The sequence below is a fragment of the Roseibium sp. MMSF_3412 genome, assembly GCF_030733265.1.
Lineage (GTDB): Bacteria > Pseudomonadota > Alphaproteobacteria > Rhizobiales > Stappiaceae > Roseibium.
Genome location: NZ_JASHJI010000005.1, coordinates 1 through 57671, shown reverse-complemented (window position 1 = coordinate 57671; position 57671 = coordinate 1). Strand labels below are relative to the sequence as shown.

Annotated in this window: 51 protein-coding genes (1 of these 51 running past the window's edge); 25 read left to right on the top strand and 26 right to left on the bottom strand. The window is 58.6% G+C overall.

Annotated elements, in window-relative coordinates:
* Positions 1 to 496, top strand: the 3' portion of a protein-coding gene (locus tag RBB49_RS11055; RefSeq protein ID WP_306142837.1) for a glycosyltransferase family 4 protein. 635 nt of this gene lie to the left of the window's left edge; the window shows 496 of its 1131 coding nt (coding positions 636-1131); the start codon falls outside the window, past its left edge; the stop codon is at positions 494 to 496.
* Positions 497 to 1166: 670 nt separating this feature from the next.
* Positions 1167 to 2492 (top strand): caspase domain-containing protein, encoded by a 1326-nt coding sequence (locus RBB49_RS11050; RefSeq protein WP_306142835.1) that lies wholly within the window; start codon positions 1167 to 1169, stop codon positions 2490 to 2492.
* An 89-nt stretch (positions 2493 to 2581) separates the two neighbouring features.
* Here the strand turns inward: RBB49_RS11050 and RBB49_RS11045 are convergent, their stop codons facing one another.
* Complete coding sequence (locus tag RBB49_RS11045; protein WP_306142834.1) at positions 2582 to 3745, bottom strand: mandelate racemase/muconate lactonizing enzyme family protein; 1164 nt, start codon at positions 3743 to 3745, stop codon at positions 2582 to 2584.
* Positions 3746 to 3894: 149 nt separating this feature from the next.
* On the opposite strand from RBB49_RS11045, the gene RBB49_RS11040 reads away from it, so the two are divergent.
* The 3 genes from RBB49_RS11040 (at position 3895) to RBB49_RS11030 (ending at position 7899) form a co-directional block, all read left to right on the top strand.
* Positions 3895 to 4806 carry an NAD(P)-dependent oxidoreductase gene (locus tag RBB49_RS11040; RefSeq protein ID WP_306143109.1) on the top strand — a complete coding sequence of 304 codons (912 nt, stop codon included), beginning with the start codon at positions 3895 to 3897 and terminating at the stop codon, positions 4804 to 4806.
* A 108-nt stretch (positions 4807 to 4914) separates the two neighbouring features.
* Positions 4915 to 5865, top strand: a complete 951-nt coding sequence (locus tag RBB49_RS11035; protein WP_306142833.1) for a tripartite tricarboxylate transporter substrate binding protein — start codon at positions 4915 to 4917, stop codon at positions 5863 to 5865.
* Positions 5866 to 5943: 78 nt separating this feature from the next.
* A complete protein-coding gene (locus RBB49_RS11030; RefSeq protein WP_306142832.1) occupies positions 5944 to 7899 on the top strand; it encodes a tripartite tricarboxylate transporter permease in 1956 nt (651 codons plus the stop codon).
* Between the two features lie 56 nt (positions 7900 to 7955).
* Here the strand turns inward: RBB49_RS11030 and RBB49_RS11025 are convergent, their stop codons facing one another.
* On the bottom strand, positions 7956 to 8837 hold the full coding sequence (locus RBB49_RS11025; protein WP_306142831.1) for a polysaccharide deacetylase family protein: 882 nt from the start codon (positions 8835 to 8837) through the stop codon (positions 7956 to 7958).
* Between the two features lie 212 nt (positions 8838 to 9049).
* On the opposite strand from RBB49_RS11025, the gene RBB49_RS11020 reads away from it, so the two are divergent.
* The 5 genes from RBB49_RS11020 to RBB49_RS11000 all read left to right on the top strand — a co-directional run bounded on the left by RBB49_RS11020 (position 9050) and on the right by RBB49_RS11000 (position 13598).
* A complete protein-coding gene (locus tag RBB49_RS11020; RefSeq protein ID WP_306142830.1) occupies positions 9050 to 10132 on the top strand; it encodes a TRAP transporter substrate-binding protein in 1083 nt (360 codons plus the stop codon).
* Positions 10133 to 10206: 74 nt separating this feature from the next.
* Positions 10207 to 10713 (top strand): TRAP transporter small permease subunit, encoded by a 507-nt coding sequence (locus tag RBB49_RS11015; RefSeq protein ID WP_306142829.1) that lies wholly within the window; start codon positions 10207 to 10209, stop codon positions 10711 to 10713.
* On the top strand, positions 10713 to 12038 hold the full coding sequence (locus RBB49_RS11010; protein ID WP_306142828.1) for a TRAP transporter large permease subunit: 1326 nt from the start codon (positions 10713 to 10715) through the stop codon (positions 12036 to 12038). The genes RBB49_RS11015 and RBB49_RS11010 overlap by 1 nt, the downstream gene beginning before the upstream one ends.
* Before the next feature lie 212 nt (positions 12039 to 12250).
* Positions 12251 to 12865, top strand: a complete 615-nt coding sequence (locus RBB49_RS11005) for a GntR family transcriptional regulator (protein WP_306142827.1) — start codon at positions 12251 to 12253, stop codon at positions 12863 to 12865.
* A gap of 259 nt (positions 12866 to 13124) precedes the next feature.
* Positions 13125 to 13598 carry a GNAT family N-acetyltransferase gene (locus tag RBB49_RS11000; RefSeq protein WP_306142826.1) on the top strand — a complete coding sequence of 158 codons (474 nt, stop codon included), beginning with the start codon at positions 13125 to 13127 and terminating at the stop codon, positions 13596 to 13598.
* 84 nt (positions 13599 to 13682) lie between these two features.
* Here the strand turns inward: RBB49_RS11000 and RBB49_RS10995 are convergent, their stop codons facing one another.
* The 8 genes from RBB49_RS10995 to RBB49_RS10960 are packed head-to-tail and all read right to left on the bottom strand — an operon-like array spanning position 13683 to position 22523.
* A complete protein-coding gene (locus RBB49_RS10995) occupies positions 13683 to 14435 on the bottom strand; it encodes a DUF1028 domain-containing protein (RefSeq protein ID WP_306142825.1) in 753 nt (250 codons plus the stop codon).
* A 16-nt stretch (positions 14436 to 14451) separates the two neighbouring features.
* Positions 14452 to 16239, bottom strand: coding sequence for a gamma-glutamyltransferase family protein (locus RBB49_RS10990; RefSeq protein WP_306142824.1), 1788 nt, complete (start codon positions 16237 to 16239; stop codon positions 14452 to 14454).
* 35 nt (positions 16240 to 16274) lie between these two features.
* The gene (locus tag RBB49_RS10985) at positions 16275 to 17156 is read right to left on the bottom strand and encodes an ABC transporter permease (RefSeq protein WP_306142823.1); all 882 of its coding nucleotides are present in this window, start codon (positions 17154 to 17156) and stop codon (positions 16275 to 16277) included.
* Positions 17153 to 18100: an ABC transporter permease gene (locus tag RBB49_RS10980; protein ID WP_306142822.1), complete on the bottom strand. Its 948-nt coding sequence runs from the start codon at positions 18098 to 18100 to the stop codon at positions 17153 to 17155. Before RBB49_RS10980 ends, RBB49_RS10985 begins: the two co-directional genes overlap by 4 nt.
* Before the next feature lie 60 nt (positions 18101 to 18160).
* Positions 18161 to 19666 (bottom strand): ABC transporter substrate-binding protein, encoded by a 1506-nt coding sequence (locus RBB49_RS10975; RefSeq protein WP_306142821.1) that lies wholly within the window; start codon positions 19664 to 19666, stop codon positions 18161 to 18163.
* On the bottom strand, positions 19659 to 20798 hold the full coding sequence (locus RBB49_RS10970; protein ID WP_306142820.1) for an ABC transporter ATP-binding protein: 1140 nt from the start codon (positions 20796 to 20798) through the stop codon (positions 19659 to 19661). The genes RBB49_RS10975 and RBB49_RS10970 overlap by 8 nt, the downstream gene beginning before the upstream one ends.
* Positions 20795 to 21820 (bottom strand): ABC transporter ATP-binding protein, encoded by a 1026-nt coding sequence (locus tag RBB49_RS10965; protein ID WP_306142819.1) that lies wholly within the window; start codon positions 21818 to 21820, stop codon positions 20795 to 20797. Before RBB49_RS10965 ends, RBB49_RS10970 begins: the two co-directional genes overlap by 4 nt.
* The gene (locus tag RBB49_RS10960) at positions 21813 to 22523 is read right to left on the bottom strand and encodes a FadR/GntR family transcriptional regulator (RefSeq protein WP_306142818.1); all 711 of its coding nucleotides are present in this window, start codon (positions 22521 to 22523) and stop codon (positions 21813 to 21815) included. Before RBB49_RS10960 ends, RBB49_RS10965 begins: the two co-directional genes overlap by 8 nt.
* A gap of 1375 nt (positions 22524 to 23898) precedes the next feature.
* Between RBB49_RS10960 and RBB49_RS10955 the strand changes: the two genes are divergently transcribed.
* From RBB49_RS10955 to RBB49_RS10945, 3 genes are all read left to right on the top strand, one after another.
* Positions 23899 to 24984 carry a helix-turn-helix domain-containing protein gene (locus tag RBB49_RS10955; protein ID WP_306142817.1) on the top strand — a complete coding sequence of 362 codons (1086 nt, stop codon included), beginning with the start codon at positions 23899 to 23901 and terminating at the stop codon, positions 24982 to 24984.
* A 498-nt stretch (positions 24985 to 25482) separates the two neighbouring features.
* Entirely contained in the window at positions 25483 to 26661 is a 1179-nt protein-coding gene (locus tag RBB49_RS10950; protein WP_306142816.1) for an HD-GYP domain-containing protein, read from the top strand.
* Between the two features lie 322 nt (positions 26662 to 26983).
* Positions 26984 to 28834 (top strand): autotransporter outer membrane beta-barrel domain-containing protein, encoded by a 1851-nt coding sequence (locus RBB49_RS10945; RefSeq protein ID WP_306142815.1) that lies wholly within the window; start codon positions 26984 to 26986, stop codon positions 28832 to 28834.
* Positions 28835 to 29200: 366 nt separating this feature from the next.
* Here RBB49_RS10945 and RBB49_RS10940 read toward each other — a convergent pair whose 3' ends face one another.
* Together RBB49_RS10940 and RBB49_RS10935 are read right to left on the bottom strand one after the other, a co-directional pair.
* Positions 29201 to 29476 (bottom strand): hypothetical protein, encoded by a 276-nt coding sequence (locus RBB49_RS10940; RefSeq protein ID WP_306142814.1) that lies wholly within the window; start codon positions 29474 to 29476, stop codon positions 29201 to 29203.
* A gap of 123 nt (positions 29477 to 29599) precedes the next feature.
* On the bottom strand, positions 29600 to 29845 hold the full coding sequence (locus RBB49_RS10935) for a LexA family transcriptional regulator (protein WP_306142813.1): 246 nt from the start codon (positions 29843 to 29845) through the stop codon (positions 29600 to 29602).
* Positions 29846 to 30401: 556 nt separating this feature from the next.
* On the opposite strand from RBB49_RS10935, the gene RBB49_RS10930 reads away from it, so the two are divergent.
* Together RBB49_RS10930 and RBB49_RS10925 are read left to right on the top strand one after the other, a co-directional pair.
* Positions 30402 to 31403, top strand: coding sequence for an AraC family transcriptional regulator (locus RBB49_RS10930; RefSeq protein WP_306142812.1), 1002 nt, complete (start codon positions 30402 to 30404; stop codon positions 31401 to 31403).
* 245 nt (positions 31404 to 31648) lie between these two features.
* Positions 31649 to 32665 carry a helix-turn-helix domain-containing protein gene (locus RBB49_RS10925; RefSeq protein WP_306142811.1) on the top strand — a complete coding sequence of 339 codons (1017 nt, stop codon included), beginning with the start codon at positions 31649 to 31651 and terminating at the stop codon, positions 32663 to 32665.
* Positions 32666 to 32701: 36 nt separating this feature from the next.
* Here RBB49_RS10925 and RBB49_RS10920 read toward each other — a convergent pair whose 3' ends face one another.
* From RBB49_RS10920 to RBB49_RS10900, 5 genes are all read right to left on the bottom strand, one after another.
* Positions 32702 to 33727, bottom strand: coding sequence for a sulfotransferase (locus RBB49_RS10920; protein ID WP_306142810.1), 1026 nt, complete (start codon positions 33725 to 33727; stop codon positions 32702 to 32704).
* Between the two features lie 514 nt (positions 33728 to 34241).
* Positions 34242 to 35531, bottom strand: a complete 1290-nt coding sequence (locus RBB49_RS10915) for a hypothetical protein (RefSeq protein ID WP_306142809.1) — start codon at positions 35529 to 35531, stop codon at positions 34242 to 34244.
* 24 nt (positions 35532 to 35555) lie between these two features.
* Positions 35556 to 35960: a hypothetical protein gene (locus RBB49_RS10910; protein WP_306142807.1), complete on the bottom strand. Its 405-nt coding sequence runs from the start codon at positions 35958 to 35960 to the stop codon at positions 35556 to 35558.
* Between the two features lie 167 nt (positions 35961 to 36127).
* Positions 36128 to 36532, bottom strand: a complete 405-nt coding sequence (locus RBB49_RS10905; protein WP_306142806.1) for a hypothetical protein — start codon at positions 36530 to 36532, stop codon at positions 36128 to 36130.
* 867 nt (positions 36533 to 37399) lie between these two features.
* A complete protein-coding gene (locus tag RBB49_RS10900; protein ID WP_306142804.1) occupies positions 37400 to 38014 on the bottom strand; it encodes a TetR/AcrR family transcriptional regulator in 615 nt (204 codons plus the stop codon).
* 176 nt (positions 38015 to 38190) lie between these two features.
* Between RBB49_RS10900 and RBB49_RS10895 the strand changes: the two genes are divergently transcribed.
* Both RBB49_RS10895 and RBB49_RS10890 read left to right on the top strand, forming a co-directional pair.
* Entirely contained in the window at positions 38191 to 38652 is a 462-nt protein-coding gene (locus RBB49_RS10895; protein ID WP_306142803.1) for a (2Fe-2S)-binding protein, read from the top strand.
* A 3-nt stretch (positions 38653 to 38655) separates the two neighbouring features.
* Entirely contained in the window at positions 38656 to 40845 is a 2190-nt protein-coding gene (locus RBB49_RS10890; protein ID WP_306142802.1) for a xanthine dehydrogenase family protein molybdopterin-binding subunit, read from the top strand.
* Between the two features lie 75 nt (positions 40846 to 40920).
* Here RBB49_RS10890 and RBB49_RS10885 read toward each other — a convergent pair whose 3' ends face one another.
* The 3 genes from RBB49_RS10885 to RBB49_RS10875 all read right to left on the bottom strand — a co-directional run bounded on the left by RBB49_RS10885 (position 40921) and on the right by RBB49_RS10875 (position 43773).
* Positions 40921 to 41529 carry a cytochrome P460 family protein gene (locus tag RBB49_RS10885; protein WP_306142801.1) on the bottom strand — a complete coding sequence of 203 codons (609 nt, stop codon included), beginning with the start codon at positions 41527 to 41529 and terminating at the stop codon, positions 40921 to 40923.
* A gap of 296 nt (positions 41530 to 41825) precedes the next feature.
* Positions 41826 to 43049, bottom strand: a complete 1224-nt coding sequence (gene rlmN, locus RBB49_RS10880) for a 23S rRNA (adenine(2503)-C(2))-methyltransferase RlmN (protein WP_306142800.1) — start codon at positions 43047 to 43049, stop codon at positions 41826 to 41828.
* A gap of 214 nt (positions 43050 to 43263) precedes the next feature.
* Positions 43264 to 43773 (bottom strand): invasion associated locus B family protein, encoded by a 510-nt coding sequence (locus tag RBB49_RS10875; protein WP_306142799.1) that lies wholly within the window; start codon positions 43771 to 43773, stop codon positions 43264 to 43266.
* A 285-nt stretch (positions 43774 to 44058) separates the two neighbouring features.
* On the opposite strand from RBB49_RS10875, the gene RBB49_RS10870 reads away from it, so the two are divergent.
* Entirely contained in the window at positions 44059 to 44625 is a 567-nt protein-coding gene (locus RBB49_RS10870; RefSeq protein WP_306142798.1) for a sigma-70 family RNA polymerase sigma factor, read from the top strand.
* Positions 44615 to 45340, top strand: a complete 726-nt coding sequence (locus RBB49_RS10865) for a M15 family metallopeptidase (protein ID WP_306142797.1) — start codon at positions 44615 to 44617, stop codon at positions 45338 to 45340. Before RBB49_RS10870 ends, RBB49_RS10865 begins: the two co-directional genes overlap by 11 nt.
* A gap of 13 nt (positions 45341 to 45353) precedes the next feature.
* On the opposite strand, the gene RBB49_RS10860 is transcribed toward RBB49_RS10865, so the two are convergent.
* A complete protein-coding gene (locus RBB49_RS10860) occupies positions 45354 to 46673 on the bottom strand; it encodes a caspase family protein (protein WP_306142796.1) in 1320 nt (439 codons plus the stop codon).
* Between the two features lie 176 nt (positions 46674 to 46849).
* Between RBB49_RS10860 and RBB49_RS10855 the strand changes: the two genes are divergently transcribed.
* Entirely contained in the window at positions 46850 to 48280 is a 1431-nt protein-coding gene (locus RBB49_RS10855) for an MFS transporter (protein WP_306142795.1), read from the top strand.
* A gap of 43 nt (positions 48281 to 48323) precedes the next feature.
* Here the strand turns inward: RBB49_RS10855 and RBB49_RS10850 are convergent, their stop codons facing one another.
* Positions 48324 to 48869: an RNA methyltransferase gene (locus RBB49_RS10850; protein ID WP_306142794.1), complete on the bottom strand. Its 546-nt coding sequence runs from the start codon at positions 48867 to 48869 to the stop codon at positions 48324 to 48326.
* A gap of 166 nt (positions 48870 to 49035) precedes the next feature.
* On the opposite strand from RBB49_RS10850, the gene RBB49_RS10845 reads away from it, so the two are divergent.
* The gene (locus RBB49_RS10845) at positions 49036 to 50010 is read left to right on the top strand and encodes an NADPH:quinone oxidoreductase family protein (RefSeq protein ID WP_306142793.1); all 975 of its coding nucleotides are present in this window, start codon (positions 49036 to 49038) and stop codon (positions 50008 to 50010) included.
* A gap of 32 nt (positions 50011 to 50042) precedes the next feature.
* Positions 50043 to 50990 carry an aminotransferase class IV gene (locus tag RBB49_RS10840; RefSeq protein ID WP_306142792.1) on the top strand — a complete coding sequence of 316 codons (948 nt, stop codon included), beginning with the start codon at positions 50043 to 50045 and terminating at the stop codon, positions 50988 to 50990.
* A gap of 13 nt (positions 50991 to 51003) precedes the next feature.
* Here the strand turns inward: RBB49_RS10840 and xth are convergent, their stop codons facing one another.
* Entirely contained in the window at positions 51004 to 51813 is an 810-nt protein-coding gene (gene xth, locus RBB49_RS10835) for an exodeoxyribonuclease III (RefSeq protein WP_306142791.1), read from the bottom strand.
* Positions 51814 to 52412: 599 nt separating this feature from the next.
* On the opposite strand from xth, the gene RBB49_RS10830 reads away from it, so the two are divergent.
* Positions 52413 to 53615 (top strand): porin, encoded by a 1203-nt coding sequence (locus RBB49_RS10830; RefSeq protein ID WP_306142790.1) that lies wholly within the window; start codon positions 52413 to 52415, stop codon positions 53613 to 53615.
* Between the two features lie 146 nt (positions 53616 to 53761).
* Here the strand turns inward: RBB49_RS10830 and RBB49_RS10825 are convergent, their stop codons facing one another.
* Entirely contained in the window at positions 53762 to 54322 is a 561-nt protein-coding gene (locus tag RBB49_RS10825) for a TetR/AcrR family transcriptional regulator (RefSeq protein ID WP_306142789.1), read from the bottom strand.
* A gap of 457 nt (positions 54323 to 54779) precedes the next feature.
* Here RBB49_RS10825 and RBB49_RS10820 point away from each other — a divergent pair, with 457 nt between their 5' ends.
* Complete coding sequence (locus RBB49_RS10820; protein ID WP_306142788.1) at positions 54780 to 55514, top strand: GH25 family lysozyme; 735 nt, start codon at positions 54780 to 54782, stop codon at positions 55512 to 55514.
* A gap of 41 nt (positions 55515 to 55555) precedes the next feature.
* Here the strand turns inward: RBB49_RS10820 and RBB49_RS10815 are convergent, their stop codons facing one another.
* Positions 55556 to 56047, bottom strand: a complete 492-nt coding sequence (locus tag RBB49_RS10815; RefSeq protein ID WP_306142787.1) for a hypothetical protein — start codon at positions 56045 to 56047, stop codon at positions 55556 to 55558.
* A 208-nt stretch (positions 56048 to 56255) separates the two neighbouring features.
* On the opposite strand from RBB49_RS10815, the gene RBB49_RS10810 reads away from it, so the two are divergent.
* Positions 56256 to 56672, top strand: a complete 417-nt coding sequence (locus RBB49_RS10810) for an SH3 domain-containing protein (protein WP_306142786.1) — start codon at positions 56256 to 56258, stop codon at positions 56670 to 56672.
* A 10-nt stretch (positions 56673 to 56682) separates the two neighbouring features.
* Here RBB49_RS10810 and RBB49_RS10805 read toward each other — a convergent pair whose 3' ends face one another.
* Positions 56683 to 57219, bottom strand: a complete 537-nt coding sequence (locus tag RBB49_RS10805) for a CAP domain-containing protein (protein WP_336623416.1) — start codon at positions 57217 to 57219, stop codon at positions 56683 to 56685.
* Positions 57220 to 57671 lie beyond the last annotated feature (452 nt).

Sequence of the window (57671 nt, the reverse complement as noted above, 5' to 3'; positions counted from 1 at the left end):
CCACGTCGGCGTGGTCAACAGACTTGAAAGCGGATCCCTTACCATTATCGGCCGCTGCGATCCCAATCTGCTTCCGTCACTGGAAACGGAGGAGCGTGTGGTTCTGCCGTCAGGCGGTGGGTATGCAGCGTTCGCGGACATCGTGGAAGCCTATTCGGAAGAATGGACGGCGGGTCTGGCTATCTTTCCGCCAACCGAACACTACACGCGAAAGGAACTGACGAAAATTTACGAATACGCAGCAGCGGGAATACCGACCATCTGCAGCGACTTCCCCGTGTGGAAGGAACTGGTGGAGGGGAACGGCATTGGATTTTGTGTTGACCCGACCGACCCTGATGCTGCGCACGCTGTCGTTGAAAAGCTTACGAACGATGCCGACCTTTATAAAAAGACGTCGAAACGGGCCCTCGAGTTTGCACACAAGCACACAACTTGGCAAAAAGAGGCCGACAAACTTGTCGGACTTTATGGTGACCTGATCGACCGGAAATGAGCGCAAGCGGCCTTTTTCTCCCCTTCCGCAAATCGGGATAGGTGGAGCCAAAAAGACACTGTTCCAGACGGGTTATGCTCGCTGAAGGATTGGGTCGGGGTGGGGACACACTCCGAAGAGGCGCCCCGCTGCCGTTCACTCCGCGTCTTCGAGGTTTTCCTTTTTCGTGAAGTAACGCTTCAGAACAGGTCTGAGGAATCTGACGGCAAGCCCGAAATTGAGTGCCATCCAGGCCGCGAATACAGCTTTGGCAGTCAAAACCCAGCTGACGTCAAACAAGTATATCCCAAGTGCAAAGTCAGCCAGGAAAAGAAAACTGGAAATTATCATCGACAAGCTTCCTCGCAGTAGACTTGTCGTCAATCCATAAATAATGGATAACTCAATAATTCCCATGACCAAATCCTAACATGTCGTCACTCAACGCACGCATAGCACTATTTCATTAATGTACACTTAGTTTGTCCGTCAAGAATGGTCTAAATAAGCTTCGTCAGCCCCGCCAGCCTCAGATTGACCGTCGCAACACCGCCATTCCGTTATTGTCTTACCTTAGGTCATTAGGTACCGTTAAGTCGTTTCCGACACCAAGCGATTTGAGGTTTCCCGGATGTCCTTTTGCAATTTCTGTGTCCGACAGTTTTTGAGATGTGTTTTTGCACTGGCTGTCGTGTCGGCTGTTTTCGGAACCACGGCCCATGCAAAACGGGTCGCACTCGTCGTGGGTATCGGCTCCTATGAAGTGGTCGGCGAACTGAAGAACCCTCCCAATGATGCAATCGGGGTTGCGCGTGCCTTCGAGCAACTGGGTTTTGAAGTCCACCGCGGAATTGATCTTAGCCGGTCCGAATTCGAGGACCTGATCCGCACCTTTTCGCGTGCGGCAAAAGGGGCGGACGCTGCCGTGTTCTATTTTGCCGGACATGGCATCCAGGTCGGCAACGAGAATTTCCTGCTGCCGGCCGATGCAGAGATCAAGGATGAAGACGATCTGGACTTTGAAACAATCAGGTTGAACTCGATATTGTCCCGCATGGAACGCGAGGTGAAGACGAATATCGTTCTCCTGGACGCGTGCCGCAACAATCCCGTGACCCGGAACCTTGCGCGTTCCATGGGCACACGCTCCAGTCTGGTGAGCAATGGTCTCGCCCGCGTGGAAACCGGCATTGGCACGCTCATCTCGTTTTCGACGCAACCGGGAAACGTGGCACTTGACGGCGAAGAAGAAGACAACAGTCCTTTCACCGCTTCATTGCTCAAGCACCTTGCGACACCCGACCTGGATGTCGCGATCATGATGCGCCGCGTCCGCGGGGACGTGATGTCCAAGACCAACCAGTCACAGGTGCCTTGGACCAATTCCTCTCTGACCGGGTCGTTTGTTTTCCACGAGGGTGCGATCGATCTGGATATCAACATCAACACCTCCTCCGTCGAAGCGGGCTCCGGCGTTGCCAGCCGCCCGGCCATATCCGAAAGTGCACGCAAGTGCGAGCTTCTGGTTGACCCGGAAGCCAAACTGACGGAACTGCTGTTCAAGGCGATGGACGATGCGGTGCTGGCTTGCCAGACGGCGGCGCAAGACGACCCAACGAAGACGATATATGCGGATCTGCTCGCCGTTGCCCGGGAGCAGAATGCCGCGCGGCAAGCACGTCTGTCCTCGTCGGAAGTCCTGGCCGAGGCATATGTTTCGCTTTATCCGAAGGGCAAATACATCAAAGATCTGCAGTCTTCGATTGCCGCTGGCGCAAGTGCGCAAACCACAGGGAAACCGGCACCGAAGCCCAAGGAAAGCGGAGCAGGTTCAAAACCCCTGACCACCGCACAAAGCTGTCCTGCGGACGCAAGCCGTGCGAGCTATTCCATCTGGGCCGGCGGTTCGATCAGATACAAGCAGGTCAAGTCGGGAACGCATCCCTGCGGCCGCAAGATGCGATGCGTCGGTGGCTCGAATGCGCAGAACATACCCCGCAAATGCAGATGGCTGTAGCCTTGGCCGGAGCCGGCATCCGATGTCCCGGAAGCAGCTCTACAATCCGTCAGCGAACTGACTGATTGCAAGCCAGGCTGCCGACGTTGTCATACCGCAAGGTCCCGCATCACCGCGATCAGGTCCGACTTGCCTTCAAAGCCGATACCCGGCAGGTCCGGCATTGTGATGTGTCCGTCAACCACACGCACGCCATCGGGAAAGCCACCATAGGGCTGAAACAGGTCGGGATAGCTCTCGTTGCCGCCAAGACCCAGACCGGCGGCGATGTTCAGCGACATCTGATGACCGCCATGGGGAATACAGCGCGACGGTGACCAGCCGTGTTCTTCAAGCACATCGAGCGTGCGCAGGTATTCGACGAGGCCGTAGGACAAGGCACAGTCGAATTGCAGCCAGTCACGATCAGGGCGCAGTCCGCCATATCGAAGAAGATTGCGGGCGTCCTGGTGAGAGAACAGGTTCTCCCCGGTCGCCATCGGCGCGGGGTAAAAGCCGGCCATGGCCGCCTGAAGCTGATAGTCGAGCGGATCGCCGATCTCCTCGAACCAGAACAGCGGATAGCTGCTCAGCATCTTTGCGTAGGCAATCGCGGTTTCTAGGTCAAAACGGCCATTGGCATCAACGGCGAGTTGCGCGTCACCGGCGATCTCTTCCAGGACCGATTCAATCCGGCGACGGTCTTCCTCGATGGCGGCACCACCGATCTTCATTTTCACCACGGTGTAGCCGCGATCCACATAGCTCCGCATTTCGGCGCGCAGCGCGGCGTCGTCCTTACCTGGATAATAGTAGCCGCCTGCGGCATAGACGAAGACCCTGGGATCGGCTTCAACACCCTTCCTGTCCGCAAGCAGGCGGAACAGGGGTTTGTCCTCGATCTTGGCAACCGCATCCCACACAGCCATGTCGATCGTGCCAACGGCGACGGAGCGCTCTCCGTGTCCGCCCGGTTTCTCATTCCGCATCATCGCTGCCCAGATGGCATGGGGATCAAGGTTGCTGCCGGCGTCATTGATCAATGACACGGGATCCGCTTCCAGGATGCGATCGCGGAAGCGTTCGCGTATGAGGCCGCCCTGTCCATAGCGGCCGTTTGAATTGAACCCGTATCCGACGACGCGCCGGCCATTGCGCTCCACATCCGTCACGACCGCGACGAGGCTCGCCGTCATCTTCGTGAAGTCGATATAGGCATTTCGAATAGGTGAAGAGATCGGCTTGGTCACTTCCCGGACGTCGACAATACGCAATTGATATCTCCTCGCTATTCGCTTTCCGCCAGGTGCAAGCCGATCCCGTCTTGGTCACTCAAGGCTTGCAGCTGTATATATGTCACGAGAACAAGCGATGGATAGCGGGAGGGGTGGGGTTGGCGAAGAAAGTCGTTGTATCGGAGTTCATGAACGAGGCGGCGCTTGCGGCATTCGGGCCGGCAATCGAGGTCTGCTATGACCCGAGTCTCGTCGATGATCCTGAACGCCTTCGCCGGGAGGTTGCTCAAGCCGATGCGCTGATCGTGCGCAACCGGACACGTGTCGACCTGTCCCTTCTAGACGCGGCGCCAAAGCTCCGCGTCGTTGGCCGTCTCGGCGTCGGACTGGAGAATATCGACCTTGAGGCCTGCGCTGAGAAAGGCGTTGAGGTCAAACCCGCCACCGGCGCCAACACCCAGTCGGTTGTCGAATATGTCATCGGTGCAATGCTGGTTCTCCGGCGGGGTGCTTTTGCCTCCACCAAAGGCGTTCTTGCGGGCGACTGGCCGCGCGCCGTGCTCGGTGCCGGTGGCGAAATCCACGGACTGACGCTTGGGTTATTGGGTTTCGGGTCGATTGCCCAGGCTGTCGCGCGGGCGGCCAGTGCGCTGGGCATGAAAATCGCCGCTTTCGACCCCTATCTGCCGGAAGGCGATCCGGCGTGGTCAACCGCGCAATCCTGCGATCTGGAGGAACTTCTCGCGATCGCGGACGTCGTTTCGCTCCATGTACCGCTGACGCAAACCACGAAGGGTCTGATCGGCCCGAATGCGCTCGCAAAGATGAAACCTGGAGCGCTCCTCATCAACACGGCGCGGGGCGGAATTGTCGATGAGGCCGCACTTGCCGCCGCGCTCAGGGAGGGAAAGCTGGCGGGTGCCGCGCTCGACGTTTTCGGGAACGAACCGCTCGACAGAACCGCTGCTGCCGTCTTTGACGGCTGCCTAAATCTCATTCTGACGCCACATATCGCAGGCGTGACACAACCGGCGAATATTCGTGTGAGTCAGGTCACCGTTGAAAATGTGCTGGAGGTTTTAACGGACGCGAGCATCTGAACGCAGGAGGATTTCTGCGCAAAACGCGTGACGAACGCAGTCCAGAATGCCTAAGATCAAAAAAAATGACGATCAAGACTACATGCAATTCAAAGGGAGGAGAAAAGCATGAAATTGAAGTCCGCCTTACTGGCACTGACACTGGCCGCATTTGCCGGCACCGCGTCTGCGGAAGATTTTCCGAAGGGCAGCGTTGACTACATCATTCCATTCGGACCCGGTGGCGAGTCCGATATCACAGCGCGCTTTCAGCAACCGTTCTTCGAGAAGCTCTTCGGCGAACAGATGGTGGTGAACTACCAGCCGGGCGGCGGCGGTGCCGTGGGCTGGTCCCAGCTCAACAACATGGCGGGCGACGGCTCGGTGATCATGGGGATCAACCTGCCTCATATCATCATCAAGCCGGAGCAAGGCGATGTCGGGTTCAAAACGGACGATCTGGCCGCTGTCTACATGTTCCACTACACGCCCGATGCCATCGTGGTGAAGGCCGACAGCCCCTACATGACGTTGCAGGATCTGATCGACGATGCCAAGGCCAACCCGAAGCAGGTCATCTTCTCCGGATCGGGCAAAGGCACGGCAAACCATCTGGCTCAGGTGCAGTTTGACGACATGGCCGACATTGAGAGCACCTACGTCTCGTTCAAGGGCACCGGTGCTTCCGTAACCGCGCTTCTGGGTGAACAGGTCAAGGCAGCCTGGGGCTATACGACGGTTGGTGCTGCGCAGGGCGACAAGGTGCGTCTGCTGGCCGTTGCCATGGAAGAGCGCCACCCGGCGTTCCCCGACGTGCCTACGTTCCGCGAACTGGGCTTCGACATGGTGTCGGGTGCCTATCGCGGCATCGCGGTACCGAACTCCGCATCCGAAGAGGTGAGGACGCAGGTTTCCGACGCGATCAAGGCGATCAATGCGGATGCCGAGTTCCAGCAGAAAATGCTTGATGGCGGGTTCGCGCTCGTGGATGTGGGCTATGGCGCCGACATGGACGCGTTCATTGCCGAAAAGGCTGAAGGGTATCTGAGCGCCGCGCGTTCGGCAGGTATCATCGAGTGACACTCAGGATAGAGGCGCTGTCGGCGCCTCTATCCTCACATTCCTGACGCACGTCGCCGTCTCTCCCAGGAGGAACTGATGCTCGAGTTTGTTGTCGGTGCTTTGTCGCCGCTGAACCTGCTGCTTGCCCTTTTGGGTGTGGCAGCAGGCACGATCATCGGTTCGATCCCGGGATTGACCGCGACCATGGCGGTGGCCGTTCTTGTGCCACTGACATTCACGATGTCTCCTGACAGCGCCCTCATTCTGATGGGGGCGATCTATACAGGAGCAATCTACGGCGGTGCCTATGCCGCCATTTTGCTGAATACGCCCGGCACTCCGTCGGCAATCGCGACCACTTTCGACGGCTACCCGATGGCGAAACGCGGCGATGGCGATCTTGCGGTATCGGTGGCCTGCATCTCGTCCGTGATCGGGGGACTTGTCGGCGCGTTGGCACTTCTGCTGCTGGCGCCACCGCTTGCGGAGGCGGCGCTGGCCTTCGGGCCGGTGGAATATTTCTGGCTCGCGGTTTTTGGCCTCTCTCTGATCGCTGCGCTTTCCACCGGCGATTTTCTCAAAGGGGTGATCGGGGCCTGTTTCGGGCTGCTTCTCGCGATGATCGGGATTTCCGAAACCAGCGCGGAGGTTCGCTTCACCTTCGGGTCGAACGTGCTCTTGGGCGGGGTCGAGACGGTGTCCGCCCTGATCGGGCTCTATTGTATCCCCGTGCTTATCGATCTCGTTGCGACCCCGGACCGGCACTTGAAAGCTCCGGAACAGACCCGCGGTTTCCGGCTGCCAGAGGCGTTCGGCCTTTTGCTCAAGAACAAGATCAACGTCATGCGCAGTTCCGTGGTCGGCACCATGGTCGGGGCATTGCCGGGCGCAGGGGGGTCAATTGCTGGTCTCGTGGCCTATTCGGAGGCGCGGCGCACGAACAAGGGCAAGCCACCCTACGGCGAGGGCAACCCTGGCGGGATTGTTGCAACAGAGTCCGCGAACAACGCCACGGTCGGCGGCGGCTTCATTCCCACGCTTGTCCTCGGAATTCCGGGCACCCCGCCTGACGCTGTCATCCTCGGCGCATTGCTGGTGCAGGGGGTGCGCACCGGTCCGAGCCTCTTCGCCGACGGTGCCAGCATTGTCTACACTTTCATTTTCGGTCTTCTGCTCGCCACGGTCCTGATGTTGCCCGTTGGCCTGATGATCGGACGCTTCGCCTATGGCGCGATTGTGCGTGCACCGAAAGCCGCGCTGGTTCCGGTCGTTGCCTTCATGACCGTGATCGGCACTTTCGCGATCCGCAACAGCCTCTCGGACATCGCGATCATGATTGTCCTTGGCGTGATCGGCTGGGTCGCCGGCAAGCGCGGCTTTTCTGTTTCGCCCATCGTGCTCGGGCTGATCCTTGGCAGGATCGCGGAACAGGGCTTCGTGCAGAGCTGGACGATCGGCGAGGCGATCGGCAATCTCTGGGGACAGTTTTTCGGACGGCCGCTGTCCATGGCAATCATCGCGCTGACGCTGCTGACTTTCTTCTACCCGTTCCTGCCGCGTCTGAAGCAGGTCTTCTCGCGAGGCCCGGTGCAAGCAGCGCCCGAACGCGAACGCGCTTCCAAGCCTGCCGTCGCGCGCGATCTGATCGCACTTCTGATTGCCGGCGGGATCGCTCTTTTGGCCCTGCAGCAATCGGCGGGCCTTAATCCTGAAGCTGCCGTGTTCCCCGAAACGATCGCGATGGCAATGGCAGTACTTGTCCTGATGGCCCTTCTCCGGCTTGCCCTGACCCGGCATGTGAGCGAGGTTTCCGTTGAAGGCTCGTGGCTGCGCATGATCGCATTGCCGGTCGTCATGCTGGCGGCGGTGTTCGCTTTCCCTGCGCTCGGCTTCGCGATAACTGCGGTTCTGCTTGGTCTCGCCTTGACCGTCATTGCACAACACGACCGGTACTCGGCGAAGAGCTGGGCAATCCTGCTTGCTAGCGTGACCGGTGTTATCGTCGCCTGCACGCTGCTTTTCAGTGAAGTTCTGTCGGTGCCCCTGCCGTAGTCCGACCAACGGGATGTGCCGTATCTTGAGCGCGGGCATGTTTGCATGCGTGCGGCTTAAAGGTCCACGGATCCGCGAATGTGATCGCTGATGGCACCAGCCGTGGTCCACCAGACGATATCACCGGCGTTGGCTTTCATGTAGGTCAGTGCGCGTTCCAGATGCTTGATTCGGTGCGGGTGCCCCATCAGATAGCCGTGGAGCGCAATTCCCATGACGAGCGGCCGCGTCTTTGCCTCTTCCAGCATCACATCGAATGCGTCGATGATCATGTCGGCGAACTCGTTTCCCTCGCGCTTGCGGCCGACGATCTGGGGAATGTCATTCAGTTCCTGGGGATAGGGAATTGAGAGGATCCTGCCGGAACGTGTCGTCATCCAGATCGGCTGGTCGTCGTGGCACCAGTCCAGCAGATACTCGTAGCCGGTTTCCTGAAGCAGGTCCGGCGTGACATGGCTTTGAGAGATCCAGGGGCCAAGCCAGCCTTTCGGCTTCCGACCGTGTCGCGCGCTCAGGACCGCGGTCGATTGTTCTATGAGTGTTCTTTCTTCGCTTTCGGACAATAAGCCCTGTCGCTCGGCATTGGTCCGGCCGTGACCTGCGATCTCGTCGCCCCGTGCGGCGAAGGCCTCTGCAAGTCCCGGTGCCTCGGTGTAGATATGCGAGTTGACCAGGGCCGTACACGGCAGACCCAGCCTGTCGAACAGTGCGAGCATGCGCGGAGCACCCACCCTGTTGCCGTAATCCCGCCAGGCAAAATTGAGAATGTCGGGCTGTGGTCCGCCGGGGGCGAGTTCAGCACCCAGACCCTCGCCAAACGAGAAAACCTCCAGGTTCATACCGAGATAGACCGCAAGGCGTTTGCCGTCAGGCCAGTCATAGTCCGCCCGATCATGGATCGCACTGAACGCGTAGCGGCCGTGACGATTGATCTTCATTCCATTTGATCCTTTTCAGTGCTGTCCCGGTTGCCCATCGTCCAATCATCTCGCTGGTATTTTGCTCAAATATTCAGCAAAAATCGCTTGGCATTAAAAAATAGGCAAAAATCTATTGAAATGAATTGCATACAATTTATGTCATTGCCAGAGTCAAAACTCGAAAATTCAGTCTATCTTCCGCAATATTGTATACGATCAGGAGACAGGTCATGGACAGACGTTCGTTTCTCACAACCGCCGGCGTGGCGGGTGCCGCCACTCTTGCCGCCCCCGCCGTCGCGCGGGCCAGCACCATCGAGTGGAAGATGACGACAGCCTTTCCCGCAGGCCAGCCGTTCTATTCAACAGGCCCGGGTTCACTGTCCGACTTTGCCGAGCGCGTCCGTGCCATGTCCGGCGGGCGGCTCGATATCCAGGTCTATAATGGCGGCGAACTGGTCCCGGCATTTGAAGGGTTCGATGCCGTACGTCAGGGCATCGTGCAGATGAACGGCTGGGTGAGCTACTTCGGCGCGGGCAAGGTGCCTGCCGCGCAGTTCTTTGGCGCCGTGCCCTTCGGCATGTCCACCCAGGGCCAGAACGCCTGGTTCTATATCGGCGACGGCATCAAGCTGTGGAACGAGGTGTACGAACCGCTCGGTCTGGTGGCGATGCCGATTGGAGCGACCGGCGTGCAGATGACCGGCTGGTTCAACAAGGAAATCAACTCGATCGACGACATGAAAGGCCTGCGGCTGCGTATACCGGGGCTTGCCGGCAAGGCCTATTCGCGCATTGGCGTCGACGTGAAGGTTCTGCCGGGCGGTGAGATATTCCCGGCCCTGGAACGCGGCGTGATCGATGCCGCCGAGTGGGTCGGCCCGGCTCAGGACAAGATCCTCGGCCTGAACAAGGCGGCGAAATACTACTACACGACCGGCTGGCACGAACCGACCACAGTGACCGAGCTCACGATCAACAAGGCGGCGTGGGACACGCTTGATCCGGAGCTGCAGGCGATTGTCACGAATGCCGCTGCGGCCTGTAACGTGATCTCGCACAGCTGGGGCGAAGCCAACAATGCTGCCGCGCTGAAGGAGTTTGCCGCTTCGGGAACGGAACTGCGCACGCTGCCCACGGAAGTCGTTGAATCGCTCCGTGTCGAGATGGACGCCGTTTACGAGGAAATGGGTGCCGCCGACCCGCTCTTCAAAAAGGTCATGGACAACTACTTCGCCTTCAAGGCGGAACACGATGTCTGGGCGGACGGTTCGGAGAAGGTCTGGCACTCCGAATTGCGGACCGCGTCCTGAACACCTTCGCCTGAGCAACTGGACCCGGCCGTAACGATCGGCCGGGTCATCTCCCTCTCAAGACAAGTATCCCAATGACGTTTGTCCTCAAGTTTGCCGATCTCATCGACGGCATGACGCGCATCATTTCGCGCATTGCATCGGCTTTGCTTCTCCTGATGGTGGGCATGGTCTTTTTCAACGTTGCAGGGCGGTATGTCTTCGGCAATGCCACCGTGTGGATGCAGGAGCTGGAATGGCATCTCCTGGTGCCGATTGCGCTGCTCGGCATCATCGTGCTGATGCGCGAGAACGGCCATGTCCGCGTCGATATGGTCTACGACAAACTCGGCAAGCGTGCGCAGCGTTGGATCGACCTGGTGTCGATGCTTCTCGGCGCTGCGGTTTCCCTGCTTTTCATCAAGTATTCCATGGGCTTCGTTGATAGTTCTTTTTCCCTTCTTGAAGGTTCGCCTGACCCTGGAGGCCTGCCGGGCAGATGGTTGCTCAAGGGCTTCATTCCCTTCGCTTTCGCTCTGCTGGCGCTGCAATGCCTTGCAAATGCGGCGCGTCACGCAGCCGGCCTGAGGAGTGGCGCGTGATGCCTTTGATGGAACTGCTTGCGATCGGGCTCATCCTCGCATTCATGCTGCTGCTTCTGGCCGGCATCCCGGTTGGTATCGGGATTGCCGTGGCGGGTTTCGTATTCGGCTGGATGGGCTTTGGGGACTTTCTGTTCAATCTGACCCCGTCGCGTATCTACGGGGTCGTGACGAAGTACGAGTTCATTGCGATCCCGCTGTTCGTCTTCATGGGCGTCATGCTTGAAAAATCTCGCGTGGCTGAAGACATGCTGGAGGTGGTCGGCCGTCTTTCAGGTCGGCTCAATGGCGGCATGGCAATCGCGCTGATCATCGTCGGGGTGCTCATGGGCGCTTCGACCGGTATCGTCGGCGCGACCGTTGCGACGCTCACGATGCTGACGCTCCCGGTGCTGCTGCGCCGCGGCTATGATGGCGGTCTTGCCTCAGGCGCAATTTGCGCGTCAGGCACTCTTGGCCAGATCATTCCGCCTTCGCTGGTGCTGATCCTGCTGGCCGACATCATGGGCGAAAGCGTGGGAACGCTGTTTGCCGCTGCCATGATGCCCGGGCTGATGCTGGCGGCTCTCTATGTGGCCTTCATCCTGATTTACGGCAAAATGCGGCCGGACCTGATGCCGGCCTTGCCGGACGACGAGCGGTCCGACCTGACGGGTTGGCCGCTCGCGGTCAAGGCGGTGCAGTCGCTCGCACCGCCGCTGGTTCTTGTCGGCGGTGTTCTGGGCTCCATCATCGGCGGAATTGCCGCGCCGACGGAGGCGGCCAGCGTCGGGGCAGTGTTTGCGATCCTGATCGCCGCGCTTTATCGGCGCCTTACCCTTTCCATGATCTGGGACGCGGCGCAGGGCACGCTCCGGATCTCGGCGATGATCTTTTTCATTCTCGTCGCCGCCCAGGTCTTTGCGATCGCGTTCCGGGGTCTGGACGGCGAGGATCTCGTCAAGGACATGCTCTACATCCTGCCGGGAGGTGAGATCGGCGCGCTGCTGTTCCTGATGCTGCTGCTATTTGTGCTTGGCTTTTTTCTTGAGTGGATTGAAATCAGCTATATCGCCTTACCGCTCCTGCTGCCGTTCTTCGTGGAACAGGGGACGGACATGGTGTGGCTGGCCGCGCTGATCGCGCTGAACCTTCAGACATCGTTCCTGACGCCGCCTTTCGGCTGGGCGCTGTTCTTCCTGAAAGGCGCCGCGCCGCCCGGTGTCACGACGGCGATGATCTATCGCGGGGTTCTGCCGTTCATCGCGCTCCAGGCGGTGGCACTGGTGCTCCTGTTCAGTTTTCCCGCCATTGCCACCTGGCTGCCGCAGGCAATCGGCTGGTGATGCCGTGCAAGGCTGCACGGGCAGGCGTTTCGGGCGCGGTTTTTCCCGGGAAATCCGCCGCAGTTTCCCGAGGGACCGGAACTTATGGCCGCCGCACATGATTCGATGTGGTATGCATGCCGGAAGACAGACCGGCGTGAATATCCTCTAAGGCACGTTGCAACTGGAACAGAAAACGGGGTGACCACACGTTGAAAGGTGTGCACAGCGCCATGATCTCCGAAACGCTGGAGGACGAGATTGTCAGGGGCAGCCTGCAGCCCGGTACGCGATTGAGCGAAGCCGCGATCGCGGAGCGTTTTGGAGTGTCCCGGACACCGGTGCGCGAGGCCCTGCAGACCATTGTGTCCCGGTCCCTGGCGGAGCGTTCGCCCTACAAGGGTGTCATTGTCCGCAGTTTTGATGCCGAGCGGCTCGGATCGATGTTCGAGGCCATGGCGGAAATGGAAGCAACCTGCGGCGGCCTGGCGGCCCAAAGGATTTCTGAAGGCGACCTTGCCCGCCTGCAAGCCATGCATGGCCGCATGACCGAGTTCGCCAGCAACAAGGCGTTCCGGGAATATGAGGCGATGAACCTCGATTTTCATTCGCTCATCTACGAGGCGAGCGGCAATGTCGATCTCGCTGAAATATCTTCCGAATTGCGCTTGAAGCTTGCGCCCTACCGCAAGTCACAGCTGTTCCAGATCGACCGTCTCCGGGCATCCAATCTCGAACACGAGCTGATCGTGCGCCTTCTCGCCGCCGGCAACAAACCAGGCGTCGAAGAAGCCTTGCGCGCGCACCTGAACGGAGCGCGCCATGCCGCGCTCAAAGTACGTGAGTGATTGCGCGAAGACTTGATGCCAAGGTTTTGGTTTTGAATCGGAACTGCTGATCCGAAGGGACCGGCATAGTGCTCTTCGGCTCCGTGAGCCTTGCCCTTTGCATGATCGCTTCCATTGGCGCTACTGCTGCGCTGATCTAGTTGCCGATACCCGCATTGCGACGTTCGATCACATTGCGACGCTCATCCAAAGATCGCCCGGTTCGTACTTAGAACGTGCCAGAGACTTAAGTGCCTCCATGTGTCCGAAGGAAACTGCCTTGAAAGCCGATATCGCCTTTGCCCGTTTGCCGGAAATCAAGCCCGCCGAGATAATGACGCACATGTCCGACCCCAGGGTGGCGGAGCACATGCCGCTTCTGACATTCAAGTGGGATGCAGCGGCGGTTGCAAAGTTTGTTGACCAGAAGGAAGCGTGCTGGGCCCGTGACGGGCTCGGGCATTGGGCATTCCTTTCCGATGGCCGGTATGTCGGATGGGGTGGTTTTCAGAAGGAAGGCGAGGAGTGGGACTACGGGCTGGTCCTGCGGCCGGATGCCTTTGGCCTTGGGATCCGGATTTCAAGAAAAGCCCTGGATTTCGCCAAAGCCGACGCGCGAATCCCGTTCGTGACCTTCCTCCTGCCGCCGTCCCGCAAGAACCTGGGTGCGCTCAAAAGGCTCGGCGCCGTGTGCGTCGGCGAGATCGAGTACGATGGCGCAACGTTCCTCAAGTTCCGGCTTGAAACCGGGTGAAAGCCGGGGTCCCTGTAAGCGTACACCTGGCCGTTTCTGAATGCATCACAGGGTCCGGGCGCATAGCATGAAAGACAAGCGGCCTCAGGCCGGGGGCGTTGCAAATGAAGCGCTGGCGCGTCCGGCATTTTTTCGTTCCGCTTCAAGGTTGGCGATCTTCTGATCGATTTCCGACCGATCCAGAAGCCCGTGAATGTTCTCGCGGGTCGGCATCAGCTCGGCGAAATGCAGGTAGCGTTCCTGGGCGACGGCGTGCAGGCGGCGCAACTCCTCGAGCGGTGCACCGTGATCATCGGCTCGTATATCGAGCCAGGGATAGTCTTCCTCATGCACGATCTTGAGTGCCGCTGACTGGCGGCCGCGCTTGTCGCCTCCGGCGGCCTCGGCAGCTTCCATCGCGGTCAGGAGCCTGTCTTCAAAAGGCATATCCGCAGTGCTCAGCCAGGTTTCCATGGCCGCGTCGAGCACCTGCGGACCGGCGAGCATGTTTCCCGCCACGGTGACGTTGTCTTCGATCAGATGACCGCACCAGTCGATGCATTTGTCACCGGTAAACGCCGCAGCGCGTCCTTTTGCATCAATCAGATGGATCTGTCGTGAATGGCTGCCGTGATCGGGTGTCACGACGGAATCAAGCACACGTTCCGCCGACACGCCCGCACGGAGAAGGGTCAGCCCTTCCGTGCCGTAGACCGGACTGACAAGAGCCTGTGTTGCGATCGCGCCGACCCGTCCCGCCATGTGCGGTACAACGGCTCCAGCCGCAAAAAAACGGCTTGCCACGGCAATGCCGTAGTATCCGGTGCTCTTGTCCCGGGCGACAATCGAAAACGTCATTTCAAGCCCCTTCCTCTCATCTGCCGGCTGCGTAGGCCTGCATCAGGCGCGGCGTCGCACCTGCGCGCAACAGACCGCCGGCGTCGCGTGCAGCGACGGTCAGCCTGCCGATCGTCCATTCGTCCGCCACTTCAACCGAGTGGCCCTGGTTTCTCAGGCTTGCAAGCGTGTCGGTGCCAAAGCTCTCCTCGGCCATGATGTGGCCCGGCTGTCTTTGCCGGGGGTGGAAAGAGGCCGGAAAGTGGGTGGTGTGAAAGAGCGGCATGTCGAGCGCGGCCTGAAGATTTCGCTGGTGATGCGCCAGTCTCAGGAAAAGCACCAGCTGCCATTGATCCTGCTGATCGCCGCCGGGCGTTCCGAAGGAGAGGGCAGTGCCGTCCTCATGAAAGGCAATGCTGGGCGTGAGTGTCGTGCGCGGACGTTTTCCCGGTGCGAGCGATCCCGGCAGCCCGTCTTCGAGCCAGTACATTTGTGCGCGCGAATTCAGCGCGAACCCAAGACCCGGAATGACCGGAGAGGACTGCAGCCAGCCGCCGGACGGGGTCGCGGACACGATGTTGCCCCAGCGGTCGATGACGTCAATGTGGACGGTATCGCCGCGTTTTTCCGACAGGTGCGCCATTGTGGGTTCATAGACACCCGTCTCGGAAATGCCGGCGCGCCTGATGACCTCCATCGTGCGTTCGACCTGACTTTCAAAGCCAGGCACAATGCCGGGACGCAGGTCTGACGATGCGTGGCCGGTGATCAGCGAACGCCGCTCGGCATTGTAGGTTTCCGACAACAGCACATTCAGAGGGACATCGCAGAAATCGGGATCCCCGTAGTAGGCTTCCCTGTCCGCATAGGCGAGCTTCATCGCTTCGGTTACCAGATGCACGAATTCCGGCCCGGCCGGGTCGATCGAAGCCAAATCGAAACCGCGTAAGAGCGACAGAGACTGCAAGAGCACAGGACCTTGACCCCAGGGGCCGGTCTTCAGAACGGTCCAGCCGTCATAGGACGCGCTTAACGGGTCTTCATAGGTCGCGGCATATCCGGAAAGATCGTTCGCGGTCAGAACGGCCTTGTGGCGCGCTCCGGACGCATCCATGACCTCCGCTGTTTCCAGGTATCGGCCGACGGCATCCGCGATAAAGCCGCGATAAAAACAATCACGGGCCGCATCGATCTGGTTTTCACGCCCGGTGACGGCTTCAGCCTCCTTAAGAAGCCTTGCCCATGTTTCGGCGAGAACCGGGTTCTTGAAATTGGAATCCGCGGCCGGCACATGGCCCCCGGGAACCCATGTGTGATGGGATGACGGCCATTCGGTCTCGAAGAACTCCTTGAGCCCCGCAATCGTCATGCTCACTCTTGGCAGGAGCGGGTGTCCGTTGCTGGCGTAGTGCATCGCCGGTTCCAGCACGGTCCTCAACGGCAGGACGCCATGGTCGCGCAGGAGCAGCATCCAGCCGTCAAAAGCGCCTGGAATGACGGTGGAAAGCAGGCCGTTCCCGGGGATGAGATCCAGGTTTTCAGACTTGTAGTGATCGATTGTAGCGCCTGCGGGGGCCGGACCTTGTGCGCAGAGCACCTTGGTTTCGTTCTGGCTGGCATCGTGGAAGAGAACGGGCAGGTCGCCGCCCGGTCCGTTGAGGTGCGGCTCGACCACCTGAAGCGCCAGACCCGTTGCAACGGCGGCGTCAAAGGCGTTGCCGCCGAGTTCCAGCATGCGCATTCCCACGGCCGTGGCAATCCAGTGTGTCGACGTGACGACACCGAAGGTGCCTTTGATCTCGGGTCTGGTGGTAAAGACTGTCATATGGGAATCCGGGTTTGAGCGTTTCCTGAGTGTTTTTATGTTTCCCGGGGGTCGAGTGCGTCGCGCAGCCCGTCACCGAGAAGATTGAAGCCAAGAACAACAAGAAAGATCGCGATGCCTGGCCACATCGCCATCCAGGGAGCCTGGGTCATGAAATTCTTGGCGACGTTCAGCATCGATCCCCAACTGGGTGCCGGTGGCTGCTGGCCGAGGCCGAGGAACGAAAGGCTCGCTTCGGCGATAATGGCTGTCGCGATGGTCAGGGTTGCCTGAACCAATATCGGAGCAAACACGTTCGGCAGGATGTAGCGCGCCAGCAATACCGGGGTGGACAGACCGATGGCATGAGCGCCTTCGACATAGTCTTCCGTCTTGACGGCCAGCACCTCGCCGCGGGTCAGCCGTATGAAGATCGGCATGGCTGACAGGCCGATCGCGATCATCGCGTTGGTGAGGCTCGGCCCGAGAAAGGCGGCGAGAGCGATTGCCAGAATGAGGAACGGTGTGGCCAGGAGGGCGTCTGTTGCCCGTGAAATGATCTGATCGATCCAGCCGCCGAAATATCCGGCCACCAGGCCGAACGGGACGCCGACGGACACGGCGATCAGCACCGAAACGACACCTGCCAGAAGCGATGCCTGCGCGCCCCAGATCATTCTGGAGAGGATGTCCCGGCCGAGTTCATCCGTACCCAGCCAGTGAGCAGCGGACGGGCCCTTACGAATAGCGCCCCAGTCGGTCGCGGTCGGGTCGGCGATGGGCAAAAGCGGTGCCAGGGCCGCAATGGAGACGAAAAACAGCACCAGCAAGAACCCGACAAAGGCACTTTTGTTTGCCTTTAGTTTTTTCCAGGCCCGGTTTCCGGATCGCGGCTGCTCGTCGGAAACGGCAGCGGGAAGGTCGGCAGCGGCGGTCACAGCGCGGTCCTCATGCGTGGATTGAGGAGGAAGTAAAGAACATCGGCGACGAGGTTCATGAGAATGAAGCCGACTGCCGTACACATGACCACACCCTGCACAACCGCATAATCGCGCGTGAAAACCGCATCGACAATCAGCTTGCCGAAACCGGGAATGGTGAAAATCTGCTCGGTCAAAACGGCCCCGGCAAGAAGCTCCCCGAAGAGGAGAGCGCTCAAGGTGACAATCGGCAACAGGGCGTTGCGGAATGCATGTTTCAGCACAACCACCTTCTCCTGCAATCCCTTGGCCCGCGCGGTCCGGACATAATCCGTGCGCAGGACACCGAGCATGGCCGAACGGGTGTGGCGCATCAGTGTTGCTGCAAGCGCGGTTCCGAGCACGAAGGCGGGCATGATCATGGTTTCGAGTGACCGCAAAGGATCGACGAACGGGGATTCATAACCTGATGCCGGCAGCCAGCCGAGATGGACCGAAACCAGCATGATCAGCATGATGCCCAGCCAGAAATTCGGTATCGACAGGCCGGACAGCGCAATGATGTTCGCCGTGTAGTCGACGGCAGTGCCTTTCCTGACTGCGGACAGTATTCCAGCCGGTATGCCGATGATCATCGCGATGATCATTGCCATGACGGCGAGCTGAATTGTGACGGGCAGCTTTTCGCCGATGAGTTCCAGAACGGGCTGGTTGGTCCGCAGCGATATACCGAAATCTCCCTTCAACATGCCGCTGACCCAATAAAAGTACTGCGTCAGGATGGGTTCGTTGAGGTGATACTTTTCGCGAATGAATGCCAGTGTTTCCGGGTCGCGCTCTTCGCCTGCCAGAACCAGCGCCGGATCTCCGGGCAACAGTTTCTGCAGAAAAAAAACGAACACCGAGACCAGAAAAATGGTCGGAATGGCAATCGCGAGACGTCTTGCAATGAAAGACAGCATTTGGGGTTCCGCCGGTGGCCGGAACCCGGCAGGGATGCCGGGCTCCTTAGCGCGCTGGACTTACTTGAACTTCACGTTCTCCAGACGGATCATGCCGTCCGGATAGGGCGTGAAGCCTTCGAGCTTGTCCGAAAGCGCCCAGATCCAGGTAACGTGATAAAGATAGATCAGAGGCATATCCGCGTTCAGGATGTCGCGCGCCGCGTCGTATTTCTCTTTTCGGATTTCCAGATCCGTTGATGTGCGTGCCGCATCGAGCAGGGCATCGATTTCCGGGTTGCAGTACTTGCTGTCGTTGATACCGCCTTCGCAAGTCACGAACTGATGGATGTTGCCATCCGGATCTACGCGTCCCGACCATCCGATCTGGCTGGCCTGATAGTTGCCGGCGGACTGATCGGAAAGAAGGCTGGCAAATTCCATCGACTTCAGTTTGACGTTGAAGCCGGCTTCAGCGGCCATTGACTGAACAACCTGCATCAGCTGCGTCTGCACCGGGTTGTTGGCGACCTGGACCTCCACGTCCAGGCTGTCGAACCCGGCCTCCTTCAAGAGTGCCTTGGCCTTGTCAACGTCCCTTGCCGGAACCGGGTGGTCCTTGTCATACCAGGGACTGGTCGGCGGGTAGGGCTGGTTGCCGGGCGCAAAGGCACCTTCAAAGACGACCTGGTTGATCGCATCGCGGTCCAGCGACAGGCTGAAGGCTTCGCGGATCTTGGCATCCTGGCCGATCGGATTGTTGGCACGATCGCCGTTGCCGACATTGATCGTGATGCCCTGATAGCCAAGGCTCACCGCCTCCTCGTACTGGAGAGAACCGTCTCCTTTCACCGAGGCTGCATCGGTGGCCGCGAGACGCTCCAGCATGTCGAGATCGCCGGAGCGCAGGTTCGCCAGGCGCACGGTCGTGTCCGGAATGGGAAGGAAGGTAACCTTGTCGAAGTTGATGCTGTCCGCGTTCCAGTAATCGCTGAACTTTTCCAGGACGATCCTGTCCTGCGCAACCCTTTCGACAAATTTGAACGGTCCGGAGCAGATCGGTTTCGCGCCGAGATCGACACCGGCGGCAGCCGCAGCGGTTGGCGACAGCATCATGCCGGAGCGGTCGGCGAATTGCGCCAGCAGTGTCGCGTCGGGGCCTTTCAGCTTGAACTGAACCTGATGCGGTCCGGTGACTTCGACGGATTGAATGTTCTTGACTTCACTCTTGCGCCTGCTTTCCGGAAGGTTCTGAGAGCGGTCGATATTGGCTTTCACCGCCTCCGCATCAAACGGTGTGCCGTCATGAAAGGTCGCATCGTCGCGCAGGTCCATCGTGAGTGTCAGACCGTCATCCGACCATGACCAGCCCGTGGCGAGCTGCGGAATGATCTCCAGATCCGGCGTGATGTCGACGAGTTTGTCGCACAGGGATGCATAGACGATCCGGCCGACGAATGTCCGCGACTGATCGGGATCCAGAACGTCCGGATCTTCCTGAAGGCCGATACGCAGGTCTGCCGCCGTGGCAGGCGCGATGACCGAAGAAACACTGAGAAGAAGTGCAGCTAGGAGAGAGTTACGCATTATTGTCTTTCCTCTGGGTGGTGGTGACACCGGGGGCGGAGGATGGGCCTTTCGACTTGTTCTTTCGGCTCCACTCCCGGTAAAGGGAAAAGCGTTTCGCAGCGGCCGCACTTCTGGGCGGCTCTTGTTTTTGCGGGCTCAGGCTTGCGGCGATCTTCTGCCAGTGATGGCAGGCGACCTCGCGCAGTCCTTCCGTGGGTTCAAGGGCAGGACGCTTGGTCCCGCAGTTGGCATCGGCATGCCGGCAGCGGGTGTGGAACCGGCAGCCTGAGGGAGGGTTGAGCGGTGAGGGGATATCCCCGGGAAGATCAGCCTGCATCGAACGCAGGCCGGGAGCCGGCACGGGAATCGCGCGCATCAATGCCTGGGTGTAGGGGTGCCGCGGCGCGCCGTAGACGGTTTCCGTGTCTCCGATCTCGACGATTTCTCCGAGATACATGACCGCGACCCGGTCGCTCATGTGACGGATGACGGCAAGATCGTGGGCAATCAGGACAAGCGTGAGACTGAATTCGGTTTTCAGATCCTCCAGCAGATTGATCACCTGCGCCTGTACGGAAACGTCGAGCGCTGAAACCGGTTCGTCCGCAACAATCACCTTGGGCTCGCTTGCAAGGGCGCGCGCGATGCCGATGCGCTGCCTCTGACCGCCTGAAAACTCGTGCGGGTACCTGTCCGCCATGCTCGGGCGAAGGCCGACACGCTGCAGAAGGCCGGCGACTTTCTGTTGCCGCGCCGGCTTGCCGTCGCGTGTGTGAATGGTCAGCGGTTCTTCAACGATGGCACCGACCGTCATCCTCGGGTTCAGGGATGAAAACGGATCCTGGAAGACAAATTGCAGGTCCTTGCGCAACTTTCGCATACTGCGCGCTGCAAGATGCGCGATGTCGGAACCTTCATAAAGAACCTGACCGCTGGTGGGTTCCAGCAGCCGCACGAGAGTTCTTGCAAGCGTGGACTTTCCGCAGCCGCTTTCTCCCACAATGGCCAGTGTTTCGCCGCGCCTGACCGTCAGGTCGACACCGTCGACGGCCCGCACAACAGTCCTTTGCTGGAATAGTCCGCCGCCGCGCGTGAAATTGCGTCCGAGCGAGCGGGTTTCCAGAATGGTGTCTTGCGCGAAATGCTTCATACCGCTTCCACCATGTGGGTCTCGAGTGGCGCGAAATGGCAGGCTGCAAGGTGCCCCGGCGACATGGAGGTCAATTCGGGTGCACGGGTGATGCAGGTCTCACGTACAAACGGGCAGCGCGGCGCGAAGCGGCAGCCGGACGGCATCGTTTCAATCGTCGGCACCATTCCGGAGATGGTCGTCAGTCGGCTCTGGCGCTCACCAAGCGAGGGCAGGGAACTCATCAGGCCTATGGTGTAGGGATGTTGAGGGTCGTCGAATATGGCTTCAACCGGCCCCTGCTCGACGATCCTGCCGGCATACATCACCGCAACCTGGTCGGCGATTTCGGCAACAACACCAAGATCATGCGTGATCATGATCAGTGCCGTTCCCGTCTCTTCCTGGAGCGTTTTCATGAGCTCGAGGATCTGTGCCTGAATGGTCACGTCGAGCGCTGTCGTCGGTTCATCGGCAATCAGGAGATCCGGGTCATTGGCAAGTGCCATGGCGATCATCACCCGCTGGCGCATGCCGCCGGAAAGCTGGTGCGGGTAGTCGTCCAGCCGTTCGGCAGCGGCGGGGATCTTCACCCTGTCCAGCATCTGCAGGGCCCTGCGGCGGGCATCCGCCTGACTTATCGCCCTGTGGCGCAGCACACCTTCAGCAATCTGATCACCGATCCGGAAGGCGGGGTTCAAGGATGTCATGGGCTCTTGAAAAATCATCGCCATGCGATCGCCGCGCAGATCCGCCCGGGCCTTTGCGGGAAGCGTCAGCAAGTCTCTCTGATCAAAGGATACGCGTCCGCCGGCGATCTTCGCCGGCGGCATTGGAAGCAGGCCCATCAGCGCCAGGGCCGATATGGATTTACCGCAGCCGCTCTCGCCGACGATGCAGAGCGTTTCGCCTCGGTCGACGGCAAATGAGATCCCGTCGACGGTGTTTGCAGGCGCGTTGCCGAAACGGATCGCCAGATTGTCGACCGTGAGCAGGGACGGGTTTTTCGACCCGCCCGACCTGGAATCCGTACCCTCAGACACTGCCGGCACTTTCCGACGTCTGGAAAAGCAGACGTTCCTGCAGGGTGAGCAGATGCTGGCGCATCAGACGTTCCGCGGACACGGGATCGTGGCGTTCGATTGCATCCACGATGTCGGAATGCTGCGCCTTGTACTGCAAGACGGTCTCACTGGTGCGCAGCGCTTCGCGCACGTGGCGCCAGCTTTCGTTCTGACGCGTGCGGTCCACGACGTCGAAAAGCGCAAGAAAGAGCGCATTGCCGGCTGCCTTGGCGATCGCCCTGTGCAGGGCGCCGTCCCACAATTCGCGGCCGTCCATGTCATCTGCTTCGCCGACCTTGTCCGCGATGTGACGCATTTGAACGATATCCTGCGGCGTCGCCCGGATGGCGGCCAATTGAGCAAGGGCAGGTTCCAGCCGCAGGCGCACTTCCATGACCTCCAGCATGTTGCTCATTTCCGGAAGTTTGCTGAGCTGCTGCTCGCCATCGCTCGGCTTTGCGCCGACGAATGTGCCGGCGCCCTGACGCCTCCAGATGAAACCTTCCGTTTCAAGCACTTCCAGCGCCCTGCGAACGGCGCGGCGACCGACACCAATTTGGTCAGAAAGGTCCCGTTCGGTCGGCAGCTGGCGTATGCCCTCCATCGCAAGTTGGTCAACGAGAATGCGCAGACGTTCCAGCGCCAAACTGGAATTTCTCCGGGTGGGTCGATCTTCGGTCATGCAGCGTCTTCTTGTGGAACCAATTTCAATTGGTACCATTATTTGTTCCTTTTTTGACATTTGGCAACTGTCCCGGCCACACTTTTTCCCTGATAGGGCCGTGTTTGCGATTGCGAGCGCCTTTTTGACCCTGCGGCGGGGCACCTGCGAGGGCTGCTTTGCCTGCTTCGCCTTTCGGTTGCTGCGCTGCAGGGAGGCGCAATCCGTGCCCGGTTTTCAAGGATTCCTTATTGACGGATGACGGGTGCTCGGTGCCGCGTCGTCGCCTGCGGGCGGCAGATCCGGGAGATATTCATCGCGCACCAGTGCGAAAGCCAAGTTGTTGCTGACCGCTTAAGAAGATATGAAACAAACCGTAATGACGGGTGGCGCTGCGCCCGGGACTGGAGCATGCGGCACCGTTGCGAATTCTGCTTCAGATTGAGATTGGTGCAGAGCTGAACCGCAATCGGTCGACGAGGCGCGGATTCTCCAGGATTGAATGAAGACTTTGATATATAAGAAATTCTACTTAAAACGCGATCGCGGCGCGTTTAAAATAAGTTTAAGGCGTTAAAGTTTTGTTACTTCATTGCTAAACATGCAATGATTTGCCGATTTTGAACTTTTGTTTTGCTCGATGAGAATTTGAATTGCGCTATATGCTTATAATTTAAATCTTCTATTTGATATATAAATCAAAATCAAAAAAAGTTATGTCTGAAGTACGTGCGAGTTCTGCATAACGTACCCGCGCCCTCATTTCGTATCGATAGGGTATCGATTGTCGAATCGGGGGTGGTTGTGTTTGCAGCGGAAAGGAACTCTGTGTCGTGCATGATTGCGTGGATCGAACGTTCGATCCGACGGGTCAGTCATCGTCACGGTTTCCGCGTAAAATCCGGTTCCATCACCAGCGCTGAGTTTCCGGGCAAGTTCTCGCGTTACGGCAATCAAGTTCAGTTCAGAAGCGGGTTCCGCCCTCACGCATCGGCGAGGGTCGGGCGGAGCGAGTGTGCTCGTTCGCGTGCCGCTTCGGGGTTCGGCATGGCGTTGCATTACCGTTGCAACCTTCTCGTAAGGGGGGCGTGCGGGATTCGTCAAGTCGGATGTCGCCGCCCATCCGGTCAATGCGCAGGCACTCATGAGAAAGGTCCCCCACACCTGTCTAGGTCCTGCGTTGCCCGGATGGGCGGTCGCCATCGCAGTTCCGGCTCGCGGGCGATCGATCGGATGCGCCACACAAGGGCACCTGGCGCACCAGGGGTGCTGGCACGCGAATTCCGCCGAGCGCTGGGCTGTGGCCCGCCGCCGGCCCGCACGGAGGCTTTCGGCTCTGCCGAAAAGGACCCGAAGAAGGAGCGGCATCGGAAGACGTCCGGTCAAGCGTGACGTCGTGGCGGCCGGAAATCTGAAGAGATTCTCATGGAGTGAAGAACGTCGTTCCGAGAGTAGTTCGATGAATGAATTGGTTGGATTCAATAAACTTTCGAATTTCGAAGAATTGAATGTCGATTCTTCAGTCTTGTACAAGTGCGACAGCAACGATCTCGAACATCACGCAAGTCTGTTCAAGGGAATCAAACTTGAGAGCATTCAACTCAGTCCCGGGGCCTTTGAGGGAAGTGTCGTTTTTGCCCTGGTGGACCGGATTTCAATACATGTCACGCAGAGCGAGCAGGCCATCGAGCAATGCATGAAGGTGGATCAGGACAAGTTTCTTTTCTGCACATGTCTTTGTGAAAGCTGCAAAGATGCGGTTTTCGGCGTTCAGGGTGCGGGTACGTGGGTCTATGTGTTGCCACCCGGCGGCCAAGCCGTTGCGCCGACACCAACCCAATGCCCTTTGCTTATGATGACGGTGGAGTGCGAGGCGCTGCTCAACAGCGAAAATCTGGTTCCCGATGTTGGAAGCTGGTTCAGATCTCTGAAGCGGGACGGCGAGTTTGTCAGGTCGCGGCGGTTGGCAAGCCGGATACAGGACGACGCGCTGATGACACTTCAAAGCGCGAAGGGAATTCTTCCGGCCAACGAAACCAAAACCGCTCACATTATTCATCAGGCGCTGATTTCAAGCATCGCGGCTGGGTTTTCCCTCGAATGGCTCGAGCGTGGAGACTATAACGTTATCCACCGATCCCCCGCCCTGGATCGCTTTCTCAAAGCAAGGCACCTGCTGGCTGAGCGCGATCTCTACCAGGGAGGCGACAGCAATGACGCTTTGTCGAAGCTTGGTTCGAAGCGTTCGGTTGAACAGGCCTTTTCCGAGCACGTCAAAATGGGGCCGCGGTCCTATGCGCGCATTGTCAGGCTGCACAATGCGCGACGGAAGCTGCGAGAAAAACGCTTCTTCAGTGAGTCGATCGGAAACATCGCCGCGCAGGAAGGTTTCTGGGACTGGAGCAGGTTCACGGCCTACTACAGCAAGCATTTTGGCGAATTGCCGTCTGCGACGCGGCGAAAAGCGATGCGAACAAGCTGACACTTGCCATGCGTCTTGTCATGGCCGAGTGTAAACACGTCTATTTTTGCATTCTATCAAGTTATCTCATCTTGCTACGCAAATAAAAATAAAGAAAAATCTGAGCATTTCAATTTTTTTATTGGATTGTTTTGTTTTGATAGTTCTTTTGTTATTCAATTTTTAACTATGCTGTCTTAAGATCAATCTACGTGTGGGGGACGTCTGAGTAGAGAGGCGTCCGATATGCCGGAAGAGACCTTTTTGGATCGCCGCTACAGCCTGAAGTTATCCAGATTACTTCCGGCTCGATTGGGCGATGCTCCGTGTACCTTTTTCAAGTTCGCACCTCCTTCAGCATTGATCGCGGCAAACTGCCGTGCGTTTGCCGGCTTTCTCTGCGACGCGGGCACTAGCCTTCTTCGAAAGAAATCAAATTTGGAGTGCGCTGCTTGCGGAAATAGCGAGCAGCCGTCTCTCCTGCCAGCACGGCAGGCGCACTTTGAGGTGGTGGCATAGATGCGCAGGATCGCAATCGTTTCCGCCGATCGGGTCAAGGCAGCCAGGCGCTACAGCATAATTGCGTCCCTCTTTCCGATAGACTTTCTTGATGTGAAGGGCCTGGAAACGGCACCGCCCTCAGCGGAAACCACGCTGGTCGTGGATTTCCTTGGCCTCACAGAAGACGACCTTCGGTCGCTGAAATCCGCGCTCGCCTTGGGTTGCGGACTTTCCATATGCGTTCTGGACCAGCGTAACCGCAAGCAAGTGTTCCAGGCACACGAATTCGGATGTCAGAAGCTTGTGGACCGTCGCGAAAGCCTGTCGGCGCTTCTTGCCACTTTGCGGTCGGTGGCCGGCGACTATTATGAGCCTAATCTGTCACGAGAGTTTCCCGACGACATTCGATCGGCTGTCGGCAGCGCCTGCAGGACGCTCGCAACTGTTTCCCTGTCCGCAATTCTGGGCCGTGACCTGCCGGTTTCCAAACTCACCGATGCAGCGAAAAACATCACGGAAACCATCGCCAAGGAGGGTGTCAGGTCGTGGCTCGAAGCGGCTCAAAGCCATCACAGCCACAGCTACCGGCATACTCTTCTGGTGACGGGACAGGCGGTTTCTTTCGCGATTGATCTCGGGCTCTCCAAGGAACAGCAGATGCTTGTGGCACTCAGCGCCCTTGTCCATGACCTCGGGAAAGTGAAGATCCCATTGTCCATTCTCGACAAACCCGGCCGGCCAACGGAAAAAGAAGACGCATTTATCAGGAGACATCCGGAATTTACGCGCGAGATCCTGAAAACGAACACGCATGTTCCGAAAAGCGTGGTCGACGTCGCGGTCTGGCATCACGAGATGATGGATGGGACAGGTTATCCCGACGGATTGAAAGGGAACCAAATCCCGTTTCTGGTGCGTCTGATTACGCTTGCAGATCTCTATTCAACACTTACGGAAATCAGGGGCACCAAGAGCGCCATGTCACCACGCCAGGCGATCCAGGAGATGGCAAGGATGCCGGGGAAGCTGGATTCGAATCTGTTCAAGGTTTTCAAAAAGTCGGTGCTTGATACCGGTTATGGCCGGATCAGGCGCAAAAAAAATTGCCATGTAGGCGCCGGGAACGACAAACAGCCGTCCACCCATCGCCATAGCTGCGCCCCGGGTGCTCTTCGGGATCCAGGCAAGCCGTGCTGATTGTTTCCTCCGCAAGTTCTGACCAAAGAGAAAATACCTTTCTTTCCAAGCACCTGGAGCGGCGGCGGTGTTCCGGAACGCGGATATGCGCCACGTCCGTATTGCCGATGCAGCGTGTCTTCATCCTGAAAAGTGTCATTTCGACCTAACGGCAATTTGTGCGGTCACCGACTTGGGTCCGCGTTTTTATTGTCAAATCTGCTTATTTCAATGAGCGGTGGGCCACCCATGCACACCGCTAAGTATATGTTTTGTTAACCATAACGAACAAAAATCAAAGCATCAAACGTGTGGGGGACGTCCGACTCAAGAGACGTCCGGAATGCCGAGAAATATAAGTCAGCCCTGGCTGACATCCGTTGCCGTTGGAATGCTGTTCATTGCTCCAGCTTCGCTCACTCGCGCCGATGAAGTGATAAGTTCGCCTGTGACGACGACCCGTTTTCTGCTTGGCGACACGAATTTGTTGATTGAGGAAGTCGGCAGCGTTACCACCACGGCAATCCTTGATGATGCGATCGTAAGCGGCAACTACGGCAACGCCGTGAACAATTTGGGGACTATTGCGACAGACGGCGCCGTTTCATTTGGTGTCTATAACGTCGGCAATAAGTTCAACATCCTGAATAACGGCCTGATCCGGACAAATGGGTTCGACTCCATAGGAATTATAAATATCGGAGGCGACGCGACAATCGTAAACGCCGGCACAATAAAGACACTTGAAGAGAACGCGATCGGAGTTTTGAACTTCGGGAACAATACGACTGTCTCAAACAGGGGAACCATCTGGACGCAGGGCAGTGGTGCCACCGCGATTTCCAGCGATGCCGCCAACTTCGTGACCACCAACACTGGCCGAATAATTGCGGAACGCGCCGACGCGATCCAGACTGGCAACAATGCCACAAACAACATCGTCACTCTTGGCTCCGCGGGATATCTGGGCGGGACGATCACTTTCGATGCTCCGACAACACTCAACATCGTGACGGGAGCCTCACACTCGGTGCTCTGGCAGGTCCCCACTGCCAACATCGCCGGAGGCAAGGCCAATCTGTCCGGTTCCGTTCCATGGTTCTACAACAGCACGACGGGACAATTTGCCACCTTCGATCCGACCGGTTTGACGGCGGGCTTCAACCAGTTTGCCGATACGGCAAATACACTGGCGCAGCTTGGACGGGCCGGTCTCGCGCAAGCACGAGGGCCTGGCAAAAGACCGGCCGCTGCACTGGCGTTTACGAACGGACGGGCGCGCGCTGTGGCGGGCTTCACAGCCCTGCTGGGTGAAGAACCGTTGCCGGAGCATCGCTACGGGCTTCAAGCCGGTCGCTTCTGGATCACCGGATTTGGCAGTGCCGCCAGCTACGGCGGTGACGATACAACCCTGCAACAACGCATTGACCAGGCAGGGGCTGCCATAGGCTATGCGTGGGAACAATCGGCCGACACGCGCCTTGGCGTCATGGCGGGCTATCTCAGCGGCTCGATCACGGCAGATAGCGTATGGGCGGATGCGCAGGACATCGACAGCCACGGCGTTTTTACCGGACTCCATGGCGATCGGCGCTTTGGGCCAGTGACTGTCGGGTTGGGCGTTTCGGGCGGCTGGCAGCGGAACGACAGCCACCGTTTCATCAACGACAATACAGCCCTGAGCGGTGGCCTGACGCGTGGTGAGAGCAGTGCTTCGGTATCCTACGACAGCTGGTTCCTCACGTCTGAGGCAACGCTTGCTGCCGATATGACCATCGGCGGCACGGGACTTGTTGTTACGCCAACCTTGCGGGGACGCTATGGCCTGACGCATATCGGCGGCTACAGGGAAGGCGGTTCGAAGGCCAACGCGACGGTGAGCGCTCATTCGCTTGGCGTGCTGGAAGCAGATATCGAGTTGGGGGTCTCCAGGGATTTCGGTCCGGCCACGCTGTCCGGCCGGGCGGGCTACCTTTTGCGCGGTTCCATCGGCGCCGACGATGTGCCGGTCACGCTTGTCGGCATTCCCAAATCCGTCGGCCTCGGAACAACGGGCCTATCGGCCGTCTTTCTGGGGGCAGCGCTGCATCTCGACCTCGGGCCGCGGGCCAGCTTCACTCTGGACGGCCAGGGGACGCTTTCAAGCGTCATCGACGCGTTCCAGGGCATGGCACGCTTCGCGATCCGTCTCTAGGTGATGGTCTCATAAATGAGGGCGAAATGGTTTGAGGCGGCTTGCTTCCCGTCAAGGAGGGCAAACGCAGGAAATGGGATTCATTTGCAGGCCTTGCGCGACGCGGAGGAGGCGCAAGACGGTCAAATCCGACGGACATGGAAATGGCGTCATCCCGTGGCGTCAGCGTGCTTGACCGGGCAGGAAGCCCGCTCCACACACGCTTCCTGACGGGATTTCGCCATTTCACACGCCATTTCAGTCTCATTTATGGGGCCGTACCCTAATGAAACACGTTTGGCAGGCTCTTGGACTGGCGCGCGCCTCGCATGGCGGAGTCAACCGGCATTTTTCCGGCTCGGATCGGTGCGGCACAGAGCGGCCGGATTATTTCCGAAACGCGCCTTCGGGTCTGTACTTGTCCATGACCCTGTCGAGACGCTCATTGCTGATCGCCGGATTGGCTTTTTGAAGACACGGGAGAAGGATTGCCTTGTTGGCGCGTTGTTCTTGGCCTGAAGGGTATTTGTCCGGTTCCGGATTCACCGGCTTGAAGCATTCGATGAAAACGGCTTCCTCGATATTCAGGTCGGCTGCGATCTTGTCAGTCGGTCTGTTCGGGTCCTGATCGGCAGCGGCGGGGACGGCGAGTACTAACGCCAATGTAAAGAAGATATTCCGCGGCATGGTTGCAAGGCCCTTCAACCTTGTTGGGAACGTCAGCGTGGCCGAGGCAAGGTTGCGATGCCTGCGATGCCGCGCTGTTGCGAGACACGCCGGCACACGTCAGTCGTTCAGCGCAAGATGTGCGAGCAATTGTTTTGATTTCTTCGTCAGCGCAAGCGTTCTTTTGCCACGGCTTTTCGTCAAGTAACCCCGCTCTGCGAGGGAATTGACCTTGTGATGAATCGCTACAGCACTTTGCGAGAGAGTCTCTCCGATTTCGGCCAGTGATGGGCTATGGCCATTCTGGCTGATGTAGTGAGAGATGCACTCAAGACATTCCTTTTGCTTAGGAGTAATACCCGTCACAACAATCTCCGTAACTAGTAAGCGAATCTGAGGATCCGTTCAGCGTCCATCGGACCATGAAATCCTGCGGGAGTGTTATGCTTTTAGCGCAGCAACGGTTTCTCGCCGTTTCCGGATTGGCAATTGGAGGGGGTAGAAGAGCGACCGGCTCACGTCTCGGCGACGGCGGTGCGCGGCAAACGAAACCACCGGACCGGCAGATGCGGTTTGATGTGTTAAATTGTGTTGTGACGGCTCTACGGAATGACCCGGGCAGCGGACGCGTGACATGTTTCTCAGGCTGCATATTGAAGAAACTAAACTTCAGATTTCTTTCTTAAATATTTTTAACTGGCGGGGCGTCATTTTTTCGCAAACTGCATAACCGCAAGGCGGATATCGCCTTATTCTGATGTTAACAAATTATAAAAAAATAGAGCTTTTGAGGGCGGTGATACCGTTTCCTTCGCGGCAAGTCGTGTGAGAATGCAGCCAGATCGGTTTTGGTCCGGCCAGATCGACAGCAAAAAGCGTTCCGCACGTTTGTCGCCAGCGACCGATCAACGTGGGAACAACAATGTTTGGAAACTGGTTTCCGGCGACCGGATTGACGAACGAAAACGACTTCATTCTCGATGAAGAGTTTTTCGACTGCAATGCACAGTCGACCCGTTTCGGCAACCGGAGCGGTTGCCTGCAACTGGGTGCGGGGTCCTTCAATGGACGGTTGTTCGTTGCGGATGTTGGCGATGTTTCGATTTATGTCGAATACAGCAACCAGCCGCTTGAAAAAGAAGTTTCGATCTCTCCGGATGCCTTCTCCTTCGTAACCGCTGTTGTCCGCGGCGAACCGGATGTCCCGTTTGGGGGGGTTACGAAGTCGACGGACTGGTTGCAGGTTGCGGCGCCGGGTGCCGAACATGTTGCTCTTGTGCCCTCTGAAAGCGTTCTTTTGCTCGCCCGGCTCAAAAAGGGTTCGCTATTGAACCATCCGGCCCTGCTGCCTGAGGTTGCCGACTGGTTCCTCGAACTACCCAAGCGTCCCGTGTTTGTGACGTCACCCTGGCTCGCGGAACGTTTTCGTGCGGATGTTCAGGTGGTGATCGAAAGCCTGTTGTCGATACAAGCCCAGGCCTTCAGGGCTGCAGCGGACAAGGCATTCGTGTGCGGATTGGTGAACGGATTCAACATGGAGTGGTTGCGGCAGAGCACGATCGCGACGCACAAGACCTCGCGCGCGCGTGAACGTTTTCTGCTTGCCAGAAAACTTCTGCTGGAGGCGCATGAAGACGTGAACGAACACTTCAGGGTGGCCTCGCGCAAGATCGGATCGCAGCGCCTTGTCGAACTGGCGTTTTCCAACCAGGTGAACATGGGGCCGCTGTCCTACTCGCGGATAGCGCGGCTGCACAATGCGCGGCGGAAGCTGCTTGACAAGACCCTCGATGAAGAAAGCATCGGCGATATTGCTGCCGAAGAAGGCTTCTGGGACTGGAGCAGGTTCACGTCTTACTACCGCAGACAGTTCAACGAACTTCCGTCCGAAACGCGCATGAAATGTCACGGCAGGGGCGCATGACTCATGTCCGAGCGACAGAGAAAGCTCCCAGGTCCTGAAAGGGGACCTTGCCTGTGTGCCAATCGATAAGAAACAAAAACCATGTCATCACAAATTCGCTTGCGCTGGATCGAGCCAATGGAAAGCAACCGGAAAACCGTTAAGGTCAAACAGGGGACTTGCCCACCGCAGCAAGCCGACACGGAAACGAAAGTCCGCCGTTCGCACGCAGCTGCTCCCGGCCCGCAAACCCGTGGAGTGGTCAGTTGAACAGCGTCTGGTTCCCGTCTTCCGCACGAGACGGGCAACATGAATGTGTCACTTATCTTGAGCTGAACGACTGTCATTCGCAGCTCGATCTCCTGCTCGACAATCACAAGTCAATTCAGCTGACCCCTGGCCGGTTCAAGGGACGTCTGCTCGCGATGCAGACGGGTGCCGCGTCGATTTTTGTCGAGAACTACAACCGGGCGCTGGAAGTGGAGTTGCTGCTTCCCGACGGCGACTTTACATTTGTCGCCGCTATTAGCGGACTGACTGAAGACGTTGCCTTCGGCGGCGTCACCACGACAACCGACTGGGTCCTTGTGGGACCGCCGAAGGCGGAACATCACACGGTTCTGCCTCCGGACTGTCTGTCTGTTGTCGCAAAAGTGGAAATGAACGCCCTGCTTTCGCATCCGGCCATTCTGCCTGAAGTCGCCGACTGGTTTTCCAGCGTCCGCGAACGGCCCGTGCTGGTGAGTTCATTCCTGCTCGCCGAGAGGTTCCGAAGCGGCGCCCTTGCGGTGCTGGAAAGCATGGTTTCGGGCCGGGCGAAAGCCATACGCGAAGCGGTGGATCAGGCCTTCATTCTGGACCTTGTCATCGGGTTCAATCTGGAATGGTTGCGCCAGAACAGCTATGTCACACACAAGCCTTCCAAGGCACGCGAACGTTTCCTGCTGGCGCGCCGGCTGCTGCTTGGTGTGCGGGAGGATGTGGGAAAGCGGTTCAAATCTTCCATCAGGGATTTCGGGTCCCAGAGGCTTTTCGAGCTGGCGTTTTCCAACCAGGTGAACATGGGGCCGCTGGCCTACTCACGGCTGGCACGACTGCAAAATGCCCGGCAGAAACTGCTGGACAAGACTTTCGAACAGGAAAGCATCGGAGATATCGCTGCGGAAGAAGGCTTTTGGGATTGGAGCAGATTCACCAGTTACTACAACAGGCAGTTCTGCGAACTGCCGTCCGAAACGCGATCGCGGCTCTTGGAGGATGCGCGCGGCAGTTGCCGTGCTTGACGCAGGGACCTGAAACAGCGGCAATTCGGTCCGGGTTTAGCTGACGTTGATCCGGTATTTTGCGGGCCGGTAGATCTTGCGGGCGCGGGCGCGCAGCACGCACGCGTGTATGATCGCCTGCTCTTTCCTGGAAAGATTGGATTTCCACCTGTGCAGGCTGTTGGTATTGATCCCCTTTGCACCGGTTCGATTGGTTGAAACATCGTCGTCACACCCCAGTCTTGTCGGCTTAAGCAGTGACGCGCTGAAGTCGATCCCCAGAAACCCGCAGATGTGCCTCAACGTGGCTTCCGGCTTTGTGACGAGATCCTCGTAGTTGACCTTCAGAACGCTCCTGGACTGTTCCAGCGACGCGGCTGCGACGTAGTCCGTTGCGTATGTCTTGGCGACGCTGTTGAAGGCATTGGCATCTTCCGAATGACGCAGGCATGCACCCTTCTTTTTTCTCGCATGTTCCATGTGGCTCCAGATACGTGCGAACGGGTTACGGGTCAGGAACACGGCCTTGCCTTCCGGCCAATTGTCAAAGAACCAGTCGAATGTGTCCGGGCGCAGGCGTCCGCAAGGGTGTTTGAATGTGTCGTGGGGTCCAAGCCTGAATTGAGGCATAGCCTCGGCGCTTGCAGCCCGGAAGGCTGCGAAAGCCGCCTCCACATATTTCCGAGGGGCGATGCCGGGAATGGCGTGGATCTCGTTGTGAAGATTGAAATAATAGCTCTTGTGAAACACCTCATCCAGACCGCCCCGTTTCGTTGAACCCTTGCGGCAGCGGCTTCTGGAGGCCGTTTCGTAAGCCAGAAACAGGTTTTCCTTTTCAAGCCAGGCCTCGCGGTTGCCGCCGATGGCGAATCTCTCCGACAGATGCATTCTGTTGCTCAGGTGGAAAAGGAACTTACGTTTCAGGTCGTCCGGGCAGGCGAACTGCTCTTTTGGAAAGAGTCTGTAGAAGTAAGGTTCAACCGGGTAAGTGGCGCAGTCGGGGTGAGCATCGAAAAGTTTCTGCAACAGCGTCGTGCCGGCCTGTGTGTGACCGGTTAACCAGAACATTTCTTTCGTTGCCATCCGGGCGACCCCCTGTGTTCAGCTGAAATGCGGTTGGGCGGCGATCAGCGACGACCCAACGCCGTCCGGAAGGGCGCGTCTTGCAGGCAGCCGGCGATACCGGTTGGATGTTAGGGGAGACCGCTACGTGTGGTTATACGGCCAGCGCATGGCAAATGTGCGTCTTTTCGCTACAAAGCCTTTTGAAATCAATAGGTAAGAATAGTCTTAGGCATTCTGCGCAGTTATTTCCGCAAGGTTCGTCAAAGGCGGTGCGGGCATTTGCCGAACCGGCCCGGAAAGCTCCGTTCGGCTCCGGGCCGTGACACGGTTCATTCCGGATTTTTCACCTCGGCCTTTCGCTTTGCCGCTGCCGGGATGGCAAGTCGATTGAAGGGAAATCGCCCATCGCAGTCCGTTTCAGGTCAAACCGGACGCGATGGGTGGCCATGGCAATCAAGCAGCTTCGTCTCCGGGCAGGCAGAATGGACGCGGAAGCTGCGGGAGCAATGATGCGAACTTCAATTTCACCGCACTAGCGCAGGAAGACCGTCGGGTTTTTCGGCAGGACATTTTGGGATGTGTTGATACTGATGATATCTTTGAGGATGGCAAGGGATTGCACGGTGAAACTGCCCGGGTCCTCCGTCAGCCTGTGTGTTCGAATGCCGAAACGTTCACCATCGACCCTCACATCGATTGCGCTGCCAAGGCCAAAGGGGCCCGCTACCACCTCGAAGACCGGTATTTTGCGCCCGTCCGGCCCGATCAGCCTTGGCCCGGACCCGTGCCGGTGCATGGCGCGGACAGCGCCACCGAGATACTGCAGGATCTCGTTCGGAGAGCGAAGCGCATAGTCGCTGTCCTTGCCGAAAATCAGGGCCGTCGAGGACGCATCCTGCCGGGTCGGCCTTGCCGCTGAATTTTTCGATCCGTCCTTCGTGGTTGCGACGGCTGCAACCTGTTTGCCCGAAGCCGTGTTTTCCTGGTGCAATTGTTCCTGTGCGATCAGTGTGATGGCGCCCGGTGCACTGTTGCGCAACAGGGCGGGCTGCAAAATGGTGATGGCTTCCATCAGGTGCCGGAAACGCACATGGGAACAATGATTGGAAGGGTCGCTGCGCAGCAGAACCTTTTCCTGGCTATTGGGCCGCAGTGGTCCGGCACAGGCGGCTTCGGCGACCGTTTGCGGATAATTCGAGCAGACCGCGCGCAGCTCCCTGGAATAGGTATGGGCCTCCCGGCTGCAGGCCTCAAGTGCCGCCGTACGGATGCGCACGACAGTTGCCTCGGGAATCAGGATCCACTTCACCGCAAGCACGGACAGAAGATCGAGCCGCTGGCGCGAGCGCCCTTCGGCCAGAAGGAAGAAAAGCTTCGGGCTCAGCGGGGTGAGCATTGCCTGCACGAATGTTTCCGATTCAAGGGAGGAGACGTTCGCGTTCCGGCCGAAGTCACGGCTCGTGCTGGTGCTCAGATCAAGGTCGCTGAGAAAGAGTTCGCCCAGTTCCCCGCTAAGGGAAAAGTCATTGCTGATGGACATGTCCGCGTTGGCGGAATAGTCGCCAACGGCGGAGAAATAGGTCGGAAGTCCTTTGGCGGAGCGGATGACATTGGCGAGCAGAAGGTCGTTGTAGGAGCTTTCCAGTCCACGATTGTAGTAGACCCCGCTGTCGGTGACGAGGTTACCGGCACATGCGCCGAGCAATACCGAAAGGACAAGAAAAATGGCCGGCTGCGAGCGCGAACGAAGCCCGGCCCGCCCGCGTTGAGAGCGGTTGAACGGGAGCAGGAACACGAGGTTCAGAAACTGTTGTCTTCGCATTGCGGTGGGGTCCAGGCCAGGGCGTTACTTGTTTGCAAAGTCATAGTGAACGTCGATGTCGTGGCAGTCGTTGTAGTTGCCCTCAAGGTCCGGCGGGGTGACGATCTTGCAAGCCGAACCGCTTGTATCGATGTGGTACTTGAGTTCGACCTCCTCGCCATTGCCGGTGGCAACCAGATAGGTCACGTTCATCATGACGTCGGAAAACGAGTCCTCGTCGAAATGAAACTTGACGAGGCCCGTCCGGCCTTTCTTGACCGTTGTCTGAACGGTGTCGACATGCACCTGCTTGTGCTTTGCGTTGCCGTTGGTGAAGTCGTAGGCCGTCTGGTTGTTGATATGAAGCGTGATGTGCCGCTTGCCGCCGGCAAATGCCGTCGTGGAAAGTGCGGCCAGCATGGCTCCAATCAGCAGAACCGTCTTTCTCATGCGGGTTTGTCTCCTCGTACGATTCCGTATGCGGGATGCGATGCAGCCAACACCCGGGAAACAGTTCTGTTTCCCGGGTGTTGGCCCGGAAGGGAGCGGATCGGAACGCTCCCGCGGTTTTTCCGTTCACGAAACGGCCGGTTCTCCTGTTGTTGAGCGGGTTTGGCTCACGGCACCTCGCGGCTGGTCTTGAGGTTGACGCACGTGCCTTTCAGGACGACTTCGGTCTGGCCGCTCTGGATGTCGGAAGAGGAGACATGCTGTTCCTTGTTCGGGCAGCCCGACACCTCGATGTGGAATTCGTAGTCGCACATCGGGTTGTACTCGACGTAGAAGCCGTTGCCCTCCGAGAGGTTGGCGTCATTGGATTTGTCGATCTGCTCGCAGCCGTTTTGGGACTGCTGGTTTACCTTGACCTTGGTAACGACAACACCCGCCTCGTTCTTGAAACCGCCCTTGACCTGGGGAACACCGGAGGGAACCGGAAAGCTGATGGTATTGGTCGCGCTCGCGCCGGTCACGCTGGCGATTGCGAACAGGACGGCAAGTCCGAGTAATTTAAGTCTGTTCATTGGCTGTCTGCCTTCTGTCTGGCAAGATGGATGCGTTGTCCGGACGGCGCGTGTTGGGATGGTTGCCTGGCGACGCTGCTTGACCGGGTGTTTGCTGGGCGGGCATCGCACCAACATGCGCCGTTCAGGTGCAGGTTTGCGGGCACAGGCCGGCTTTCCGAAAGAGCAAGACCGGTATCGGTCGCTCGTGGTTTGCCTTCTGTGCCGGCGTCCCCCGATTCTGCCTGGCGCAGTCTTATAGGTAGCTCAACCATCAATTGAAAGTTATGCAATTAGCGCAATTCTTGAGCGTATAATTTTTCACTGATCTCACGAGATCTTTCTTGCCTCCGCAACAGAGGGTGAAAAGTGAGTCTGCAAGAAAAGATGAATAAATTCAATATTTTAAAGGGTGTTTCGTTTGTGTTTTAGCACAGTGAGCACGTAAGCTATCGGTTCGAATGCCGCATCTTTTGATGCGTTTTATGCAAATAGCGCAACTTTTGATAGTGTTCCTGGCCGGTCACTTCGTGACCTCCCGTCATTCTGGCTAGATGCACTCCAGTCCGGGAGCCAACGAGGGTCGGCCGGAGGAACAGTTCAAGTGTTCAGAGATGATGAAACCACCGTCATAATCCCCATTTCGACCGGTGTCGCATGCCTGTGTGGCGCGGCGCATATCGATAGGCCTCCCCCGCGAAGGGCAATAGCCGGGACCGCAGGAACGGGTGCCACCACAACCCGAGCTGCGAGACGTGGCTCGCAAACGGAAATACGTATTGGTCCTGCCGTTGCCCTAAGACGGCGCCCATGCCCTTCCTTATCCCATTGAAAGGGGCGTGGAGGATCTATCGCGGAGAAAATGTACGGCCGGGAACCACAGCTGTTTCAGCCCTTGCGCGGGTAGCGCTTGGCAACGCCGTATTTTGCCAGGAACAAATCAACGCTCTCTTCAATGATCCTGCCGATTTCCTCCCGGCCCGGAACGCGGGCGGCGTAGATGTTCGGGAAAAAGGCGCGTGACTTGATGAGACCCAGGAATTGTTCTGCGGCAACCGCGGGATCTTTCGCCTTCAACTTGCCTTCCTCTGTCGCGCGCTCGATGAATTCGGCGAACACGACAAGTTTGGTCATGCGCGCGTTCATGTCGGCGGCGAGTTCCGGATCACGAATGGTTTCGCTCATGATCATGCGCGCAAGGCTCATGAAACACGGATTGATCATCAATTCGCCTTCCGCCCAGCCCAGCCGGACCAGTGCGTCGCGAATCGGCAGATCCGGATCATAGGGCAGTTCGAGGGCGGAATTTATCTGATCGGCAAGGCATTGGTTGATTGCCCGGAACAGGACATCCTTGCTTTCGAAATGATTATAGACTGTCCGCTTGGAAACCTGCGCACGTTCGGAAATGCGGTCCATGCTTGCCCCGGCATAGCCCTTTTCCTGAAACTCCGCGATGGCGGCTTCCACAATCTGCTTTTTCTTCTGGTCGGATACGGACATCTCGTGCTCAGTTCAGCCCCGGTTGCATTCTTTTTCTTTTCCTCGCCCCGTCCTTTTTTCCCAAAAAAAGCGCTCTATGTAAACTAGGGCGTTTACAGACGCCGAAGTCGGTATTACACTGCACAGTGTAGTTTACACCCCTTAGCCAGAAAAGGCCAGCCAAGGGAGATGACCTCATGTCAATAACATTGAAAATCAACGGGGAAACGCGCACGATCAATGCCGATCCCGAAAGCCCGCTGCTGTGGGCTCTGCGCGACGAACTGGGAATGACCGGCACGAAATTCGGCTGCGGCATTGCGTCCTGCGGCGCCTGCACCGTGCATTGGGACGGTGTTCCGATCCGGTCCTGCCAGACTTTCGTCGGCGATATGGACGGCGCTGAAATCACCACGATCGAAGGCGTCAACGGCAAAGCTGCGGACGCAGTCCAGGCGGCCTGGAACGAACTCGACGTGCCGCAGTGCGGCTACTGCCAGTCGGGCCAGATCATGGCGGCCACCGCGCTCTTGAGCGAAACGCCCAAGCCGACCGACGAAGACATCGATGCCGCCATGGACGGCAATGTCTGCCGCTGCGCCACCTACGCCCGTATCCGCAAGGCGATCCACCTTGCAGCCGACAAGATGGAGGCCTGATCCATGTTGCATCTGTTGCAGAAGCCGCTGGAAGCGGCTGCGCCGTCACGGCGCACATTCCTGAAAATGTCCGCCGGAACCGTCGGCGGTCTCGTCCTGGCGATGAACCTTCCGCGCACTGCCCAGGCAGCTGCCGGCGAGGGAGAATTCATCCAGCCCTTCGTGCATATCCGTCCCGACAACACGGTTGTTGTCTTGTCCAAGCACCTGGACAAGGGGCAGGGCACGGCAACCGGTCTGACGACGCTGGTCGCCGACGAACTCGACGCATCCTGGGAACAGGTTATCGCCGAGCACGCGCCGTCCAATCCGCAGGTCTATGCCAACACCCTGTTCGGTGTGCAGGGAACGGGCGGGTCCACCGCCATGGCCAACTCTTTCATGCAGTACCGGCAGGCCGGTGCCGCAGCGAAGGCGATGATCGTTGCCGCTGCAGCCCAGGACTGGGGCGTTCCGGCCGGTGAAATCAGCGTTTCCGATGGTGTTGTCAGCCACGCGTCCGGCAAATCCGCCACGCTTGGTGAACTTGCGGGTCTTGCCGCGCAGCAGGACGTCCCGGCGGAACCTGTGCTGAAGACTCCGGACCAGTGGGTTTATATCGGAAAGTCGTTCCCGCGCGTCGATGTGAAGAACAAGACGGTCGGTGCTCCGAACACCTACACGATGGACTTTCAGCGGGACGACCTGCTTGTTGCCGTCGTCGCCCGTTCGCCCAGGTTCGGCGGCACGCTGAAGTCGTTCGACGCGACCGAAGCCAAGGCTGTGCCGGGCGTCGTCAACGTGCTGCAGATCCCGAACGGTGTCGCCGTTATCGCTGAATCCACCTGGCCGGCGATCAAGGCGCGCGATCTTCTGGAAATCGAATGGGACGACAGCGCTGCGGAGACCCGGTCAAGCGATGCCATGATGGCGGAGCTGAAGGACATGACCGCGAAGCCGGGCCTCAAGGTCCGGGAGGACGGTGATGCAGATGCAGCGCTTGAAGGGTCCGCGCGGGTAATCGAAGCCGACTTCGAGTTTCCGTTCCTGGCCCATGGCGCCATGGAACCGCTCGATGCGGCTCTTCTTTACGATGGCGAGACCGCGGAACTCTGGCTCGGGTCGCAGATCCAGACTATCGATCACAACGTGGCCGCCACAATTCTCGAAGTCCCGTTCGAGAAGGTGAAGATCAACACCTTGTGGGCAGGTGGGTCCTTTGGCCGTCGTGCGCAGGCGGACAGTCACCCGGTCGCGGAAGTCGCTTTCCTGGCGAAAGCCATGCAGGCCGCCGGGATGGACCCTGCGCCGGTCAAGATCGTGTGGACCCGCGAGGACGATATGGCCGGTGGCTACTATCGTCCGATGTCGGCGCACAAGATCAAGGTCGGACTGGATGCGGACAACAACGTCACCGCGTTCAAGTACCACATCGCGGCCAAGTCGATCATCAAGGGCACGCCTTTCGAGTCAATGCTGATGAAGGACGGCGTCGATCACAACATGACCGAGGGTGCGCACGACACGACCTACGCGTTCCCGCTCATGAACATGGATCAGTCCTATCAGGAAACCCAGGTTCCGGTCCTGTGGTGGCGGTCCGTCGGCCACACCCACACGGCCTACGTGATGGAGACCATGGTTGACCGCATTGCCAAGGAAGCGGGCAAGGACCCGGTCGCGTATCGCCTGGAACTGCTCAAGGACGATCCGCGCAAGGCGAATGTCCTGAAACTTGCCGCCGAGAAAGCCGGCTGGGACACACCGGCTCCGGAAGGACGGCACCGCGGTGTCGCCGTGCACAAGTCGTTCGGCTCGTACGTGGCTGAAGTGGCGGAAGTTTCCTTCCGCGACGACGGCACGGTGAAGGTCGAGAAAGTGGTCGCGGCGGTCGATTGCGGCACACCGATCAATCCGGACAACATCCGGGCGCAGGTCGAGGGCGGTATCGGCTACGGACTGGGCGCGATCCTGCGCAACCAGGTCACGCTCGCTGATGGCGTTGTCGAAGAGACAAATTTCGACACCTATGAGCCGATCCGTATCTCCGACATGCCGGAGATCGAGGTGCATATCGTTGCGTCCAATGAAGCGCCGACCGGCATCGGTGAACCGGGCACGCCCCCGATCGGGCCCGCCGTTGCCAACGCCATTGCCGCGGCAAAGGACGACTGGGTCACCAAACTGCCGCTGACGAAGGCGGGGCTGGTCTGATCCTCTCCGACACAGCCGTGCAAAACAAAAGGCCGCCTCAGGGCGGCCTTTTTCGTGGCGACACATCCATATCTGCTATTGGATCCGGTATTCCTCAGGCACGAAGAACGTGAAGTCCCGCTCGGCCACACCCAGGTGGCAATCGTGGCAATAGGCCATGAGGTGGGGATTGTCTCCGGTCGTGTCGCCGAAGATCGATCCGTCCGGTATCACCATGAAGTAGCGCCAGTCGGCGGTCTCCGGGTTTGTGCCGGCGGGCAATTTTTCCATTCCGAACATGGCTCCCGGGAAAACTCGGCCGTCACCGGTAACGGTGATGCTGTCCTTCGCCAGAACCGAGCCGACCGGCAGCTTTTCACCTTCTTTCAACACCGCGTAGTTGACCGCAATGGCGTTGGCATAATTGTTGACATAGCGCTGGCCATGGGTCGCGGAGACAAAGGGGGCGTCGTTGAAGATCTCCCAGGACTGGTAGTTCCCGATTTCATCCAGTTCCGATGCCGCGTAGAGCCCGGCCATACGGGTCTTCAGGTCATCGTAGATGCGGCGAGCCTCTTCCTTGGTCAGTTCGGCCGGGTCCTCGATCGCGATGTGACTGTCGGACGGCTCCGATTGCGCCAGCGCGTCCACGAGAACCGCAGACAGAATTAGCAGGGCCACAAAAATCAAAACGGTTTTGCTCATAATGCACTTCCTTCGCAAAAATCGGCTTCAGGGCCTGTGCAGGTGAAGTGGTCGCTGCCAATGGTAATACAAGCTTCCGGTAAAGACTTTTAAGAAACGAGTTACTTCACTGCCTTGTGTGTCGTCGTTATCGGCTCCGTGCGCTTTCGGGAGCGTCGTGGCATGGCTGACGCCAGTTGACCGTCTTTTCCGGGGTGGGCAGTGATCGGTAAAACTACCATGGCACGCCGCGGAGAGATTGAAGAAGCCCTCCGGCAACTCCATTTCGGGAACATCAGACAGATGTTGCGGACTGATCAGGACGCAGCGAGCGCTTCACGGTCTTTCTTGCGCATGCGCTCGGACGCCGACTTGAGCTGCCCGCACGCGGCAAAGATGTCGCGGCCACGCGGTGTGCGAATGGGCGAAGCATATCCGGCCCGATTGACGATGTCCGCGAATTCCTCGATCCGCTCCCAGTCCGAGCATTCATATTCGGAGCCCGGCCAGGGATTGAACGGGATGAGATTGATCTTGGCCGGAATGCCCTTGAGCAAGCGCACAAGGTCCAGGGCGTCCTGGTTGCTGTCGTTGACGCCCTTCAGCATCACATATTCAAACGTGATCCGCTTGGCGTTTGAAAGCCCCGGATAATTGCGGCAGGCGTCAAGCAGTGCCTCGATGTTCCACTTCTTGTTGATCGGAACCAGAACGTCGCGAAGATCGTCGCGGACGGCATGGAGCGAGATCGCCAGCATGCAGCCTATTTCGTCTCCGGTGCGGAAAATTTCCGGCACGACACCTGATGTCGACAAGGTGATGCGGCGCTTGGAGAGCGACAGGCCATCGCCGTCGGAGGCGATCAGAAGCGCCTTCTTGACGTTGTCGAAATTGTAGAGCGGTTCGCCCATGCCCATCATGACGATATTGGACACAAGGCGGCCCTCGCTCGGGACGATGGCACCTTGCGGCGTGTCGGCATCGGGAAAGTCGCCAAGACGGTCACGCGCCATGAGCACCTGTGACAGAATTTCCTCTGAGGTGAGGTTGCGGACCAGCTTCTGCGTTCCGGTGTGGCAGAAGGTGCATGTCAGTGTGCAGCCGACCTGCGACGAAACGCAAAGCGTGCCGCGCCCCTCTTCGGGAATGTAAACAGTTTCAACCTCGACCGGACGGCCGGCACCGCGTGGCGGGAACCGAAAAAGCCATTTGCGGGTGCCATCGACCGAGATCTGCTCGGAAACGATCTCCGGGCGGGCGATGGTGAAGGCCTCGTCCAGTTGCCGGCGCAGGTCCTTGGCTATGTTCGTCATCTCGGAAAAGTCGGAGACGCCGCGCACATAAAGCCAGTGCCAGAGCTGGGAGGCGCGCATGCGCCACTGTTTCTGCGGCACGCCGATCGTGCCGAGCGCTTCGCCGAGTTCCTCGCGTGAAAGACCCACAAGCGTCGGTTTTTCTTCTCCGGATATGGTTTGTGCTGCCGTTGCAGTCACCGTTGGCGCGTTCGGATTATCCCGCGCGATGTCGAGCGTGAGTGCCATGTTGTGGTCCGTTTCGTGTCCGGCGCTCTTCAATGCGATGCTTCACGCAGCCGCGGCAGCCGGACCGCCTGCATCGGCAGGCCCTGTTTTGAAAGCTTCCAAAACCACATATGAGCTGAAAAATCAAGGTGCCAGGCAATCCCGGGCGCGTGCAATGACGGCACCCGGCCGGATGGCTCCGGCCGAGGCAGTTCCGAAACGGAAAGTCGCTTTTTTAGCGGCAGGCCTGTGCAGCCGTATCAATGGCTGCGGTGACGCCGGACAGCGAAAACTTGTAGGTCGTCCGGGTTCCGCGGCTCGATTCACCGTTCACCGTCATTTCGCGGCCCGCCTTCATCGCGGCAACGAGCTGGGTTTCGGTCGCTGCGTTTTCGACCCAGGCTCCGTCGTTGTTGGTGAAAAGCGTAAAGGCCTTTCCGTCAACGTCGACGTTGACGGAGGATTTGTCCTTGAACGGATATCCGACCACGAGGCTCGGTTCGGAAGAGACGCCTTCCGCAGGGCGCGACGTCACGAAGAAAAAGACCTCACCGTGATTCCGGTCACCCGGCAGCATGGTTGTCGGCTTCGTGAGCGCGTAGCAGACCTTGCCGCCACCGCTTGGCGTCGTATAAGCCGCCCAGTCCTTGTGTTGCTTCAAAAGCGTCGGGGTCTGCGCGAAAGCTGCTGCACTTGAAACGGCCAGGCCTGCGAGGGCCAGTACCAGCGATTTTGCTTTCATCATCTCCACACCATCTGGCTATGAGTTTTCGTCAAATTTGATGCAATTGCCGTCTGTCTTATAAACCTAGCTTTAATGATAACTTAAAGCTGGTTACGAAAGGGTTGAAGCCTTGGCCAGGCAATTGCGGGTTTTTGACGTTCCTGCCGTTTGAATTCGATTATTCCTGTTTCCCCTATTGGCTCTTGCGGTTAAACGCGGCAACAGTGTGGCAGAAACGCCTGAACCCTCTTTCGAAAAGTTTCGAACCTGCTAAAGAATAGGGTCGGACAGGGAGCATGACAGCTTTTGGTGCAAGCGCAGTATTTTTCCGAACTGATCGTGAAGGTCGCGGCTGACCGCGACAAGAACGCTTTTGTTGAATTGTTTGATCATTTCGCTCCGCGACTGAAGGGCTATCTGATGAAGCAAGGCGCGGACGCGGCGGTGGCGGAAGAAATTGCGCAGGACGTCATGGTGACGCTCTGGCGCAAGGCCGATCTATTCGATCCAAGGAAATCGTCCGCAAGCACCTGGCTGTTTCGCGTGGCGCGCAATCGGCGCATCGACCGTCTGCGGCGGCAAAAGACCGCTGACCTGGATCCGGAAGAACCCGCGCTTCAGCCGGCACCGCTCCCCGACGTTTCGGAAGAGATGGACGCCCGGCTGCGCGAAGAGCGCGTGAGGGCCGCAATCACCAAGCTCCCCGAAGAGCAGATGGAAGTTGTCAGGCTGGCGTTTTTCCTCGGCCAGTCCCACAGCGAGATTTCCGAGACGACCGGACTGCCGCTTGGAACGGTGAAGTCGCGTATACGTCTTGCCTTCGGCAGGCTGCGTCAGCTGATCGAAGCCGACGAGGCGGTCGATGTGGATTAGGCAGGCGTGCGCAGCTCTCGCTGTCTCGCTGCTTTTCGGTGTTCCGAGCCGGGCCGGTTCTCTTCCCGACGGGTTTGTCTATCTCAAGGACTACGTTCCCGATATCCGCCAGGAAATCCGGTATGCGGGCCGGAAAAATTTCATGCGCAAACGGTTGCCGGGATACAATGCCGGTGAATGTGTTCTGACCGAAGCTGCTGCAAAAGCGCTCGGCAAGGTGCAGAACACGGCTGTCAGCAAGGGATATTCTCTTGTGGTGTTCGACTGCTACCGGCCGCAAAGTGCCGTGGACGCGATGGTTGCCTGGGTCGCAGCGGGCAAGGGGACCGATCCGGCCTACTTTCCGAATGTCTCGAGATCACAACTGATTCGTCAGGGCTATATCGGTGCCAGGAGCAGTCATGCGCGCGGCTCGACAGTCGATGTGGGTCTCGATTCCCTTGCTTCTGCACGGCCGCCAAGCGAAGCCAACCGTGTCTGCGCACGAAGCGACAGGGGGACGATCGATTTCGGAACGCCGTTTGACTGTTTTGACCCGGCAAGCCGAACCGATTCCGACGCGGTTTCAAAGACGGCGCAGGCTTACCGCCGGGACCTCGTCGCGCTCATGCGCAAAGGTGGATTTCGCAACTACCCGGGTGAGTGGTGGCACTTTACCTTGACGAAAGAGCCGTTTCCCGGCCGTTCGTTCAATTTTGCCATCGACAGGAGATAATCCCGTCCGCGCATCAGTCAGCGAATACGGGAACAAATTCCGAAACGGCGGTGTCGGTATACCTGGAACCGGGAAAAACGCTTTCGATCTGCAACTCAAGCCAGGTCGCCTCGACCGGTTGCGCAAAGCTGAAGCTGCTTGCCCGCATGGTGTCCGGCAGCGATATGATCTGGCTGTCTCCGCTTGAAAGCGTCACCCTGGCGGTTCGGACCCTTGCATTCTTGCCGAAGATGTCGCGGTTTTTTGTGTAACCGTTGACGATTTCAAACCCGGCGAGTTGCCGCGGCCGGTCGAAGGCAAGCACGATCCGTTCCCCCGATCCGGTGCCCGAAACGCCCTCGACCCACGCAGTTGCCAGGTTGCCGTCAAAAAGATTGTTGGGACCGTAGCGGTTGCCATATTGCGGATCCAGGATCGAGCTAGCGCAAACGTCGAGAGAACCGCCGGAAACGGACGCGGAAACGCAGTGCTTGCCGGCAAATCTGGGCACCGGTCTGTGGGTGGTTTCGGGAGTGCTGGGCGCGAGTGCGGCGACCTTCGGCTGTGTTGGCGGAGCCGCGCCGGATCCCGACTTTCCGCCAAAGTAAAACTCACCGATCAATGCCTCGTTCAACCAGGGAAGCTGGCGCTCACCCGTTGACACGTAGACGCTTTCGCGCACCTTGCCCATCAGGTGGCGCACCTCAAGGTCCGGCGTGTCGATCAAACGGGCGAGTGCCTCGGTGAACGGACTGTTGTTTCCGCTGCCATCGAGCGCGACATCGCCAGGTGCGGTCGCGAAGGCGATCATCATGCCGGCAGCGTTGGCTTCCAGGCGCGCGAGCCCGTTTGAGGTTCCCCTGGACAGGGAGCGCGGGAGGGGATTGTTCCGGCAGGCATCGAAGAAGACCAGCTTCAGCCGTGCACCGGAAATCTCCATGATCTCGAGAAGGTCGTTTGCCTTGATCGCCTGGCCGGGAAGATCCGTGGAAGCAATGATGTCGGCGTCGACGGGAAGCAGCCAATTGCGTCCGTTCACCTGAACACCGTGCCCGGCATAATAGACAAGCGCGACGTCTGCGCCCTGGGCCTTGCGTCCGAACTCGGTGAGGGCCGCGGCAAAAGCGGCCTTGTCCCCGTCAATGAGACGAACGACATCAAAGCCCAGTCCCGACAGCTTGCTGCTCATGAGATGGGCATCGTTCGGAGGATTGCGCAGCGTCGACATTGTCCGGTAGGCGCCGTTTCCAATGATAAGCGCAACCTTGTCCGACGACGCCTGCGCTGCGCCGAACGGCAGGAAAAAAAGCAAAAGACACAGTGTCCGCAAGAGATGTTTGAAACGAATAATCATCGATGTCCCCCGGCAATCCATCCAAGAAAACCGCCCGTTGCCGCCAAATGCAAGACTTTGCGCCTGTGTGTGGCCGCAGAATGCTCAAAAACAGCTCTTGACCTCAACTTAGGTTGAGCCACTAGCTAGGGGCGGCATTGAGCGAAATCCTGTTCTCAAAAAGAGATAAACCACTCATGACAGCCACATTCGAGCAATCCGGGGAAGCCCGGTGGAGCGATGTTCTCTGGGGTGTGCATGCCCCTGTTTCGGCCGTTCTGGCGGGCGGAATCATTCTGCATGCGATCAATATCAACATATCGGCGACCATGCTGCCGACGATCGTTGCCGAGATCGGAGGGCAGGGCCTTTACGCCTGGAATGCCACCTTGTTCACGCTGGCCGCGATCCTGAGCGCGGCAGTAACCGGCAAGATCCTGAACCGGATGGACGTGAAACGTTCCTTTGCCCTTTCCGGCGCCGTGTTCGCCCTGGGCAGCCTGGTCACGGCCTTGGCTCCGGACATGCCCGTGATGCTGATCGGACGCTCGGTACAGGGCGCGGGCGGCGGCATGATGTTCACTCTCTGCTACGCAATGGTTGTCTTTGCCTATCCGGAGCGTCTGTGGTCGCGTGCCGTGGCGCTTCTGTCCGGAACCTGGGGCATCGCCATGCTGTTCGGGCCCGCAGTCGGCGGCATGTTTGCCGAGTATGACATCTGGCGCGGCGGCTTTGCCGCGCTGATCCCGGTGACGGCCGTCTATTCGTTGATTGCCTGGCGCTTGTTGCCAACCGTTGGCGATACGCTGCCGCAGGCCGGACCTATTGCCTTTGGCCAGCTGGCGTTGCTAGCCGGAGCCGTCCTGGCGGTTTCGACCGGATCGCTCGCTGACACGGTCGCCGGTGCCGGCGTTGGTGTTCTGGTGTCCATTGTCCTGGTGCTCATCCTGATGCGCCGCGAAAACAGCTCCGATATCCGGCTGTTTCCAAGCGGAGCAATGAAAAGCGGAACGCCGTTGTTCCTGTCGTTCGCCGTGATGTCGCTGCTCATCTTCTGCGTGAATGCCGAGTTCTTCATGCCGTTCTACCTGCAGCGCCTGCACGGGCTGTCACCGCTCCTGGCCGGCTATATCGCTGCCCTGATATCCATCGGCTGGTCCTGTGCCGAAGTCTATTCCGCGCGATTTACCGGGAAAACCATGCATCGTGTGGTATTCGCGGGTCCGGCGGTTCTGCTCGCAGGGACACTTGTACTGGCCGTCGCGACGCCAGCCTATGCCGCCACCGGGGCAGGATTGGCCGGGCTGCTTTCGCTCGCGCTCATCGTGGTGGGCGCAGGCATCGGTCTGAGCTGGCCCCACCTGAACACCTTTGCGCTTCAATTCACCGATCCGTCGGAAAAGGAGAACGCGGCGTCCGCTCTGTCGACGATCCAGATGTTCGCCGTGTCGTTCGGGACGGCCGTTGCGGGACTGGTCGCCAATCAGACGGGATTCAACACCCGCAACGATATCGACGCGACGGCGAATTCGTCCGCCTGGCTGTTCCTGACCTTTTCGATGATGGCGGTGCTTGCCTGGATTGCGAGCCGTTCGTTGATTGCAAAGCTGAAGACAGCCGGCAAATAACCTGTGAACCCAGCGGCGAGGGCAGATGCCGTTGCGGCCTGGGTCAGGTGCCCGGTACCTTGCGTCCCTTGCGCATGACGGGGCCACCGCTCACATGCTTGGGGCGCTTGCTTGTCGGGGCTCCGGAAGAGACCGGACGTTCCGCGTAGCGTCCGAGTGCGCGGTGGCGGTCATACATGACGATCGCGCCGGCCATGGCGACGTTCACGCAGAACTTGGTCGGGATGCGAACCACGTGGTCGCACCGCTCCAGCATCTCAGGGGAGAGAGACCCCCGCTCCGGGCCCAGAACATAGGCTGCCTGGAGCGGATGGCCGAAACTGGGCAGGTCAATGGCTTCGTCGGTCAGTTCGATGCCGACAAGCTGGCAGCCGCGCGGCAGGTCCATCGTGTCGACACTGTCCCAGGTGAAGACCGGCAGGTGCCCCGGGCTCTTGGACGTATCGGACGGGGGGGCAGACCGGATTTTCTGATCCGCATCGACGGTGAAAAAGAAGTTCGCGCCGAAGGCGTGGGCCGATCTCATCAGGGTGCCCAGATTCATGCGTTTTGATAGTCCTTCCGCTCCAATTGCAAAGTATCCGCGCATCGATTCGTCCCGTTTGTCCACGTGCGAGCCTCTTAGCGGAAAGCGGGCCGGTTTTGAACCGGTTGCTTATCCGGAATGCCTATAGGTGCCGCGGACAGGACTTGCTAACGTGGCGACGTGCCGGCGAAGCGGCACCCGTTTGCGTTCCCTATCTTCAGAGGTTCTCTTGAAAGCCTGTCTGTGCAAATCATTCGGTCCGCCCTCCAGCCTTGTGATCGAGCAAATCGACGAACCGGTCCCCGGTCCGGGGGAGATTGTTGTCAAGGTGGAGGCGTGCGCCCTCAATTTTTTCGACACGCTGATCATCAGAGGCAAATACCAGTTCAAGCCGGACTTTCCCTTCTCGCCAAGTGCGGAGTTTGCGGGATTTGTCGAAACGGTTGGCCCTGGCGTTACCGATGTCACGGTGGGGGACCGGGTCATGGGCTACATGAAATGGGGTGCAGCGCGTGAGAAGGTGCTGGTGCGCTCACAGGAGGTGATCCAGATTCCCGATGGCGTTTCCTTCGACACTGCCGCCGGCCTGGCGGTGACTTACGGGACGACGCTTCACGCCTACAAGGATCGTGCGGATCTCCAGCCGGGTGAGACGGTTGCCGTGCTCGGTGCCTCCGGCGGGGTCGGTCAGGCTGCGGTGGAAATTGCATCCGTCATGGGCGCAAGGGTCATCGCCTGCGCCTCGTCGGAAGACAAGCTTGCCTTCGCCCGTTCGCTGGGTGCGGAGCTGACCCTCGACTATTCGAAGGAACCGCTCAAGGAGCGGCTCAAGGAACTCACCGGCGGTGCTGGCGCCGATGTGGTCTATGACCCGGTCGGCGGAGCGCATTCCGAACAGGCGCTCCGGGCGACGGCCTGGGAAGGCCGCTTCCTGGTAATCGGTTTCGCCGCCGGAGACATTCCGAAGATACCGCTCAATATCGTCATGCTGAAAGGGGTCGACGTGCTCGGCGTTTTCTGGGGGGCCGCGGTGGAACGTGCCCCTGAAGGCCATCGGGCGAACATGACGCGCCTCTTGAACTGGGTCCAGGAAGGGCGTTTGAAGCCCCATGTCCACGGCGTTTATCCGTTGGAGGAAATCGCGGTTGCTCTGGATGAGATCGCCGCGCGCAAGGTGCGGGGCAAGGTGATCCTGAAGCCTTAGGTCATACCCGAAAAGAAGGATGCGACGTTGCCATGACCACGGTTCCGACGGATATGCGGCCGCGTAACGCAGGGGCGAACCTCAAGACGGGCGCAGCCTGGATGCGCGGCAGGGTCATGCCGATTGGAGAGGCTGCGATCCCGCTCAATGACTGGGGCCTTATCCATTCCGACATCACCTATGATGTCGTGCCTGTCTGGGACGGCGCGTTCTTCAGGCTCGGGCTTTACGTCGAGCGGTTTTTCCGGTCGATGGAAAGCCTTCGCCTCGATCCCGGCATGAGCGAAGCGGCGGTGAAAACCGTGCTGCACGATCTGGTGTCTGCCACAGGTCTGCGGCGGGCCTATGTCGCGATGGTTACCTCACGCGGTGTCAATGCCGTCCCCGGATCGCGCGATCCAAGGGATTGCAGGAACCACTTCTTTGCCTGGTGCGTGCCCTATATTCACGTCATCCGGCCGGATATCGCGCAATCAGGCGCGTCGGTTCATGTGGCACGGACCGTGACGCGCATTCCCGCATCCAGTGTCGATCCAAGAGTGAAGAACTATCACTGGGGCGATTTCACGCAGGGCCTGTTCGAGGCGAAGGACGCCGGTGCGGAGACCGTGCTTTTGCTCGATCAGCAGGGGAATGTCACGGAAGGCCCAGGTTTCAACGTGTTCTCGATCAAGAACAAGCATCTGGTGACGCCGGCCGCCGGTGTTCTGGAGGGCATCAGCCGGCAAACCGTGCTGGAAATCGGCGCGGAGCTGGGTCTGGTGACCGAGACGAGAACGCTGCCGCTTGAAGAATTGCTCCAGAGTGACGAGGTTCTGATCTCGACTTCCGGTGGCGGTGTTGCGCCGATCACGCAGATCGATGACCGCCTGTTTTCAAACGGGTCTCCGGGCGAACTGACGACAGCCATAAAGGAACGCTATTTCGAATGGGCCGGCAGTCCGGCATATCGCACCGAAATCGACTATGAAGGCGCGTGACAGAAATGCAGACCTATGCTTCGAAAACGGCGACCACGGGCGCATGATCAGACGGCTTTTCCCAGCCGCGCGCTTCGCGGATCACCGACGTCGACTTGACATGCGCTGCAAGCGGGCTTGAGACCCAGACATGGTCGAGCCTGCGTCCCTTGTCCGCCTTGGACCAGTCCTTTGCCCGGTAGCTCCACCAAGTGTAGAGCTTTTCTTCCAGAGGCGTGAACTGGCGCATTGCGTCGAGCCAGCCGCCCTCTTCACGCACCTTCTCGAAGAGTTCCGTCTCGACAGGCGTGTGCGATACAACCCTTAGCAGCTGCTTGTGCGACCAGACATCGTGCTCATAGGGCGCAACGTTCAGATCACCGACAAGCACGGCCGGACGGTCTGTTTCCGGTCCTTTCAGCCAGCCTTTCATCTCGTTCATGAAATCGAGTTTGTGAGCGAATTTCGGGTTGACCTTGCGGTCCGGTTCATCGCCACCTGCCGGAACGTAGAAATTGTGCAGGCGCAGGCTTGAGCCGTTGAACGGAATGTCGGCGGCAACGTGCCGGCTGTCGCCGACGTCGCAGAAATCCCGTTTCTCGACGTTGCTTAGGGGGCGCCGCGACAGCGTTGCGACGCCGTGATAACCCTTCTGACCGTTGATGGCGATGTGTTCGTAGCCTGCCTTGCGTATGGCGTTTTCAGGAAAATTGGCATCCGGACACTTGGTCTCCTGAAGGCAGATGACGTCGGGAGCGACTTCGTCGATCAGCTTCTCGACAATCGGCATGCGCAATCGCACGGAATTGATGTTCCAGGTTACGAGCTTGAGCCGATCTTTCATCGTCAGGTTTCCGCTTCAGTTGATTTTCGCACAGTCATAAGGATTCGAGCGGCGAGCGCAACAGGCCGCATCACAAGTCCGTGCCCTCACATTGCGATGCGGCCGGTGCGTCCCCACTTCGAACCATACGATCCGCAGAATTCTGCGATTTCGACGTGTTTTCGTATAGATTTCTAGACAAATGGACAAAAAGACAATTTGACAAAATTGTTATTTGAGTCCATTTTGCAGGTGCGAGATGATGGTCTCCCAGAGGTTGTCGAAAGACCCGCCTCCAAAAACACGTCAATAAAGCTTAAGCGCCAAACAGTATAGATGAAGTAAAACTCTGCGCCGAGGGAAACGGTTGCGGAGCCGTCTTTGTTGTTAATTATTCTTTAAAATCAATATGTTGCAAAAAAGTGACTCTGTTTTTCAATCTGCGGTCGAATTCGAAAATGGTCTTGAGGTGAATCAGAAAAAATGATTTCAGTGCAGTCGAGCAGGCGAGTTACTGAACCAATGTTCTGTGAGCGTGGTCAGTAAACCGAAAAGTGGAAAAAATTTGGGGTTTTCACTTCGAGGTATTTGCTTGTGATCGAAAAAACTTGGAGATTACTATGAAACTTAAGGGCTTGATGCTCGGCGTGGCAGCTGCTGCTACCGCTACCACCGCTCAGGCGGCCGATCTTCCGGTTGCTCCGGAGCCGGTCGACTACGTTCGCGTCTGTGACGCTTACGGTTCACGCTTCTACTACATCCCGGGCACTGAAACCTGCCTGCGCGTCGGTGGCCGTCTGCGTACGCAGTTCGTTGTCAACAACGTTCTGGAAGACGGTGAATGGTCCGATCGTGACTCCGACGGCTATGACTGGCTGACACGCGGTTACGCTTACCTCGATGCTCGCAACGCTACCGAATTCGGCACCCTGCGTGCCTATGTTGCACTGCGCATGCAGGTGGAAAACGGCGAGAACGGCTTCAAGCTGGATGCCGGTTACATCCAGTGGGGCGGCCTGACCGCCGGTTACCTCGGCTCCAACTTCAACATCTACACCGGTCAGGCTTTCATCGGTGTCGTCACGCGTGACTGGTCCGACGTGACCACGAACCAGCTTGCTTACACCGCTGCCTTCGGCAACGGCTTCTCCGCAACGCTGGCTCTGGAAGACCGCTCCGACCGTGAAGTTGGCGACTACGGCGGAACGCGTATGCCTGACGTCGTTGCTGCTCTTGGCGTTTCCCAGGGTTGGGGTTCCGCACAGCTCTCCGGTGCCCTGCACCAGGTCTATCCGGACGCTGCCTTCAACAGCACCAACGCTTCCGGCGATGAAGACAGCCTCGGCTGGGCAATCGGTGCCGGTGCGGTTGTGAACCTGCCGTTCGCGAACTCCGGTTCCAACATCTACTTCCAGGGCTTCTACGCTGACGGCGCTCTGTCCTACATCGGTAACGGCATCACCGGCGTGTCCGTCGTCAACAATTCCGGCACGACACTTGGTTCCGTGTCCGACTACGGCGGAAACGGCGACAAGAGCACGGGTTACTCCCTGTCTGCGGGTGTGTACATCCAGGCAACGCCGACCATCGGCGTCGCACTTGACGGTTCCTATGCTCACGTTGACCAGGAAGACTTCATCGGCAACACCGATGCGGATATCGACCGTTGGGCAATCGACGGTTCCGTGCAGTGGGAGCCGGTTTCCGGTTTCGTCCTCGGTGCTGACGTAGGTTATGCCAACACCAGCGCCGACATCACCGGCGAGAACGTCGACGATCTCGACGAACTCCTCTTCGGTGTGCGGATGCAGCGTACGTTCTAGTCCCCGGATTAGAATCTGGCTGAGAAAGATTGACCTCCTCTCAGTCAACAGGCCCGGCAGACTCCAAACTGCCGGGCCCCCCCTTTTTTCCGTTCAGGAAAGCGGGCAGGAGCCCCGGCCAGCCAACGCGGCGAACTCAGTTTGGATCAGGCAACGACGCTGTTTTCGAGCAGCCGTCTGAGTGGCGCGTAAGACCGGCAAATCTGGTCTTTTTCCTCGGTTTTGGTTCTGATCTGATCGAAGCTCATCCTGACGAATTCGCACAGATCCTCGAAATCCACCTGACCCAGAGACAGCTTGTCCCTGAACGGTTCGAGGGCGGTGCCGATGGCCTCGTTGCAAATGCGCATGATGTTCTTTTTCTTTTTCTTGTCGATGCCTTCGAGGATCTGAAGGATCTCCTCGCCGTGCGGCATCTGCAACATCATCTCGCACGGTTTCGCGCTCAGGTGCATGAACGCAATGTCCAGCCGTGCTCCGAGGTCTTCGACATCCGTGCATTCCTGTGAAATCAGGGTTGCCGACTTGCGCACATGGTGCTCGACGGCATCGTAGATGAGTTGTTCCTTGCAATCATAGGCGTTGTAGAGCGTCTGCCGCGCGACACCGGCCGCCGTCGCGATTTCACTCATCGTGGTTTTCTTGACGCCATAGTGCGAAAAAAGTTGAAGAGCTGTCTCAACAATCTTTGTTTCACGCTCGTTCATATATGCCCCCGGATTTTTTCTTTTTTCACTTTTTAGTGTCCGCAGGCAGGTGAGTCCATATGGGGCGCAATTAATGCGTCGTGTTTTTCTGGATGTCTCTAGTTTTTCTGTGTTTTTCCGTGCTTTCCCAAGAGGCGGGCGTACGTATTACTGGTTGCAGTGCAAGAGATTGCATTGATAAATTTGCTGAAAACTGTGCGATGGTCAGGCTCTAGCGCAATGTTAGTCTTAATAACATTGACTTGCTCGCTCACAGCCCCAGATCTGTGAGTATCGGCGCGGATATTATTGAGAACGTGTTTCATCACTGTTTTGCCGGAAGCTGTCGTGAAGGCCACCGCCGTTGCCAATGACTGATCACTTTTGCGCAAAAAGCGACGAACATCCACGCTCCGTTAGGAAATTCCGCGCATTTTGGTCTGTGACAGAAAGTGTTTGTTAACCTGTCGAGGATGCCGTGCTGCCGCAATTCAAGTTATTTGGTTCGTTCTTCGGATTTGTGTTTCTGCTGGCCGCCTGTTCGGCCTATGACTTTCCCGACCTGACACCCGAAGACTACGCCGTTCACGGGATCGACATTTCCCGCTGGCAGGGCGATATCGACTGGGACGAGGTCAAGCGGTCCGGCGTGCAATTCGCCTGGATCAAGGCGACCGAAGGCGGCGACCACGCGGACCCGCGCTTTGCCCAGAACTGGATCGGGGCCCGCAAGGCGGGAGTGCCCAGGGGGGCCTATCATTTCTACTATTTCTGCCGCCCGGTCGAAGAACAGATTTCGTGGGTCAAGGAAGTCGTGCCGAAGGACCCTGAAGCGATCCCGCTGGTGCTGGACATGGAATGGAATGCCCATTCCAAGACCTGTACCAAGCGTCCCGAGCGTTCCAAGATCCTGCGCGACATGAAGGTTTTCCTGGATGAAATGGAGCGGCACTACGGCAAGCGCCCGGTGATCTATTCCTCCGTGGACTTTCACCGGGACAGGCTCGTCGGTGCGCTGAAAGGTGAACAGTTCTGGCTGCGCTCCGTCGCCACCCATCCGAAGAACATTTATGACCAGCGCGATGACTGGGTGTTCTGGCAATATACCGCCGAAGGCCGCATCCCGGGCATCAAAGGTGACGTCGACCGGAACGTGTTTTATGGAACCAAGTCCCAATATCGCGCCTGGCTCAACGGCAGGCTGAACCGCTGAGCCCACCAGGACCTGCAGAACCTTCGAGCTGCGCCAGGCGCTTACCGGATCTTGATCTGGTGGGCGATGTCCTTGCCATTGGTGACGGTGACCTGCTTGAAGCCGATCAACTTGCAGAAATCGAGAAAATTAAGCTCGTGCGGATGATTGGACCGCGCGAAGAGTTCCGTCGACCGGGCGAGGGACGTCAGCGCGGCCAGGAGCGCGCGCAGGCGGTAAAGCGTGTCGTACCGGCCATCGCCGGTCGCAACGATGATCAGCTTTTCAAGGTCGCCGCCCTTGGCGAAAAGATGATATCCGGCCGCGTGGTTCTGCTTTGAATGCTGCGCGGCAAGGCCGATGACAAAGGCAGCGCGCGATCGTTTCCGCGCATCGTTGGCAACCGGCAGCTCGGATATATAGACTTCGTTGGTCTGCGGTTCGGGGTAATAATAGCCGGCGTGTGCATCAAAGGCATTTGCGGCCGGTTGCGCTGCCAGCAGCAGCGCCGCCGCGACAGCCGAAGCTGCCGCAAGTTTTTGAACCCGTTTCATTCTGGCGTGTCCCCCCTTGATCTTGTCCTTGCAGTGAAGCCGAAACGGCGGCGGCTGGGCAAGCACAAAGTCGCGCAAGCCGTGCAGGCCTGCCCAATTCGGATCCGGCGCTATACTTTTGCCATGATGTCTGCCCACATCTTCAACGTGTGTGGGCATTGGCTCCGGGCGATGTGCCTTGGAGAGACGGAAACTGGAGAACAACAAGATGCTGATCCGTTTGCCGCTGGCGCTGTGCGCCGTGGCCATGATGACACTGCCGGCGCTGGCCCAGTCCGGTGGTCCCGCAATTGCCTACACGACCGCGAACCTGAACATGCGTGCCGGCCCGGGCACCAACTATCCGGTTCTGGCAACCGTTCCGCAGGGCGGCGGTGTGACCGTGTTCGGCTGCACGGCCAATTTCTCCTGGTGCGATGCCGCCTTTGCCAATGTGAAGGGATGGGTCTCCGGAAAATACCTGAGTTACGGCGTGCAGGGATCCTATTACGGCCGTCCGATCCCGAGCGCGGGTGTCTATATCGGTGTGCCGCGCTACGGCAGCAACTACCCGATCTACCGGCGTCCGCCTCCCGTTGTGCGCCCCGTCCAGCCGATCTATCCGAGATATCCCAGACGCTACTGAAGACGGCGTGTCAGCTGCCCGGTCTCGGGGCGGCCAGCACGAGCGACCAGAATACCTTGTGCTTCGCAGTCGGCGAATAGGCGGTTGCGATGCCGAGGCGCGTTGCGTCCGGCGTCAGCAGAACCTGGTTGTGCTTGGGGGACTCCCGCCAGCCGGAAAAGGCTTCCGCGAATGTGCGGTATCCACCGCTGACATTTTCAGCCGCCGCCGTCTTCGGCTCGCCGATGGATGACATGCGGCTCGCCAGTTGCTGGTCCGGCGCAAGCGAGGCCTGCACGCTGCCCGCCTTTGCCATTGCCTCGGCCTGCGACTTTGCAATGCCGGTCAGCTGTCCATCGGGCGTGACCGCAGAAAGGCCGTTGTTGATCCGGTACTGGGAGATCATCTGGGCGGCCGTTGCCGCATCCACCTCGCCGTCGGCCCGGGCCAGATCCTTGTAGAAGGGCGGCGTCTGAAACCGTTCGCTCTGACAGCTGGCAAGCGCGAGAACCATAAGGGCGGCAACGGCAAGTGTGGCGGGCCTTGCACCCGATTTTGTCTCGATCACCTGGGGCTCCGGAAAAGGCATGATTCGAATGAGGTTCCAAAGAGATGATGACATCGCAGCAGAATTGCGGCAGGCGCGAAAACACCTGGGGGCAAGGCCTCTGATCTAGCGATCGTCATCCTGAAATGCTCCGGTATCCGGTCCACGGTGCCATTTGGGGAGGTGTCCCGAGCGGAGAGCCATCGGAACGGATTGCAGGGTCACGCCCTCGCGTTGACTTCAGGAGAGCGCGCACTGTCCTCTCGTTCGTCACCCCGGGCGAACAGAGTGAGACCCGGGGCCGGAGAGCCACGCTGTGCTGCGATGAAACTGGGTTCCCCGATCCCGGCTCGCGCTGCGCTTGGCCGGGATGACGAAACCAATGGGTATCCATCATTCCTGACTGACGCCTGACGGATCGGCGACCAAGCAGGTTTCAAACGTTCCACGTCTCTCCATGGCCCGGCCATGGC

Excerpts from the sequence above, each read along its gene's own strand:
- RBB49_RS11040 (WP_306143109.1), top strand. The coding sequence starts at position 3,895 with ATGAACGAGGCGGCGCTTGCGGCATTCGGGCCGGCAATCGAGGTCTGC.
- RBB49_RS11035 (WP_306142833.1), top strand. The coding sequence starts at position 4,915 with ATGAAATTGAAGTCCGCCTTACTGGCACTGACACTGGCCGCATTTGCC.
- RBB49_RS11030 (WP_306142832.1), top strand. The coding sequence starts at position 5,944 with ATGCTCGAGTTTGTTGTCGGTGCTTTGTCGCCGCTGAACCTGCTGCTT.
- RBB49_RS11025 (WP_306142831.1), bottom strand. The coding sequence starts at position 8,837 with ATGAAGATCAATCGTCACGGCCGCTACGCGTTCAGTGCGATCCATGAT.
- RBB49_RS11020 (WP_306142830.1), top strand. The coding sequence starts at position 9,050 with ATGGACAGACGTTCGTTTCTCACAACCGCCGGCGTGGCGGGTGCCGCC.
- RBB49_RS11015 (WP_306142829.1), top strand. The coding sequence starts at position 10,207 with ATGACGTTTGTCCTCAAGTTTGCCGATCTCATCGACGGCATGACGCGC.
- RBB49_RS11010 (WP_306142828.1), top strand. The coding sequence starts at position 10,713 with ATGCCTTTGATGGAACTGCTTGCGATCGGGCTCATCCTCGCATTCATG.
- RBB49_RS11005 (WP_306142827.1), top strand. The coding sequence starts at position 12,251 with ATGATCTCCGAAACGCTGGAGGACGAGATTGTCAGGGGCAGCCTGCAG.
- RBB49_RS10995 (WP_306142825.1), bottom strand. The coding sequence starts at position 14,435 with ATGACGTTTTCGATTGTCGCCCGGGACAAGAGCACCGGATACTACGGC.
- RBB49_RS10990 (WP_306142824.1), bottom strand. The coding sequence starts at position 16,239 with ATGACAGTCTTTACCACCAGACCCGAGATCAAAGGCACCTTCGGTGTC.
- RBB49_RS10980 (WP_306142822.1), bottom strand. The coding sequence starts at position 18,100 with ATGCTGTCTTTCATTGCAAGACGTCTCGCGATTGCCATTCCGACCATT.
- RBB49_RS10975 (WP_306142821.1), bottom strand. The coding sequence starts at position 19,666 with ATGCGTAACTCTCTCCTAGCTGCACTTCTTCTCAGTGTTTCTTCGGTC.
- RBB49_RS10970 (WP_306142820.1), bottom strand. The coding sequence starts at position 20,798 with ATGAAGCATTTCGCGCAAGACACCATTCTGGAAACCCGCTCGCTCGGA.
- RBB49_RS10960 (WP_306142818.1), bottom strand. The coding sequence starts at position 22,523 with ATGACCGAAGATCGACCCACCCGGAGAAATTCCAGTTTGGCGCTGGAA.
- RBB49_RS10950 (WP_306142816.1), top strand. The coding sequence starts at position 25,483 with ATGCGCAGGATCGCAATCGTTTCCGCCGATCGGGTCAAGGCAGCCAGG.
- RBB49_RS10945 (WP_306142815.1), top strand. The coding sequence starts at position 26,984 with ATGCCGAGAAATATAAGTCAGCCCTGGCTGACATCCGTTGCCGTTGGA.
- RBB49_RS10930 (WP_306142812.1), top strand. The coding sequence starts at position 30,402 with ATGTTTGGAAACTGGTTTCCGGCGACCGGATTGACGAACGAAAACGAC.
- RBB49_RS10920 (WP_306142810.1), bottom strand. The coding sequence starts at position 33,727 with ATGGCAACGAAAGAAATGTTCTGGTTAACCGGTCACACACAGGCCGGC.
- RBB49_RS10915 (WP_306142809.1), bottom strand. The coding sequence starts at position 35,531 with ATGCGAAGACAACAGTTTCTGAACCTCGTGTTCCTGCTCCCGTTCAAC.
- RBB49_RS10910 (WP_306142807.1), bottom strand. The coding sequence starts at position 35,960 with ATGAGAAAGACGGTTCTGCTGATTGGAGCCATGCTGGCCGCACTTTCC.
- RBB49_RS10905 (WP_306142806.1), bottom strand. The coding sequence starts at position 36,532 with ATGAACAGACTTAAATTACTCGGACTTGCCGTCCTGTTCGCAATCGCC.
- RBB49_RS10900 (WP_306142804.1), bottom strand. The coding sequence starts at position 38,014 with ATGTCCGTATCCGACCAGAAGAAAAAGCAGATTGTGGAAGCCGCCATC.
- RBB49_RS10895 (WP_306142803.1), top strand. The coding sequence starts at position 38,191 with ATGTCAATAACATTGAAAATCAACGGGGAAACGCGCACGATCAATGCC.
- RBB49_RS10890 (WP_306142802.1), top strand. The coding sequence starts at position 38,656 with ATGTTGCATCTGTTGCAGAAGCCGCTGGAAGCGGCTGCGCCGTCACGG.
- RBB49_RS10885 (WP_306142801.1), bottom strand. The coding sequence starts at position 41,529 with ATGAGCAAAACCGTTTTGATTTTTGTGGCCCTGCTAATTCTGTCTGCG.
- rlmN (WP_306142800.1), bottom strand. The coding sequence starts at position 43,049 with ATGGCACTCACGCTCGACATCGCGCGGGATAATCCGAACGCGCCAACG.
- RBB49_RS10875 (WP_306142799.1), bottom strand. The coding sequence starts at position 43,773 with ATGATGAAAGCAAAATCGCTGGTACTGGCCCTCGCAGGCCTGGCCGTT.
- RBB49_RS10865 (WP_306142797.1), top strand. The coding sequence starts at position 44,615 with ATGTGGATTAGGCAGGCGTGCGCAGCTCTCGCTGTCTCGCTGCTTTTC.
- RBB49_RS10860 (WP_306142796.1), bottom strand. The coding sequence starts at position 46,673 with ATGATTATTCGTTTCAAACATCTCTTGCGGACACTGTGTCTTTTGCTT.
- RBB49_RS10855 (WP_306142795.1), top strand. The coding sequence starts at position 46,850 with ATGACAGCCACATTCGAGCAATCCGGGGAAGCCCGGTGGAGCGATGTT.
- RBB49_RS10850 (WP_306142794.1), bottom strand. The coding sequence starts at position 48,869 with ATGCGCGGATACTTTGCAATTGGAGCGGAAGGACTATCAAAACGCATG.
- RBB49_RS10840 (WP_306142792.1), top strand. The coding sequence starts at position 50,043 with ATGACCACGGTTCCGACGGATATGCGGCCGCGTAACGCAGGGGCGAAC.
- xth (WP_306142791.1), bottom strand. The coding sequence starts at position 51,813 with ATGAAAGATCGGCTCAAGCTCGTAACCTGGAACATCAATTCCGTGCGA.
- RBB49_RS10830 (WP_306142790.1), top strand. The coding sequence starts at position 52,413 with ATGAAACTTAAGGGCTTGATGCTCGGCGTGGCAGCTGCTGCTACCGCT.
- RBB49_RS10825 (WP_306142789.1), bottom strand. The coding sequence starts at position 54,322 with ATGAACGAGCGTGAAACAAAGATTGTTGAGACAGCTCTTCAACTTTTT.
- RBB49_RS10815 (WP_306142787.1), bottom strand. The coding sequence starts at position 56,047 with ATGAAACGGGTTCAAAAACTTGCGGCAGCTTCGGCTGTCGCGGCGGCG.
- RBB49_RS10810 (WP_306142786.1), top strand. The coding sequence starts at position 56,256 with ATGCTGATCCGTTTGCCGCTGGCGCTGTGCGCCGTGGCCATGATGACA.